Below are 57,671 nucleotides of genomic sequence, written 5' to 3' on the forward strand. Positions count from 1 at the left end.
CCGGGTGCCGCTCCAGGACCTGGTGCGGGGCGCCCTCGCCGGGGATCTGCACAACAACTGCCTCGTGGTGGGGGCGCTCGCGCTCACGGCGGCGCTCGCGGGCGACGGGGTCGACTCGCTGCGGCCCGCGGAGGCGCCCTGGCCCGCCCGGCCGTTCGAGGCCTGACTGACTGCCGGCCTGCCTGGCAGTCAGGCGGCGCGTCGGTCTGGCAGCCTGACGGTACGTCGGTACGTCGGTACGTCGGCCTGACGGAACGCCCGGCGATGCTTGGCGCAGGCCGGCCGCTACGTCTTCGCGCCCCCGATCGGAAAAGATGCTGATCCGATCGGGGGACCTCTCCGCCGCGCTCCATCCGATTCGCCCACCCGCCTGAACTACGCTCGGAACGCCCTGACCGGAGTCCCGGCGGGCGACGCGTGCAGCGAAGTGGAGCGTGGCCCGTGACGGATCAGGCGGTGGACACCAGCGGCCCGGCCGAGGCAGCGGGGACCGAGGAGCCGGCCGCCGTCGAACCACCCCGATTCTTCGGCCGCGAGCGCGAGTTGAAGGAACTGCGGGCCGATATCGAACGGGCCGGACTGGACACCATGGCCGGTCGCAAGAGCGGACGGGCCCGGGTCCTGCTGATCGCCGGGCGCCCCGGGTCCGGCCGTACCGCGCTGGCGGACGAACTCGCCCGCAGACTGCTCGCCGCGGGCGACTACCCCGACGGGATGATCCGTGTCCGGCTCACCGAGCCCGGTGGCGGCGCTGTCCCCACCGAGCGCGCCGCGCGCGAACTGCTGCGCGGACTGGGCGTGGCCGGACCCCCTGGCGCGGACGCGGACGAACTGTCCGAGATGGTCCGCGAGGCGCTCGCCGTACGCCGTGTCCTGCTCCTGCTCGACGACGCCCCCGACGCCGAACAGGTCGACCCGCTGCTGCCGGACAACCCGGACTGTCTCGTCATCGCCACCGCGCAGGGCCCGCTGACCGGGATCCCCGGCGTCCGGCCCTGCACCCTCGGCGGCCTGGACGCCGGCTCCGCCGTCGAACTGCTGGCCGGAGCGATCGGGCAGGTCAGGATCACCGTCGACCCGCTGACGGCCGAGACGCTGGCGGAGGAGTGCGGCGGGCAGCCCGCCGCACTCGTCATGGTCGGGGGCTGGCTGGCCGCCCGCCCGACGGCCTCGGTCGCCGATGTCACCAAACAGCTGCGGGAGCTGCCGGACGACACCGAGCAGTCCGCCGGGGCCCGCCCGCTGGCCCGTGCCTTCCGGCTGGTCCACGACTCCTTGCCGCCGACCGCCGCCCGGATACTGCGGCTGCTCTCGCTCGCCCCGGCCGGACTCGCCGACGCCCACACGGCCTCGGCGCTCGCCGGCTGTTCCGTCTCGGCCGCCCGGACCACCCTCGACGACTTCGTGCGGCTGGGGCTGCTGCGCAGCGACGGGGCCGAGCAGCCGCAGTACGAGGTCCCGGGCTGCCTCGCGGAGCTGCTGCGGGCGCTGCTGGAGGACCGGGACCGCCCGGCCGAGATCCAGCTCGCGCAGGCCCGGATGCTGGAGCGAACCGTGCGCCTGCTCCAGTCCTGCCGCGCGGTCACCGAACCGGAGGGCTCCCCGTCCCGGCGCAAGCTCGCCGGGCTGCCCCGCTCCCTGCGGTTCCCCGGCCCCGAGGCGGCCGCCGCCTGGCTGCGGATCCGCAGGCCCGCCCTGGTGGCCTCCGCTCGGATCGCCGTCGAGGACGGTGAACTCGACACCCTGGCCCGGCGGTTGGTGGCCGCACTCGTACGGGCGCTGGCCGCGCACGAAGGCACCGAGGCGGCCGCGCCCGAGCTCTACGGGCTGCACGGTCTGGTGCTGGCCGTCGCGGAGCGGCGCGATCTGCCCCGGGAGCGGGCAGCCGCCCTCCTCAACCTCGCCGATCTGGACGCCGGGACCGGCAGGACCCGGGAGGCGCTGGTCCGCTACCGGGCTGCCCTGGACGCCGGACGGGCCGCGAAGGACCCGTACGCCACCGGCCGGGCCATGGAATCCGTGGGCGGCGCCTATGCGGAGCTGGGCGACTTCCACCGGGCCTCCGACTGGTACGGCCGGGCGCTGGCCCAGCGCCTCACCCAGGGCGAACGTGCCGACGAGGCGAGGCTCTACGGGCGCCTCGGCACTGTCCACACCTACGCGGGGCGGTACGGCGAGGCGCTGCGGAACTGGCGCGCGGCGGCTGCCGGCTACCGCAGGCTCGGCGATCTGCCCGCCCACGCCCGGGCGCTCAGCGAGGTGGCCCGGGTCCAGGAGTACGCGGGCCGTCCGCAGGAGTCGCTGCAGACCTGCCGGGAGGCCGTGGAATGGGCGCGGCAGGCCAAGGACCTGCGGCTGCAGGCCGCACTGGAGCTCCGGCTGGCCGACACTCTCGACCGCCTCGGAGACCCCGCGGCGGCGGGGCTGCACAGGGGTGCGGCCGAGAGATTGCTGGGCGAGGAGCGTGCAGCCTACGAAATCCGTAGTGCGACGACAGAAAATTAATGCTTTGTAAGGCTAGACAGCGAGAAGCCCTTCATTAGACTGGCTCTGCCGCGGGCGTTCGCGGTGTCTCCATTTACGCTGTGTCTATCCGGGTATGTATAGCTATGCCCGGATAACCCTCTGAGCCAAGGACCGTGATCGACGTGAAGGTCGGCATCCCCCGCGAAGTCAAGAACAACGAGTTCCGCGTGGCGATCACGCCTGCCGGTGTGCACGAACTCGTCCGTCACGGCCACCAGGTCGTCGTCGAGGAGAACGCCGGGGCCGGCTCCTCCATCACGGACGAGGAGTACGTCGCCGCCGGGGCGCAGATCCTGCCCACCGCCGACGAGGTCTGGGCCACCGCCGACCTGCTGCTGAAGGTCAAGGAGCCGGTCGCCGAGGAGTACCACCGCCTCCGCAAGGACCAGACCCTCTTCACGTACCTGCACCTCGCCGCGTCCCGGGCGTGCACGGACGCGCTGCTGGAGTCCGGCACCACCGCCATCGCCTACGAGACCGTCGAGACCGCGAACCGCGCGCTGCCGCTGCTCGCCCCGATGTCCGAGGTCGCGGGCCGGCTGGCCCCGCAGGTCGGCGCGTACCACCTGATGCGTTCGGTCGGCGGCCGCGGTGTGCTGCCCGGCGGCGTCCCGGGCACCGCGGCCGGCAAGGCCGTCGTCATCGGCGGCGGTGTCTCCGGCTGGAACGCCACGCAGATCGCCGTCGGCCTCGGCTTCCACGTCACGCTGCTCGACAAGGACATCAACAAGCTCCGCGAGGCCGACAAGATCTTCGGCACCAAGGTGCAGACCGTCGTCTCCAACGCCTTCGAACTGGAGAAGGCCGTCATCGAGGCCGACCTCGTCGTCGGTGCCGTGCTGATCCCCGGAGCGAAGGCCCCGAAGCTGGTCACCAACGAGCTCGTCGCCAAGATGAAGCCCGGAAGTGTACTTGTCGACATTGCAATTGATCAGGGCGGTTGCTTCGAGGACTCGCACCCGACGACGCACGCCGAGCCGACCTTCATGGTTCACGACTCGGTCTTCTACTGCGTCGCGAACATGCCGGGCGCGGTCCCGAACACCTCGACCTACGCCCTCACCAACGCGACGCTTCCCTACATCGTGGAGCTCGCGAACCGTGGCTGGGCCGATGCGCTGCGTCGTGACGCCGCGCTCGCCAAGGGCCTCAACACCCATGACGGACAGGTCGTTTACCGCGAGGTGGCCGAGGCGCACGGTCTCGACCACGTCGAACTGGGCACGCTTCTCGGCTGACGGGTCAACAGCCTTCGTCAACCTCACGCGTCCGGCCGGACCTTGCCGAGCAAGGTCCGGCCGGACGCGTGTCGGGCCTTCCCGGGGCCGCGCGCAACTCGTCTCGAACGTAACCCTTTAACCGATTCGTGCACCTGCGAAAAGTACGCCCGAGGGGCTGCGCGCCCTTGACAGCGGGGTGTTCGATTGCCGACACAACGGGCCGGGTCCGGCGGATTGTGTTGCTGCGGACCGGTGACACGCCATAGAGTCGCCAATCGTCGGCATGGTGCCACGCTGACCTATCGATAAGTTTCCTGGTCACGTCCAAGGAGGTAAGACGACTTGTGAATGAGTCGACATTTACTCCCGGGGGTGTTCATCCAGGGATGCCGGCGCGGGGCCAGAGCCCGAACGGGCTGGAGGCTGTCGGCTCCGTCGCTGTCCGCACCTTCGCCACCCACCAGCACATGACGACAGCCCCCCAGATGATGGACGGCCTACACGTGAACGCCATGGCCGGCAACGAGAGTGGCCGGGACACCGCCCACTTCGCCGACTTCGACGAAGCGCCCCAGGGGCACTTCTACGACCCAGACGCCGAGTACGAGCCCGATCCGGAGTACGCGGCCACCCTCGCGCCCGACGCCGCCCGGCAGCGCCGCGAGCGGATCGGCCCGACCGGCCGGCCCCTGCCCTACTTCCCGATCCCGGGCCCGCTGACCGATCACGGCCCCGCGAAGATCATCGCGATGTGCAACCAGAAGGGCGGCGTCGGCAAGACGACGTCGACCATCAACCTGGGTGCCGCGCTCGCGGAGTACGGCCGGCGCGTCCTGCTCGTCGACTTCGACCCGCAGGGAGCCCTGTCCGTCGGCCTCGGCGTCAACCCGATGGAGCTCGACCTCACCGTCTACAACCTGCTCATGGAGCGGGGCATGGCGGCCGACGAGGTCCTCCTGAAGACCGCCGTGCCCAACATGGACCTGCTGCCGAGCAACATCGACCTGTCGGCCGCCGAGGTCCAGCTGGTCAGCGAGGTCGCCCGCGAGTCCACGCTGCAGCGCGCCCTGAAGCCGCTGATGGCCGACTACGACTACATCGTGATCGACTGCCAGCCCTCGCTCGGACTGCTCACCGTGAACGCGCTGACCGCCGCGCACAAGGTGATAGTGCCGCTCGAGTGCGAGTTCTTCGCGCTGCGCGGAGTGGCCCTGCTCACCGAGACCATCGAGAAGGTCCAGGAGCGGCTCAACCCGGACCTGGAGCTCGACGGCATCCTCGCCACCATGTACGACTCCCGTACGGTGCACAGCCGCGAGGTCCTCGCGCGCGTCGTCGAGGCATTCGACGATCACGTCTACCACACGGTCATCGGGCGCACGGTCCGCTTCCCGGAGACCACGGTCGCCGGGGAGCCCATCACCACGTACGCCTCCAACTCGGTCGGTGCCGCCGCCTATCGCCAGCTCGCCAGGGAGGTGCTCGCCCGGTGTCACGCCGAGTGAGTCTGCCCGGGGCCGACGAACTGTTCCGTACCACCGGGGGGATGGGCCTGCAGTCCTCGTCCCCCGCGGAGCGGCGGCGCAAGGCGAACGGTGAGACCCGGGTACCGGCTCCGGCCGGCGAGGCCGATTCCGCGGACGGCACGCCGGGGGAGGGCTCCGAAGCCTCCGAGGGCCCGGCTCCCTCCTCGCAGGAGGAGCACTCCGCGGCGGACACCGACGCCAACGCCGGCGGATCGCGCAGCCGCGGCGGCGAGAACGACCGCGTCGCGGTGGCCGCCCAGGCGGGCCGCCGCCCGCAGCCGCCGTCCTCGCAGGAACCGGTGCCGGCCCCCGTCGTCCAGCAGCAGCGCAGACGGGGCGGCGGGCGCGGCGCGAACCGGCGGCCCAGCGGCCGGGAGCGCCACGACGAGAAGATCACGGTCTACGTCTCCGCCGAGGAGCTGATGGACCTCGAACACGCGCGTCTCGTACTGCGCGGCGAGCACGGCCTCGCCGTCGACCGCGGGCGGATCGTCCGTGAGGCCGTCGCCGTGGTCCTCGCGGACCTGGAGTCACGGGGCGACGCGAGCATCCTCGTCCGGCGGCTGCGCGGCCGCTGAGCGGTGCGGCGCCGGTAGCCTGCCCGCAGGGCGGCCGCCGGCCGAGCGGCGCGGCCCGTATCCGTACGGGCCGCCGCCCGCCGCCCGTCTCCCCTCGCACCCTGGATCTCCATGCCGACACCCGACCAGTCCGCCCGTGCCTCCCGCCGCCCCCTGGGCCGCGGGCCGGGCGGCGGACCCGTGCCCGGGGACGGGCCGGCAGCGCGGGACGTTGCCCCGCTGCCGGTCCCGGCAGAGGACGAGGTTGTTCCCGGCGAGGTTCCGGCAGCGGACAAGGTTGTTCCGGACATGGTTCCGGCAGCGGACGAGGTTGTTCCGGACGGGGTTCCGGCAGCGGGCGAGGTGCTCGAAACCGTAGATCCCGCAGCCGAGCCGGCTCCGGTCCTCGGCCCCGGCCCCGCCTCCGCCCCCGCCCCCGACGACGGGCGTTTCACCGTCCGGCTGGCGAACTTCGAGGGCCCGTTCGATCTGCTGCTCCAGCTCATCTCCAAGCACAAGCTGGATGTGACCGAGGTCGCTCTGTCCAAGGTCACCGACGAGTTCATGGCCCACATCCGGGCCATGGGGCCGGACTGGGACCTCGACCAGACCACCGAGTTCCTCGTCGTCGCCGCGACCCTCCTCGATCTGAAGGCCGCCCGGTTGCTGCCCGCCGCCGAGGTGGAGGACGAGGGCGACCTGGCGCTCCTGGAGGCCAGGGACCTGCTCTTCGCAAGGCTGCTGCAGTACCGCGCGTACAAGCGCATCGCCGAGATCTTCAGTGCCCGCCTGGAATCGGAGGGCCGGCGCTTCCCCCGTACCGTCGGGCTGGAGCCTCACCACGCACAGTTGCTGCCCGACGTCGTCATCAGCATCGGGGCCGAGGGCTTCGCCCGGCTCGCGGTGAAGGCGATGCAGCCGAAGCCCCGGCCGCAGGTCTACATCGACCACATCCACGCCCCCCTGGTCAGCGTCCGCGAACAGGCCGGGATCGTGGTGGAGCGGCTCCGCGAGGCGGGGGAGATCAGCTTCCGGGAGCTGACCGAGGACGCTCCGGACACCCTCACCGTCGTCGCACGGTTCCTCGCCCTGCTGGAGCTCTACCGGGAGAAGGCCGTCGTCCTGGACCAGGAGGAGGCGCTCGGCGAGCTCACGGTGCGCTGGGCCGGGGGAGAGGGAGCCGGGCCCACCGTGACGGACGAGTTCGATCAGGAGGCACAGAACGTGCAGGACGCACAGCGGGACGTGAAGGAATGAGCGAGCAGGACATCACCGGCACCGCCGTCGCGGACCTCGACCTCAAGCCCGCGCTGGAGGCCGTCCTCATGGTCGTCGACGAGCCCGCGACCGAGGAGCACCTGGCCAAGGTGCTGGAACGGCCCCGGCGGGCCGTCGCCGACGCGCTGCGGGAACTGGCCGACGAGTACACCGTCCAGCGCCGCGGATTCGACCTCAGACTCGTCGCGGGCGGCTGGCGCTTCTACACGCGCCCGGAGTACGCGCCCGCGGTCGAGGGCTTCGTCCTGGACGGGCAGCACGCCCGTCTGACGCAGGCGGCACTGGAGACCCTCGCGGTGGTCGCGTACCGCCAGCCGGTGAGCCGGTCGAGGGTCTCGGCGGTGCGCGGCGTGAACTGTGACGGGGTCATGCGGACCCTGCTCCAGAGGGGTCTGGTCGAGGAAGCGGGCGCGGAACCCGAAACAGGTGCGATCCTGTACAGGACGACGAACTACTTTCTGGAGCGAATGGGCCTGCGTGGCCTGGACGAGCTCCCGGAGCTCGCGCCCTTCCTCCCCGAGGCGGACGCGATCGAGGCTGAGACGCTAGAGGGTGTGCCGTCGTTCGATCCGGACGCACCGGACACCCCGGATACTCACGCACACGACAAGACGGAATTTTGATGCGAAGCAGTGGCAGGAACAGCGGCAGCAGCGGCGCCGGCGGCAGGAGCGGCGGCAACAGCGGCGGCGGCTCCAGGAGCGGCGGCAGCGGCGGCGGCAGGAGCAGCAGGAACAACACCGGCACGGGCCGCAACAGCAACCCGAACCCCCGGACCTCGGGCTCCGGGCGCGACGACAAGCAGGAGCAGCGTCCCCGCCGCCCCCGCCCCGAGGAGCGCCGCTACGACGTCGGCAACGACAAGCCGGGCGGCGACGGCGGCACCCGCAAGGGCCGCGGCGACGCTGCCCGCGGCGGCGCCAAGGGCGGTCCGAAGGCGGCGTCGGGCGGCTCCAGGGGCGGCGGCCGGCGTGCCCCGTACGGCTCCCCGGCCCGCTCGCGCGAGCTCGACGCCAAGATCGAGCAGCGCAACCGCGACAGGTACGCGGACAAGCCCGAGATCAAGACGCCCAAGACCCACCCGGGCGCCGAGCAGGAGGGCGAGCGGCTGCAGAAGATCCTCGCCCGGGCCGGCATTGGCTCGCGCCGCGCGTGCGAGGAGCTCATCGAGCAGTCCCGCGTCGAGGTGAACGGCGAGATCGTCGTCGAGCAGGGCATGCGCGTCGACGTGCACCACGACGAGATCAAGGTGGACGGCCTGACCGTCGCCACCCAGTCGTACCTCTTCTTCGCGCTGAACAAGCCGGCCGGTGTCGTCTCCTCCATGGAGGACCCGGACGGCCGTCAGTGCCTCGGCGACTACGTCACCAACCGTGAGACGCGTCTCTTCCACGTCGGCCGGCTGGACACCGAGACCGAGGGCATCATCATGCTCACCAACCACGGCGAGCTGGCCCACCGTCTCACCCACCCGAAGTACGGCGTGAAGAAGACCTACCTCGCCGCCATCCAGGGCCCGCTCCCGCGTGACCTGGGCAAGCGGCTCAAGGACGGCATCCAGCTGGAGGACGGGTACGCCCGCGCCGACCACTTCCGCGTCGTCGAGAACACCGGCAAGAACTACCTCGTCGAGGTGACCCTCCACGAGGGCCGCAAGCACATCGTCCGCCGGATGCTGGCCGAGGCCGGCTTCCCCGTCGAGCGCCTCGTGCGCACCTCGTTCGGGCCGATCCCGCTGGGCGACCAGAAGTCGGGCTGGCTGCGCCGCCTCACCAACACCGAGGTGGGCATGCTGATGCGCGAGGTCGGTCTGTAGATCACCCCGCCGGTCCGCAGCTTCCGCGGACCGGCCGGCCCCGCTCACGGCCCGCGGCCGGTTCCGGTTTTCGATTTCCGATTTTCGAACAGGAACCGGCCGCGGGTCTTTTGCTGCCACCGTTCCGCCTTTATAGTCAGAGTGACTATTAAGGAGGCGGGCGTGAGTCTCGCGGATGTACTCGACCCTCTGCAGCGGCCCCTGGTGACGGTTCTGGACACCCCGGTCAGCTGGACCGAGGTGCTGGGCTTCGGCAGCGGTGCGCTGTGCGTCTGGCTCGTGGCCCGCCAGCATCTCGCCAACTGGCCGATCGGCATCGCCAACAACGTCTTCTTCATCCTGCTGTTCGCCCAGTCCGGTCTGTACGCCGACGCCGGACTCCAGATCGTCTTCATCGCCCTTGCCGCGTACGGCTGGTGGACCTGGACCCACGGGGGTGGACCAGGGACGGACGGCCTGCCGGTGCGGCGCACCACCCGCACCGAATGGACCGGGCTGCTCGTGGCAGGGGCGGTGGGGACCCTCGCGCTGACCGTTCTGCTCGACCGGGCGACCGACTCGACGGTGCCCTTCTGGGACGCCCTGACGACCGCCCTGTCGCTCACGGCGACGTACGGGCAGTGCGGGAAGCTCGTCGAGTCGTGGTGGCTCTGGATCGCCGCGGACGTGGTCTACATCCCGCTGTACGCGTACAAGGAGCTCTATCTGACCTCGCTGCTGTACGCCGGATTCCTGACGCTGTGCCTGATCGGCCTGCGCAACTGGACACGGGACCTCGCCGCCCGCGCCCCGGAGCCCGTGGAGGCCGTGGCATGAAGCGTTTCGCACACGGGCTGGTGCTCGGGAAGTTCTATCCGCCGCACGCCGGCCACCACCACCTCGTCCGCACCGCCCGGGACCGCTGCGAGCGGCTGACCGTGCTGGTCTGCGCCGCCTCGGTGGAATCGGTGCCGCTCGCCGACCGGGTCGCCTGGATGCGCGAGGTGCACCCGGACGTGACGGTGGTGGGCGCCATGGACGACACCCGGATGGATCTCCACGACCCGGCGATCTGGGACGCCCACATGGCCGTCTTCACCGGGGCCGTGCCCGAGCCCGTGGACGCCGTCTTCACCTCGGAGGAGTACGGGGACGAACTGGCCCGCCGCTTCGGCGCCGAGTCCGTCTGCGTCGACCCGGACCGCACGGTCTTCCCGGTCTCCGGAACCGCCGTCCGCGCGGATCCGGCCGGCTGCTGGGACTTCCTCGAACCCCCGGTCAGGGCGGCGCTCACCCGGCGGGTCGTCGTCCTCGGCGCCGAGTCCACCGGGACCACCACCCTGGCCCGTGACCTCGCCGCGCACTACCGGCGGCGCGGCGGCATCTGGGCGCACACCGGTTACGTGGCCGAGTACGGGCGTGAGTTCAGCGAGCAGAAACTCGCCGCGCTGCGCGCCCGGTGGCCCGGGGCCCAGTGGGAGGACGTCTCCTTCACCACGCACGACTTCCCCCTCATCGCCGAGACCCAGAACGCCCGCGAGGAGGCCGCGGCCCGCGCCGGTTCCCCGCTCCTCGTCTGCGACACGGACTCCTTCGCCACGACCGTGTGGCACGAGCGGTACGTCGGCGGCCGCAACCCCCTGGTCGAGCGGACGGCCGACCGGGTCACCCATCATCTGTGGCTGCTCACCGACCACGAGGGCGTCGCCTTCGAGGACGACGGACTGCGCGACGGCGAGGAGCTGCGGCCCTGGATGACCGACCGCTTCCGGGCCGAACTCACCCGCACGGGAAGGACGTTCACCGAAGTCACCGGCAGCAGGACCGAGCGGCTGGCCGCCGCCGTCGCGGCCGTGGACACCCTGCTCGCCGACGGCTGGGACTTCGCCGCGCCCCTCCCGGAGCGACGGTGAACGCCGCCGCGCCCCAGGGCTACGACCCGCACGCCTTCGAACCGTTCGCCGTCACCGTCGACCTCGCCGTCTTCACCGTGCGCGAGTCCCGGCTCCACGTCCTGCTCGTCGAACGGGGCGAGGAGCCGTACAAGGGCCACTGGGCGCTGCCCGGCGGCTTCGTGCTGCCCCGCGAGTCGGCGGGGACCGCGGCGCGCAGGGAACTGGCCGAGGAGACCGGGCTGACCGAGGACGCCGTCCCGTCCCTCCACCTGGAGCAACTGCGCACCTACAGCGAACCGGACCGCGACCCGAGGATGCGGGTCGTCTCCGTCGCCTACGCCGCCCTCGTGCCCGATCTGCCCGAACCGCGCGGCGGCGGCGACGCGGCCGGCGCCCGGTGGTGGGACGCCGGGCGGCTCGGGCCGCTCGCCTTCGACCACGACGTCATCCTCGCCGACGCCCGGGCCAGGATCGGCGCCAAACTCGAGTACACCTGCCTGGCCACCGCGTTCTGCCCGCCCGAATTCACCCTGGGAGAGCTCCAGCAGGTGTACGAGACGGTCTGGGGCGTCGAGCTGGACCGGCCCAACTTCCGGCGCAAGGTCCTCGCCACACCCGGATTCGTCCAGGCCGTGGAGGGACCGCCGCGCCGCACCGGAGGACGGGGAAAACCGGCCGCCCTCCACCGGGCGGGTGCCGCCACCGCCCTGCACCCTCCACTGCTGCGACCGGAAGGAAGAAGCACGTGATCGTGACCAGGACCCTCACCAAACAGGCCGCCACCGGCGCGCTGACCGGGCTCGCGCTCGGCGACGCCCTGGGCTTCCCCACCGAGTTCAACAACGTGCCGTCGATCCTCGCCAAGTGCGGGCCGTGGCGCCAGATGCGGCTGCCGAAGCCGGCGTTCGTCACCGACGACACCCAGATGACCCTGGCTCTCGGACGCGGAATCCGTACCGCCATGGACCGCGGACTGCTCACTCCGCTGCGCCTGGCGCGGCCGGTGCGCGAGGAGTTCGTCGACTGGTACCACTCGCCCGACAACAACCGCGCCCCCGGGCGCACCTGCATGACCGCCTGCCGTCTGCTCGACAGCGACCGCCTCTGGCAGGAGGCCAGCCAGACCGGTTCCAAGGGCTGCGGCGCCAACATGCGCGTCGCGCCCGTCGGACTCGTTCCCGGGCTGAGCGAGGAACAGCGCGCCGGCGCCGCCCAGCTCCAGGCGGCCCTCACCCACGGACACCCGACCGCACTCGCCGCGTCCGACCTGACAGCCCGCGCGGTGTACCTGCTGGCCCAGGGCGCGGAGCCGATGGGCCTGGTCGGCCAGCTGCGCAGCTACGCGTACGAGAACAGCAACCGCTACCTCACCCGCTGGCTCGGCGACCTCTGGCGCCACGCGGGCGACGCGTCCCCGGAGCTGTACATCCAGCGCGGCTGGGACGAGTGCCTCACCGCCCTGGCCCGGGTCCAGGACGCCCTGCGCCATCCGTCACCGGAGACCGACCCCTGCGAGAGCACCGGCGACGGCTGGGTCGCCGAGGAGGCACTCGCCACGGCCCTGCACTGCTTCCTGCTCTTCCCCGACGAGCCCGTCACCGCGCTGCGCCGCGCCGCCTGCACCCGGGGCGACTCGGACTCGCTCGGCTGCCTGACCGGCGCCCTGGCCGGCGCGCATCTGGGCTCGGCGGCCTGGCCCAAGGAGTGGTCGGAGCGGATCGAGTACCGGAGCGACCTCCTGTCCCTGGGGGCGCTCTGGGACGCTTGAGCCATGCTCACGAACACCGCGCTCCTCCAGGAGGCCGGGCTGCCGGTCACCGACCTCGGCCCGGTCATCGCCGGGGAACGCCACCCGCTGCTGTTCGCCACGGTCTCCGGCGCGCATCTGTACGGGTTCCCCTCCCGGGACTCGGACGTGGACCTGCGGGGGGTCCACGTCCTGCCCGCCGAGGACCTGGTCGGCCTCCGCGAGCCCGAGGAGACCCGCTCGCGGATGTGGGACAGCGACGAAGGGGTGGAGATGGACCTGGTCACCCACGATCTCCGCAAGTTCGTCCGGCTGATGCTGAAGCCGAACGGCTACGTGCTGGAGCAGTTGCTGTCACCGCTCGTCGTGCACACGAGCGCCCTGCACGCCGAGCTGGTGGCCCTCTCGCCGGCCGTCCTCACCCGCAACCACGCGCACCACTACCGCGGATTCGCGAACACCCAGTGGCGGCTCTTCGAGAAGACCGGCGAACTGAAACCGCTCCTGTACACCTTCCGGGCGCTGCTCACCGGCATCCACCTGATGCGCAGCGGCGAGGTGCTGGCGCATCTGCCCACGCTGCTCACCCGGGTGCCGGCGCCGTCCTACCTCCCCGGGCTGATCACGGCCAAGGCCGCCGCCGAACACGGGGGAGCGGACGGGGTGGACGCCGAGGCGGTGGCCCGGGACGTCGAGTCGCTGCACCGCGTGCTCGACGGCGCCCAGGCGGAGTCGGGCCTTCCGGACGGGGCGAGCGGATTCGACGCACTGCACGAACTGGTGGTGCGGGCGCGCCTGACCCACGTCCCGGCCGGCTGAGCAGGCCGCCCGGCGCTGTCAGCCCGCTTCGCACGCCAGGGCCGACGCCCGCCGGGCGCGGATCAGGAAGTCCTCGACCCGCGCCCGGTCCGGCCGGTCGGGCAGCGGGGAGACGGCGGCGGCCTCGTCGTTCTCCTCGGCCAGCGACGCCATCCGCCGCTCCACCTCCGGCCAGGCGACCTCGCCCCGCTTGACGGCCAGCAGTTCCTCCCGGGCCGCGCCCACGTCGATCGTGAGCTCTCCCGTAAGCAGCAGGTCCCGGCAGCTCGCCAGCAGCCGCAGCAGATGCATCGCGTGCTTCCAGCGCGGCGCCCCGTACTGCCGGACGTCCGCCTCCAGCTTCCGGCGCTGGCCCAGCGCATACCGGACGAAGGTCTGATGGGCCTGCCGGGACAGGAACGCCTCGCGCAGGGAGAGGAGCTCACGGCCCGTCGCGTCGACCCGCTCCACCAGGGGCGAGTGCAGGCACTCCAGCACATTGGGGTTGGCCCGCAGAGCCAGTTCGCAGAACCGTTCCAGCTCCCAGGAGAACTGCTCGTCGGCCGGGCCTTCGACATGGGTCGGCGGCTTGTCGAACCGCCAGAACAACGGGGTCGGAGCGAGGAACACCCCGCGCCGGTCCGTGTCGCTGCCCTCCGTCGCGAGCCCGAAGGCGCGCGAGCCCATCACACAGGAGTAGACCGTGTGGTCGCGGACCAGGGACTCGACGTCGGGGGAGATCATGCGGGGAGGGTACGCGCCCCGCATGACCACGCGCCGCCGCCGCGTCTCACGGACAGGGCGCCCCGGCGCGGCATGCCGCTGCCACCGTAGGCTGAAAAGGCAAGCGCAGGCGCGGCAGGAACAGGCAAGGAGCACGACGTGGCGGTACGAGCGGTCCGTGGAGCCGTCCAGCTGGAGCGGGACGAGGCCGGACACATGGACGAGCAGGTCAGTGCCCTGCTCACCACCGTCCTGGAGCGCAACAGCCTGGTCGCGGACGATCTGATCAGCATCTGGTTCACGGCCACACCCGATCTGCACTGCGACTTCCCGGCCGCCGCGGCACGCGGCATCGGTATCGTCGACGTACCGCTGATCTGCGCCCAGGAGCTGGACATCGAGGGGGCCATGCCCCGGGTGGTGCGGATCCTCGCCCATGTCGAGACCTATCTCGCCAAGTCCGAGATCGCCCATGTCTACCTGGGCGCCACCGCCTCCCTTCGCAAGGACATCGCCCAGTGAGAACCGCCGTCGTCATCGGAACGGGCCTCGTCGGCACCTCCGCGGCCCTCGCCCTCGCCGGGCGCGGCATCAAGGTCCACCTCGTCGACCACGACCCCGAGTCGGCCCGTACGGCGGCCGCCCTCGGAGCCGGTACGGACGAGCAGCCCGAGGGCCGCGTCGACCTGGCGATCGTCGCCGTGCCGCCGTCCCACACCGCGACCGTGCTCGCCACCGCCATCAGCGGCGGCGTGGCACGCGGCTACCTGGACGTCGCGAGCGTGAAGGGCGGACCGCGCCGCGAGCTGGAGGCGCTCGGCGTCGACCTCACCCCGTACATCGGTACGCACCCGATGGCCGGCAAGGAACGGTCCGGCCCGCTCGCCGCCACCGCCGACCTCTTCGAGGGCCGGCCCTGGGTCCTCACGCCCACGCGGGACACCGACACCGAGGTCCTCAACCTCGCGCTGGAGCTGGTCGCGCTCTGCCGCGCCGTCCCGGTCGTCATGGACGCCGACGCCCACGACCGTGCCGTCGCCCTCGTCTCCCACACCCCGCAGCTGATCTCGTCGATGGTCGCCGCCCGCCTGGAGGAGGCCGACGAGACCGCGGTGCGCCTGTGCGGCCAGGGCATCAGGGACGTCACACGGATCGCGGCCTCCGACCCCCGGATGTGGGTGGAGATCCTGTCCGCCAACCCGGGCCCGGTCGCCGACGTCCTCGCGGGAGTAGCCGCCGATCTGGAGGAGACCGTCACCGCGCTGCGCGGGATGCAGTCCGCCGACGAGGACAAGCGGCGCGAGGGCACCGAAGGCATCCAGGACGTCCTGCGCCGCGGCAACGCCGGCCGGGTCAGGGTCCCCGGCAAGCACGGGGCCGCCCCCGCCTCGTACGAGGTCGTGGCCGTCCTCATCAGCGACCGCCCCGGCGAACTGGCCGGGATCTTCGCGGACGCAGGCCGGGCCGGGGTCAACGTCGAGGACGTACGGATCGAGCACGCCACCGGCCAGCAGGCGGGCCTCGTCCAGCTGATGGTCGAACCGAGCGCCGCCCCGGCCCTGAGCGCCGCCCTGCGCGAGCGGGGCTGGTCGATCCGGCAGTAGGACCGTCTCCCGGGCCCTTGGGGCGCCGGGCCGGGAGGCACTTTTCCACAGGGGTGGTCGGGCCCGCCCCGGCACTCGGTAACCTTGTGCGGGGCGGGTTCACGCGTCCCGTCCCGCCCGCCCCGTGTACCAGGAAGCGGCCGCAGTGATCGTCGCCATCGACGGCCCCTCCGGAACCGGCAAGTCCAGCACGTCCAAGGCCGTCGCCGCCCAGCTCGGCCTCAGCTACCTGGACACCGGTGCCCAGTACCGGGCGATCACCTGGTGGATGCTGAACAACGGCATCGACGTGCACGACGCGGCGGAGGTGGCCACCGCGGCCGCCAAGCCGGTCATCGTCTCCGGCACCGACCCCACCGGCCCGACGATCACCGTCGACGGCGAGGACGCCTCCGGCCCGATCCGTACGCAGGAGGTCACCTCCAAGGTCAGCGCCGTCAGCGCCGTCCCCGAGGTGCGCACCCGCATCACCGAGCTGCAGCGCACCATCGCCGCCGGAGCGGCGAAGGGCATCGTCGTCGAGGGCCGCGACATCGGCACGACGGTGCTGCCCGACGCCGACATCAAGATCTTCCTGACCGCGTCCCCGGAGGCCCGCGCGGCCCGTCGCAGCGGCGAGGTCAAGGGATCCGATCTGGCCGCCACCAAGGAAGCACTGATCAAGCGGGACGCCGCCGACTCCGGCCGCAAGACCTCGCCGCTCGCCAAGGCGGGCGACGCGGTCGAGGTGGACACCACCGAGCTGACCCTCCAGCAGGTCATCGAGTGCGTCGTCACCCTCGTCGGGGAGAAGCAGGCCGCCCGGTGACACCTGCCACGGGCGCGCCCACGCTGCGCGGAGCGGCGGTCGGGCGCGGCATCGGGATCGGGCTGATGTACGGGCTCTTCAAGCCCCGCGTACTCGGCGCCTGGCGGGTCCCCGCCTCCGGACCCGTCATACTCGCGGTGAACCACTCGCACAACATCGACGGGCCGATGCTGATGGGCACCGCGCCCCGGCCCGTCCACTTCCTGATCAAGAAAGAGGCGTTCGTCGGCCCCCTGGACCCGTTCCTGCGCGGAATCGGTCAGCTGAAGGTGGACCGTTCGATCGCCGACCGCACCGCCATCACCCACGCCCTCGGCGTGCTGGAGGACGGCGGAGTGCTCGGGATCTTCCCCGAGGGCACCAGGGGCGAAGGAGACTTCGCCTCGCTGCGCGCCGGACTGGCGTATTTCGCGGTACGCAGCGGGGCGCCGATCGTGCCCGTGGCCGTACTGGGAAGCACGGAGCGCCGCGGACGGTTGATATCGGCACTGCCGCCGTTGCGCAGCCGTGTCGATGTCGTGTTCGGTGAAGCGTTCGACGCGGGTGATGGCAGCGGCCGGCGGACGCGCACGGCGCTGGACGAGGCGACGGTGCGCGTCCAGGGACGGCTGACCGGCCACCTGGAGCAGGCCAGACGCCTCACCGGGCGCACCGCGTAAGACTTGAGTAGTGGACCGCGTGCTGCGTGGTCCATCGATGATGATGCAAAGAGGAACGGACTTCATGAACGACCAGATTCACTCCGGCGGCTCGGACCACGAGCACGGAGCGCTTGGCGATGCCGAGTACGCGGAGTTCATGGAGCTCGCCGCGCAGGAGGGGTTCGACCCCGAGGACGTCGAGGGTGCCATCGGCGCGGCCGGTCACGGCCCGCTGCCCGCGCTCGCCGTTGTCGGCCGCCCCAACGTCGGCAAGTCGACCCTGGTGAACCGGATCATCGGCCGTCGCGAGGCCGTGGTCCAGGACAAGCCCGGCGTCACCCGTGACCGCGTCAGCTACGAGGCCGAATGGGCGGGCCGCCGTTTCAAGGTCGTCGACACCGGCGGCTGGGAGCAGGACGTGCTCGGGCTGGACGCCTCCGTCGCCGCCCAGGCCGAATACGCGATCGAGATGGCCGACGCGGTCGTCTTCGTGGTCGACTCCACGGTCGGCGCCACCGACACCGACGAGGCCGTCGTCAAGCTGCTGCGCCGGTCCGGCAAGCCGGTCGTGCTCTGCGCGAACAAGGTCGACGGACAGAGCGGCGAGGCGGACGCCACCGCGCTCTGGTCGCTCGGCCTCGGCCAGCCGCACCCGGTCTCCTCGCTGCACGGCCGCGGCACCGGCGACATGCTGGACGCCGTGCTGGAGGCGCTTCCCGAGGCCCCGGCCCAGTCGTTCGGCACGGCGGTCGGCGGCCCGCGCCGCATCGCGCTGATCGGCCGTCCGAACGTCGGCAAGTCCTCGCTGCTCAACAAGGTGGCCAACGAGGACCGCGTCGTCGTCAACGAACTGGCCGGCACCACCCGTGACCCGGTCGACGAGCTGATCAACCTCGGCGGCATCACCTGGAAGTTCATCGACACGGCGGGCATCCGGCGCCGCGTCCACCTCCAGGAGGGCGCGGACTACTACGCCTCACTGCGTACCGCGGCCGCCGTCGAGAAGGCCGAGGTCGCCGTGATCCTGATCGACTCCAGCGAGTCGATCAGTGTCCAGGACCAGCGCATCGTCACCATGGCCGTCGAGGCCGGGCGTGCCATCGTCCTCGCCTTCAACAAGTGGGACACCCTCGACGAGGAGCGCCGCTACTACCTGGAGCGCGAGATCGAGACGGAGCTCGCGCAGGTCGCGTGGGCCCCGCGGGTCAATGTCTCGGCCCTCACCGGCCGTCACATGGAGAAGCTGGTCCCGGCGATCGAGACCGCGCTCGCCGGCTGGGAGACCCGTATCCCCACCGGCCGGCTGAACGCCTTCCTCGGTGAGATCGTCGCCTCCCACCCGCACCCGATCCGTGGCGGCAAGCAGCCCCGCATCCTGTTCGGCACCCAGGCGGGCACCACGCCGCCGCGCTTCGTGCTCTTCGCCTCCGGCTTCCTGGAGCACGGGTACCGCCGGTTCGTCGAGCGTCGGCTGCGTGAGGAGTTCGGCTTCGAGGGCACGCCGATCCACATTTCGGTGCGGGTCCGCGAGAAGCGCGGCCGCAACAAGTAGGCAGCTGCGGAGCGCCGGGAGCCCTGCGCCTGCGGAAGGCGCAGGTGCAGGGCGGCGCACTGCACAGCCTCCAAGGCCTCCAGGGCCCTCCAAGGTCTCCCAGCGCCCCCGCGAGACCGCTGAGGCCTCCGAGGGGCCTTCAACGGCCTCCTGGGCGCACGACGGAGCCCCGGACCGCTCGTCCAACGAGCGGTCCGGGGCTCCGTCGTGCGGTCAGGCTCCCCGTGAGCCCGGCGGCAGCGCCGCCGCCGTCCGGCCCCCGCCCGCGTGCCGTCCGACCCGCTGCCACGAGCCGAGACTCCCCGTGTGGCTGCTCGGGCCGCTGCTCTGTCCGCCCGTACCGCTCGCGGTACTCCCCGCTCCACCGTGCCCGGAGTGCCCCGAATGGCCGCTCAACGGGGCGCGGGAGCCGAAGAACCCGGAGCCGAAGGCCGGCAGGCCCAGACTCTCCTCGCCACTCCGATCACCCGGCAGCGCCCTGAACGACCTGCGGTACTCGGAGTACAGCGCGTCGTAGATGGGGGTGTGGGACGGGCCGCCCGAGGGGTCCTGCGCGGGACGCATGGCAGGGATCGGGCTCGGACGCTGGTGGGAGGGGTCGTATGAGTGCACGTATGTGCCAACGACCCTGCCGCCCGTCGGATGCGGGCCCGCGGGAGAAATAGCTGTTCGCCGCGGGTGCGCGGGGTGCGCGGTCATGATCAGGTTCCGGCCAGCGGCATCGCGGCCGCGACCAGCAGCCCGCCGGCCGCGGCCTTCTCCAGGGCGTCGCGCAGCAGGTCCTCGCGGGGCTGCTGGCCGATCGAGCCGGCCGGGGCGGCGTAGACCAGCACGGTCTGTGACTTGTTGGCCGCGGTCCGCCAGCCCTCGGTGACCTGGAGCGGCGCGTGCGCCTGCCACCAGGCCACCGGGGCCCCGCCGCCCGTCCCCGGCTGGAGCACGGCGTGCAGCTGTCCCATGGCGAGCAGGATCGACCAGCCGTGCAGTACCTCGGGGACCTGGTCCATCCGGTGGACCGGGCGGAAGTTCTGTTCCAGCAGCAGCTGGAGGAACTCGTCACCGGCACTGCCGTCGGTGCCCGGGCGGGCGATGGCGCCGGTCGGCTCGACGACCAGGGCGGGGTGGAGCTCGTCGTCGATCAGGACGAGGCCGCTGGTGATCCCGAGCACCGCCTGCTCGGGCGTCAGGCGTTCCGGGGCCTCCTGCTCGCTGCCGGTGATGCTGCGCACGGCGCCCTGCAGCTGTTCCTCGGCGACCTGGACCACCTGCGAGGGGATGCAGCTCGCGTGGGCGAAGGCCAGGACGGCGGTCTCGTCGCCGACGAACAGCACCGTGCTGGTGCGCTCCTGCTCGGAGTCGCCGGGGGTGCGGCAGGAGGTGCAGTCGTAACTGCCGGGGGCGTTGTCGCCGACGAGCAGCCGGTCGGCTTCGGCGTCGCCGATCTCGGCGCGTACGTCCTCGCTGACGTCGAGCATGCGCGGCACGGGTGGCTCCTCGAACTCGGTACGTGCGCCGGGCGGTTCCCGGCTCATGAAGGAGACAACGGGTGAGCCGCTGCCGGGGTCACGCGGGAAGGGGAACGGAATCGAACCGCGCAACGTGTTCGAATCGGCGAAACCCTGCTAAACGTGGACAGACCGCAGGCGGGGTGAAGCGTGCCGTATGCAGGTGAGCCGCCCGGCGGCGAGGCGCCGGCCCGCCCGCGGGCGGCCCGCCGGGCCGGAACGCGGTCGTCTACGGCCGCTCGGGCCGGGAGCCGCTCGGCGCGGCTCCCGGCGGCCCGTGCGAGGCCGTAATGCGGAGGGCCGGCGTGTCCGCTATACGGGCGGAAGGAGGGTGGGCCGACGGCGTGGTGGGATGGTGTGGATATCGTCACCTACGGATAAGGGTGCGATAAGGAAGGGTGAATTCCTGGTGGTGCGTTCCTTTACGGATAGCCACTCCGGCGGAAAGTCGGCACGCTCTGGGCGTGATTATTCCGCTCGTTTTTCAGCTCTTTTTTGATCGCTTCGCTGATCGTTTTCTGTCCTGTGTGATTACTGTGCGTTCGATGGCGACTCATGCGTCCGAACGAATGACCATGTGGAGAACGCGTGTAGTGATCCTGTGACACAAGTGTGACCGGCGAGGTACGTGAGGATGCGGTGCGACAGGGTGGCGCCCCCGCTTCCGTCGCGGTCGGGAGCCGCCTACGGTGAGAGGCATGGCACCCGTACCGACTCCTTCCGCCCAGCCCGACGACACTCCCGGCGCCTATGTCGGCCTCGCTTCCGAGGCCGCCGAACGGCGGGCCCGGGAGCGAGGCTGGACCACGGTCAGAGCCCTGCCGCCAGGCACCGTGATCACCATGGAGTTCCAGAGCGGCCGGATCAACTTCGAGGTCGAGGCGGGCGTCGTCAGGCGCTGCTGGACCGGCTGAGGACGCGATGCCGGGTGGCGACCGCCCGCCCCGTGCATGACGGAAGGCCCCGACCGGAGTCGGGGCCTTCCGTCATGCACGGGCATGGTGCGCGCTGTGCCCGGGTTCCACGGGTTCAGCCGCCGGCCACCGGCCGGGCGGGGGCCGGGCCGCCGCGGGGCGTGCGCTCCGTGTGCGGTGGGCGGCGGCTGCCCGCCGGGGTGACCGGGGGCCGCTCGGAGCGCGCGGTGTGGCCCGGATGCGCGGGCGGGGCCGTGTGCGCCCGGGGGCGCCCGCCGGTGGCCGTGACCACCGTCGTCTGGTGTCCGCCGGTGCCGGAAGGTTCGCGGGCGGAGCCCTGTGCCGCGTCACCCCTGGCCGACAGGCCTGCCGGTACCGGCCGGACAGCGCCGGCCGGGGCGGGTTCCGGTGCCGCGGTCCTGCCGCGGGCGCTCAGCCGCTCGCGGGCCGCGAAGATCCAGTCCTCGGCCCGGGTGATCAACGGCTCGACCCAGGGCAGGCCCAGGAGGATCAGCAGCCCCGCCGCCCAGCCGAGCACCACGTCGCTGAGCCAGTGCGTACCGAGGTAGACCGTGGTCAGGCCGACGCCCAGCGAGACGATCGCGGACATGGCCGACAGATAGCGCCTGGCGCGCGGAGTGGCGGCCAGATAGGCGAGGATTCCCCAGGTCACGACGGCGTTGGCGGTGTGGCCCGAGGGAAATATATCGCCGCCGGCGAAGAGCTCGGCCGATCCGATCTGCGTCGCGTAGTGCGGGCCCAGCCGGCCGAGGCCGATCTTGACCGCGCCCACCGTCACGTTGAGCAGCAGCAGCGAGGCGCCCAGCGTCAGCAGGGGCCGCAGGGTGTGCTGCCGCCAGGAGCGCCAGCCCAGCCAGCAGGCGACCATGACGGCCGTCGGTCCGCGCTGGCCGAGGACGACGTAGTAGTCGAGGAAGGCGTGGATGCCGGGCCACTGCTGGTACGGCCGGAAGAGCATGACCTTCCAGTCCAGGGTCACCAGCCAGGACGACATGAGCACGGCAATGACGATGGCCAGATAGAACGCCAACGTCCCGCCGAAGAGAGCGATGCGGTGAGGGCTCATCCGCGGTGTCTCTATCTTCGGCGGTTCCGGCTCCCGGTCCAGACGGGCAAAGATGTCGGTACGCACCCAATCGACGTTACAGCGAGTGAGTGGGTGAGCCTGTCGATCCGGCCGCTTTGTGATGACGATGTGATGTGGACTATGTCTCAGCCCGAGCCGATTTTCTGAGTTTCCGGGAGTCCGGAATTCCTTTCGACGCATTCATTCGGCAGATGTTTCCGTCCCTGCATTCGGTGAGGAACGGAAAGGTGTTCCGTGCGGCGAAGCGTATTCGCCGCGACCCCTCACGAGAGGGAACGGACGGTGTCGGTCCGGTTACTGGACGCCTTCGGATGGCGCGCGCCGGAGGTCCTCGGGGGCTCCGGAGCCCGTGGTCCGTGCGGCTGGAGGGACGGTCGTCGCAGGTCGGCGTGGTGCCCGGACAGGGGCCGGGTCGGGCGCCCGGAGTGGCGTACGCCACACTCGTCGGCGTCGGCCGGTATGAGATGGACCACGTGTGGCCCTGCCGAACTCGCGTACGCTGACGGATCACTCGCCCGTCGATGCCGGGCCCGGAGGGACAGCGGACGCTGAATCCCCGGGGGGCCTGCCGAGCGCGAGGGACCTTTTGGGAGGTAGATGCATGTCCGGGACGACCACAGCCCGAATCCGTCTGCGCGAAGCCGCCGACGGAGCCAATCGATGGGTCGTCCTGGTCGTCCTCTGCCTCAGCCTGCTGCTGGTGGCGCTCGACGCGACCGTGCTGCACGTCGCGGTCCCCGCCGTCACCGAGGACCTGCGGCCCAGCGCCGTCGGTCTGCTGTGGATCGTCGACGTCTATCCACTGGTCTGCGCCTCCCTGCTGATCCTTTTCGGCACGCTCGGTGACCGCGTGGGACGCCGGCGCATCCTGCTGCTCGGCTACGCGCTCTTCGGGGTCGCCTCCGCCGTCGCCGCCATGGCCGACAGCGCGGGCGTGCTCATAGCGGCACGGGCCATGCTCGGCGTCGGCGGCGCGATGATCATGCCGGCGACCCTGTCGATCCTCCGGCAGGTCTTTCCCGACCGCCGCGAGCGGGCCGTGGCCATCGGCGTGTGGTCGGCCGTCGCCGCCGTAGGCGCCGCCACCGGCCCTGTCATCGGCGGCTTCCTCGTCGAACACTTCTGGTGGGGCTCGGTCTTCCTCATCAACATCCCGCTGATGGCCCTGATCCTGCCGCTCGGCCGGCTGCTGCTCCCGGAATCCCGCGGCAGCAGCGACGGCCCGTGGGACGTGCTCGGGGCGCTGATGGCCGCCGCCGGCGTCCTCGGCGTCGTCCTCGGGGTGAAGCGCGCGGGGACCGGGGAAGGGCTGCTCGGGCCGGGCACGCTCGTGCCGCTGCTGGCCGGGGTCGCGCTGCTGGCCGCGTTCGTCCGCCGCCAGAAGCGCCGGGCCCATCCGCTGATCGACATGGGCATGTTCGCCAGGCCCGCCTTCACCACCGCGGTCGGCTGCATCGTCCTGGCCATGCTCGCCCTGGTCGGCCTGGAGCTGATCGCCGTCCAGTACCTCCAGCTGGTCCTGGACCTCAGCCCGCTGGAGACCGGCCTGCGGCTGCTGCCGCTCACCTTCGCCGCGATGGCCGCGGGTGCCACCGGCTCGTACACCCTGCGCCGGGTCGGACCGCGCCGGATGGTCGGCTGGGGCTTCGTCCTGACGGCGGCCGCGGTGCTGATGCTGACCGCCATGGGCCAGCACGACCGGCCCGGCCTGCTGACCGTGTCCTTCGTCCTGCTCGGCTTCGGCCTGCAGTCCACCCTCTTCGGCGCGTACGAGTCCATGCTCAGCGAGGCGCCCGCCGACCGGGCCGGCGGGGCCGCCGCCATAGGCGAGACCTCCTACCAGCTGGGCGCCGGCATGGGCATCGCCCTGCTCGGCAGCGTGATGAACGCCGCGTACGCCCCCGGTCTGGCCAAGCTCCCCGACGAAGGGGTCCCCGCCGCCGCGGGCGCCGCCGCGGCGCACTCGCTCGGCGAGGCCTATCAGGTCGCCGCGCAACTGGGCGGTCCGCTCGGCGCCGTACTGCGGTCCACCGCCCGGGACGCCTTCGTCGACGGGCTGCACATCACGCTGCTGGTCAGCGCGGGTCTGCTGCTCCTCGGGGCCCTGGCGGCACTGAGGCTGCCCCGCGCGATGGAGTGCCCGCCACTGCTCTGCGAGGCCCGGGAACCCGTGGACGGTCATGAGGTACCCGGCCCCCGGGAGGCGCTCGGCCATCAAGAGGTCCCGCATCCGCACGAGCTGCCGGACCGGGAGCGGCCCGAGGTGCTGCTCCGGCTGCCCGCGCGGCGCACGCCGGCCGAGGCGACGGGCTCTGGACGCGCGGCACACTGAGTCGTAACGTCGGCACGACGCCGTAACTAACACTGCTAGTTTTCGGCGTTCCCCACCGACATCGGTACCGTGCGAGCCGCCGGAGGCACCCCCTCATGTCCACCGCTCCGTCCTCGAAACTCCCGCCCTTCGACCCCCGCGACCCGATCGGCATCGACGATCTCCTGGGCGACGAGGATCTCGCGATCCGCGACACCGTCCGGGTCTGGGCCGCCGACCGGGTCCTGCCGCACATCGCCGAGTGGTACGAGAACGGCGAGCTGCCCGGTATCCGCGAGCTGGCCCGCGAGCTCGGATCGCTCGGGGCCCTGGGCATGTCCCTGGAGGGTTACGGCTGCGCGGGTGCCACCGCGGTCCAGTACGGGCTGGCCTGCCTGGAGCTGGAGGCCGCCGACTCCGGGATCCGCTCGCTCGTCTCCGTACAGGGCTCACTCGCCATGTACGCCATCCACCGCTTCGGCTCGGAGGAGCAGAAGCGGCAGTGGCTGCCCGGGATGGCGGCCGGCGAGATCATCGGCTGCTTCGGCCTCACCGAACCGGACCACGGCTCCGACCCGGCCGGCATGCGGACGCACGCCAGGCGCGACGGCGAGGACTGGGTCCTCAGCGGCCGCAAGATGTGGATCACCAACGGCTCGGTCGCCGGGGTCGCCGTGGTCTGGGCGCAGACCGACGAGTCCACCGCGGGCAGCGGCATCCGCGGATTCGTGGTGCCCACCGACGCCCCGGGCTTCTCCGCCCCGGAGATCAGGCACAAGTGGTCCCTGCGCGCCTCGGTGACCAGCGAACTGATCCTCGGCGACGTGCGGCTGCCGGCCGACGCGGTGCTGCCGGGCGTCACCGGCCTGCGCGGCCCGCTCAGCTGTCTCAGCCATGCCCGCTACGGCATCGTCTGGGGAGCGATGGGCGCCGCCCGGTCCAGCTTCGAGGCGGCCGTCGAGTACGCGAGGACGCGTGAGCAGTTCGGGAAGCCGATCGGCGGCTTCCAGCTCACCCAGGCCAAGCTCGCCGACATGGCCGTCGAACTGCACAAGGGCATCCTGCTCGCCCACCACCTCGGCCGTCGGATGGACGCGGGCAGGCTCCGCCCGGAGCAGGTCAGTTTCGGGAAGCTGAACAACGTGCGGGAGGCCATCGAGATCTGCCGCACCTCGCGCACGATCCTCGGCGCCAACGGGATCTCGCTGGAGTACCCGGTGATGCGTCATGCGACGAATCTGGAGTCGGTGCTCACCTACGAGGGAACCGTGGAGATGCACCAGCTGGTGCTGGGCAAGGCGCTCACCGGCCTGGACGCGTTCCGGTAGACCCGGGTCCGCGACCTGACCGCCGTGAGCGCCCTGCTCAGCTCTGGTTGAAGAAGCCGTCGGCCGGCCGGCCGACGGCTTCGCCGGTGACGACCTGCGTGTCGGCGGGGCTCAGCAGGAAGACCCGGGTGGCCACCCGCTCGATCGAGCCGCGCAGCCCGAAGATCAGCCCTGCGGCGAAGTCCACCACGCGCTTGGCGTCGGCGGAGTCCATGGACGTGAGGTTCATGATCACCGGGACCCCGTCCCGGAAGAGCTCTCCGATGCTCCGGGCGTCCCGGAAGCTGTCCGGGGTGACCGTGGCGATCCGGCGGCCCGTCTCCTCGGCCGTCTCCGTGGCCACCCGCACCCGCGGATCGGTCACCCAGGCCTGACCGGTCCCGGTCCGTGCACCCTCGGCGTACTCGTCGTCGTCGTAGTACCGCTCGTCGTTGTCCTCTACGAGGCCCAGCCAGGCACTCGCCTTGCGCACCGATCCCATGGACGCCTCCTCTCACCGCGGTTCCTTGGCGTTCCGCATGTCTTTCGTATCCCTATGGTCGTCCATGATGCGGATCGTGCGCCAAGGGGATAGGCGGCGCGCAGGGCATTCGTGACGGTACTGGTGCAGAAGATGTGGCGATTCGTCAAGGTTCCTCCTGCATAAGGGCCCTGGAGATAAGAAAATATGCTCCTCCGGTCCGTACGGGTGACATGGGGGACGTACGGGTGAACGGGTCACTCGATACGATGCACGTCGCGCAGGCGGCCGAGCGCCGCGCACAGCTGAACGACTCCCGGGGGATGGTCGTGTTCGGAATCGTCAGGCCCTGCACTCACCGCTTGTCGGAGGGGCTCAAGGCCGAGTGGATGGCCCATCTCTGCGGGCTCTGTCTGGCACTTCGCTCGGATCACGGGCAGTTCGCCCGGATCGTCACGAACTACGACGGTCTGATCGTCTCGGTCCTGACGGAGGCTCAGACCGAGCGCACCCCCGGGCAGCGGCGCACGGCCGGACCCTGCCCCCTGCGCGGCATGCGCACCGCCCCGGTGGCGCGGGGCGAGGGCGCCAGGCTCGCGGCAGCCGTGTCGCTGGTGCTGGCCTCCGCCAAGGTGCGCGACCACGTGGCCGACCGGGACGGCCTGTTGGCCCGCCGTCCGGTGGCCGCTGCCGCGCGCCGGGTCGCCGCGGGCTGGGACCGGGCCGGGGCGCGCACCGGCGCGCGGCTGGGCTTCGACACCGCGCTGCTCGTCGACGCCGTCGACCGGCAGACCGGCATCGAGCTGCTCGCGGGGCCCGGCACCCCGCTGCTGACGGTCACCGAGCCCACCGAGACCGCCACCGCCGCGGCCTTCGCGCACACCGCCGTGCTCGCGGGCAAGCCGCAGAACGCGGAGCCGCTCGCGGAGGCCGGACGGCTCTTCGGACGCCTCGCCCATCTGCTGGATGCCGTGGAGGACCAGGAAGCTGACGCCGCGTCGGGGGCCTGGAACCCCCTCACCGCGACCGGTACCTCGCGCGCCGAGGCCCGCCGGCTGTGCGACGACGCACTGCGTGGTGTACGGCTGGCGCTGCGCGACGCGGAGTTCGCCGACGGCAAGCTCGCCCATGTGCTGCTGGCGCACGAACTTCGACGCTCGGTGGACCGGGCGTTCGCCACGGAGGTCTGTTCCCATCAGGGCGGTGGCCTGCTGGCCGAAGGCGGCCACGTGTCGGGCGGCGGGCCCGCGGCCGAAGCCGGCCATGCGTCAGGAGCAAGGCCCACAGGGTCCTTCGGACCGCCCCCGGGCAATCCGTACGCCCCCACGGGCCCGTCCGGCCCCTTCGGTCCGCCGCCGCCGGAGCCCCCGCGCGACCGGCGGGGGCTCATCATGGGGTGCCTGGTGTGGGCGGGTCTCGCCTGCACCTGCCAGATGTGCTGTGGCACCTTCGACGACCCGTGGAGCCACCAGCGCCGCGAAGGGCTGTGCAGTAAATGCGACTGCGGCGACTGCTGCGACGCCTGCGACTGCTGCAGTAATTGCGGGGACTGCTGTGACGGCTGCGACTGCTGCGGGTGCGACTGCAGCTGCTGACCCGGCGGCCGGAACGGCGGCTGCGACCGCGGCTGCTGACCCGGCGGCCGAAACGGCGTCCGCCCTGCCGTCACTGACTCCACGTCACTTGATTTCCGGCGGCGAGATCTGCGAGGTCGCGACCGCCGAGGCGGAGATGCCCCACTTCTTCAGGATCCGGTCGTAGGTGCCGTCCGCCTTGAGACGGTTGACGGCTGCCTGGAAGGCGGGCGCCAGCGGGGTGCCCTTCTTGAAGGCGAAACCGACGTCGAGCCGCTTGAACTCGTTGAGGAAGCGCACGCCCTCCTGCTGCCCCACGGCGTACCGCAGCCCGTTGATGGTCGACATCAGCACATCCGTACGCCCCTGCTGGAGCGAGGTCCAGACCGCCGACGCGTCGGAGTACGTCTTCACGTCGTACGGCTTCTTGCCCGCCTCGGAGCACAGGTGCCGGTTCTTCTCCAGCGTCACCTCGAAGGTGGTGCCGGCCGCGGTCCCCACTGTCAGGCCGCAGAGCTGGGTGAGATCGGTGACCTCGCCCAGCTTGCTGTCGTCGCGGACCGCGAAGCCCTGGCCGTCGTTGAGGTAGGTGACGAAGTCGATCGTCCGGCTGCGTTCGTCGGTGACGCCGAAGTTGCCGGTGCCCACCTCGTACTTCCCGCTGCCGAGCGCGGGCAGGATCGCCTCGAACGCGGCGACCTCCCGCTTCGGCTTCAGCCCCAGAACCCGGGCCACGGCGTCCCCGAAGTCGATGTCGACGCCGGCCAGGGTCGTACCGTCCGCGAGATAGGTGGCGCCGGGCGGCGAGCCGACGCTGGAGGCGATGCTCAGGGTGCCGGACGAACGGACGCCGGCGGGCAGCAGGGCGGCCGCCGCCGCGTCCTTCTTCACTCCCGACACGACATCGGCGGTGGGGACGGCGCCCTTGGCGGCGGAACCGGCCGCACCCGCGGGGGAGGCCGCCGGATCGCCGGACCCGCACGCGGTCAGTGTCAGAGTGGCGGCGGTGATCAGCGCGAAGGCAGCGGTGTGCCGGGTACGGGGCATGAGGGATGGTTCTCCAGATTCATCGGCCGCGGACGGGCGCGGGGCAGCGCGCGACGGCCCGCGGACGGGGCGGAGGAAAGGCGGAACACGAGGCGGGACCGGTGCGAGGGGAGGGTGGTGCGGCGTTGTGTACGCGAGGGCACGCGGGGAGAAGAGCTCAGACGCCGGTCACGGCGCGAGCGGGAATGCGGGACGGAGCAGGGCGAAGGCTCAACAGGAACAGGACCACACGCGACCGAAGTCGATGTGGGAGCGCTTGACCAGCCACTGCTGCGAATGCATGGCCCAAGTGGAACAGGCATCCGGTGGTCCGTCAACTGATGTGAGACGTAACGCTCACAGTGTGGACACGCTTGACAAGCTGCCGCGAACAGGGCTTACCTCAAAGGCGGATCGGGCTGAGGGGCCCGCTCCCCGTTGTGTTCCACCGTTGTGTTCCGTGCCGAGGGCGCGCCCCGTGTTCGATCGCCGCATCCACGGAGCCCTCGCATGTCCGCACAGACAGACACCCTTCCGCCTGCCGCTCCGGCCGGCCCACTCGAAGACAACGATGCCGACCGGCTGCGGATCGTTCCGGTGCGCCGGACCGGCCAGTGGACGGCGGCCGCTGCCGTGCTGGTCCTGCTGGCCCTCGCGCTGAACTCCGTCATCCGCAACGACGCCTTCCAATGGGACGTCGTCGGCGCGTACTTCACCACCACGGCGGTGCTGCGCGGCCTCGGCCTCACGCTCTGGCTCACCGCGCTCGTGATGGCACTCGGCTTCGCGCTGGGGACCCTCCTCGCCGTCCTCAGACTCTCCGCCAACCGCGTGCTCCAAGCGGTCGGCTGGGGGTACGTGTGGCTCTTCAGGTCGACCCCGATCCTGGTCCAGCTGCTGTTCTGGTTCAACATCGGGGCGCTCTACCCGGAGATCCTCGGTGTCCGCACGGTGAACCTCCTCGGCCCCGTCACGGTCGCCGTCGTCGGACTGACCCTCCACGAGGCCGCGTACGCGGCGGAAGTCGTCCGCGGCGGCATCCTGTCCGTGGAACGCGGACAACTGGAGGCCGCCCAGTCGCTCGGCCTCGGCCCGTGGCGGCGGCTGTACCGCATCGTGCTGCCGCAGGCGATGCGGTCCATCGTGCCGCCCGCCGGGAACATGCTGATCGGCACGCTCAAGGGCACGTCGATCGTCAGCATCATCGCCGTACAGGACCTGCTGTACTCGGTGCAGCTCGTCTACCACCGCACGTACCAGGTCATCCCGCTGCTGCTGGTCGCCACCCTCTGGTACGTCGTCGTGACCTCGCTGCTCAGCGTCGGCCAGCACTACGTCGAGCGGTACTACGCGCGCGGCACCGGGGACGCCCGGTGAGCGCCGTCCCGACGCTCGTCGTCATCGGCGCCGGACCGCGCGGCACCGGCGTCATCGAGCGCATCGCCGCCAACGCCCCCTCGCTCTACGCCGGCAGGCCGCTGGACATCCATCTCGTCGACCCCTTCCCGCCCGGCGGCGGCCGGATATGGCGCCACGACCAGTCGCCGCTGCTGTGGATGAACTCCATGGCCGAGGACGTCACCATGTTCACCGACGACACCGTCCGCCTGGAGGGCCCCGTACGGCCCGGTCCGGCGCTCGACGCCTGGGCGGCCGACGTGCGCGAGGGACGGACGGCACCGGGCCCGGACATCGCGTCCGACTCCGGACTCCGTGCCGAGATCGACGCGTTGACGGGTCAGGACTTCCCCAGCCGCCGGCTGCAGGGTGCCTATCTGCGCTGGGTGTACGAGCAGTCGGTGGCCGCGCTCCCGTCCACCGTCACCGTCCACGAACACCGCGGCCGGGCCCTGCGCGTCACCGGCCCCCGGAACGGCCGCCAGACCGTCCACCTGGAGGGCCGCGCCGAACCGCTCACCGCCGACCTCGTGGTTCTCACCCTCGGCCACCTCGACGCCGAACCGGACGACGAACAGCGGCGGCTGTCCCGCTTCGCGGACCGGCACGGCCTTATCCATCTGCCGCCCGACTTCACCGCCGACAGCGACCTCGGCGCCCTGCCCGCCGGCGAACCCGTCATCGTGCGGGGCTTCGGGCTCGCCTTCATCGATCTGATGGTGCTGCTCACCGAGGGCCGCGGCGGACGGTACGAGAACGGCACGTACCTGCCCTCCGGCAGGGAACCCGTCCTGTACGTCGGATCGCGGCGCGGTGTCCCGTACCACTCCAAGATCGGATACGTCCGGCCAGGAGAACGGCCCCCGCTCCCGCGCTTCTTCGGCCCCGACCGGACCGAGGAGCTCCTGAACCGTCCGGAGCCGCCCGACTTCCGCCGGGACATATGGCCCCATGTCGACAAAGAGCTCGGCTATGCCCACTACCACCGGCTCTTCGCCTCCCACCCGGAACGCACCACGGCCGACTGGAGCGCCTTCGAGGAGAAGTACGCGGCCGCCGACCCCGGCAGCGCCGATCTGCGGGCGGTGATCGCCGCCGCCGTTCCCGACCCCGCCGACCGGCTCGACCTGGCGGCGCTCGACCACCCGCTGGACGGGGTGCGCCACTCCTCGGCCGCCTCGTTCCAGGAGGCGACACGCGCCTACATCACCGCCGACCTGGACCGCCGGCACGATCCCGGGCACAGCGAGGACCTCGCCGTCTTCCTCGGACTGCTCTCCGTGTACGGCCAGTTGGTCCGGTTCCCCGACATCGGGGACTGGTGGCACGGCTTCTTCAGCTACCTCGCGTCCGGACCGCCCGGTCCCCGCCTGCGGCAACTGCTCGCGCTCTCTCGGGCCGGTGTCGTCCGCTTCCTCGGTGCCGGGACGACGGTCCGGACCGACGAGGAACGGGGCGTGTTCCGCGCGGCCGGCGCCACCGTGCCGGGGGAACGGCTGGAGTCCCGCGCCCTCGTCGAGGCCCGGCTCCCCGACGCCTCACCACGGCACACCCGCAGCACCCTGCTCCGGGCGCTGTACGAGGACGGGGCCGCCGCCACCGGACTGCTCGCCGTCGACCCCGGGGACGGCCGGATCCTGGACCACGACGGCCGCCCGCACCCCCGCCGCTTCGCCCTCGGCCCGCACACGGCCGCCCGCACGAGCGGCGCCTTCACCCGGCCACGCACCGGCGGCCCGGCCTTCGGGCAGAACGACGCCACCGCACGCGCCGCCCTCACCTTCCTGCACGGCCTCGACGGCACCGATGACTGACCGGCACGCGCACTCCCGAGCGAAAGCCCCCGAGGACACCACCATGAAGTCGAACAGCCCTCGTTCGGCGGTCCGGGCGAGGTGCGCGAACGAGGCGAACTCGATCTGGCTGCCGGAGCGCGGGTCGTCCCAGACGGTCGTGTGCCCGTGATCCGAGCGAAGTGCCAGACAGAGCCCGCAGAGATGGGCCATCCACTCGGCCTTGAGCCCCTCCGACAAGCGGTGAGTGCAGGGCCTGACGATTCCGAACACGACCATCCCCCGGGAGTCGTTCAGCTGTGCGCGGCATCGACCTCTCCGTGCGACCGGGTGAGGTGACCGTGATCCTCGGCCCCTCCGGGTCCGGCAAGTCCACCCTGTTGCGCACCGTCAACCACCTGGAGAAGGCGGACCGGGGCTCGATCACCGTGGACGGGGACTTCGTCGGCTACCGCAGGAAGGGCGACCGGCTGTACGAACTGCCCGAGCGCGAGGTCCTGCGCCGCCGTACCCGGATCGGCTTCGTCTTCCAGAACTTCCATCTCTTCCCCCACCTCACCGTCCTGGACAACGTCACCGAGGCCCCGGTGGCCGCACTCGGACGGACGAAACAGCAGGCAGCAGCCACCGCACACCGGCTCCTGGCCCGCGTCGGGCTCGACGACCGGGCGGCGGCGTACCCGAGGCAGCTCTCCGGCGGCCAGCAGCAGCGCGTCGCCATCGCCCGGGCCCTCGCCCTCGAACCGAAACTGCTGCTCTTCGACGAACCCACCTCCGCGCTCGACCCCGAACTGGTCGGCGAGGTCCTCGACGTCATCAAGGACCTCGCGGAGCAGGGCACCACGATGATCGTCGTCACCCACGAGATCGGGTTCGCCCGCGAGGTCGCCGACACCGTCGTCTTCATGGACGAGGGACGGATCGTCGAACAGGGCCCGCCCGCCGAGGTGCTCGACCGGCCACGCCACGCACGCACCCGCGCCTTCCTCTCCAAGGTGCTGTGACCGGAACCCCTGCACTCCCGAACCCGGCACTCCCCGGAACTCCGGGCCATCAGCCATGTCCGTACCGTCCGAAAGAGCCCCCCATGCCGCCTCTCCGTCCGCTCCACCTGGCCGCCGGTGTCGGTGGCCCGCCCCGCTACGACCCCGCGCACTACACCGGCCTCGCCCGGCTCGCCGAGGGCGGGTCCCTCGACTTCGTCTCCCTCGACGACTCGTTCGCCCGGCCGGGGCCGGACGCGCTCGCCGTGCTCTCCCGGGTCGCGCCCGAGACGCGCAGGATCGGTCTCGTCCCGACGGTCACCACGACCCACACGGAGCCCTTCCACGTGTCGTCCGCCGTGGCCACGCTGGACTGGGTCAGCCGCGGCCGGGCCGGCTGGTGCGTGGACGTGTCGGGCACCGCCGCCGAGGCCCGGCTGTTCGGCCGCCGCTCCGCCGCGCCCGCCGCCGAACTCTGGCGGGAGGCCGGCGAGGCCGTCGACGTGGGCGCGCGTCTGTGGGACAGCTGGGAGGACGGTGCCGAGATCCGGGACGCCGCCACCGGACGCTTCCTCGACCGCGGCAGGCTGCACCGCACCGACTTCGAGGGCGCGGCCTTCCACGTCCGTGGCCCCGCCGTCGTGCCCCGGCCTCCGCAGGGCCACCCGGTCACGGTCGTCGACGGCACGTCCGGCCCGGCCCGGGAGGTGGCCGCCCGCCACGCGGACGTGGTGCTCGTACGGGCCGGCACACCCGAACGGGCCGCCGGGATCCGCGACGACGTGCACCGCCGCGCGGCGGACCACGGACGCGACCCCGGGACGCTGCGGGTGCTCGTCGCGCTCACCGTCGACCTGGGGGACGCCGAATCCGCCCCGGAACCCGGGCTGGAGAGCGGGCCGCCGCTCGCCGGGCACGGAACGTACTACCGCGGCGGCCCGGTCGACCTCGCCGACCTGATCACCCAGTGGTACCGGGCCGGAGCGGTCGACGGCTTCCATCTCACCCCGATCACCCCCGGGCGCGACCTCGAACGGATCGTCAACGGCACCGTGGCCCTGCTCCAGCACCGCAGCCTGTTCCGCACCTTCTACCCCGGCGGCACCCTCCGCGAGCATCTGGGCCTGCCCCGCCCGGCCAACCGGTACGCCCTCCAGGGAGCGCGGGCATGACGGACGCCCCGCGGCAGATGCATCTCGCCGCCCACTTCCCGGTGGACGACACGACCGTCTGGGACGACCCGCGCTCCGGCAGCCAGATCGAGTTCGCCTCGTTCGCGCACCTCGCCCGGACCGCCGAACGAGGGCTGTTCGACTTCCTCCTCCTCGCCGAGGCACTACGGCTGCGCGAGCACGACGGCCTGGTCCACGACCTGGACGTGGCCGGCCGCCCCGACCCCCTCACGGTGCTGCCCGCCCTGGCCGCGGTCACCGACCGGCTCGGGCTCGCCGCCTCCGCCGGTGCCGCCTTCCACGAGCCCTACGAGCTGGCCCGCCGGTTCGCCACCCTCGACCATCTCAGCGCCGGCCGGTCCGCGTGGAACGTCGTCACCTCGGAAGACCCCTTCACGGGTGAGAACTTCCGGCGCGCCGGCCGGCCCGACCGGGCCGACGGGGACGGGTACGCCCGCACCGCCGAGTTCGTCGCCACGGCCCGAGAGCTGTGGGACTCCTGGACACCCGACGGCTCCCCGCGCGCCTTCGCCCACCACGGACGGCACTTCTCGGCCGAGGGCGAGTTCACCGTCCCGCGCCCCCCGCAGGGGCACCCCGTCGTCATCCGGGCAGCGGACGGCGCGCAGGACCGCGAGTTCGCCGCGGCCGCCGCCGACGTCGTTCTCACCCGGCACGGCACCCCGCGGGCGGGCCGCGTGTTCTGTGCCGACGTCAGGAGCCGACTCGCGAAGTACGGCCGGGAGCCCGGCGAACTGAGGATCATGCCCCGTACCGGTGTGGTGCTGGGCGACAGCGACGCGGAGGCTCGGGAGCGGGCAGCCGGCATCCGCCTGCGACAGGTCTCGCCGCAGCACGCGATCGCCGCCCTGGAGCGCGTCTGGGGCCGCGACCTCTCCTCGTACGATCCCGACGGGCCGCTCCCCGCGTGCGATCCGGACCCCGCGGCGGCGCGGGCCGGGCACGGTGACGCCCTCGCCCTCGCATCGCGCTGGCGCGAGCTGTCCCGGGAGAAGGGGCTGTCCATCCGGGAAACGGTCATCGAGGCGACGGACCGCCGGCCCCTCGTCGGCAGCCCGGAGACCGTGGCCGCGGAGATGACCCGCCGCGRCGCCGCGGGAGCCGCCGACGGCTTCGTCCTCGTTCCCCATCTCGTCCCCGGCGGCCTCGACGACTTCGTCGACCGGGTCGTCCCGCTCCTCCAGGAACGGGGAGTGTTCCGCACCGCGTACACCGGCTCCACGCTGCGGTCGCACCTCGGGCTCGCCGCGCCGGTATGGAAAGGTTGACCACATGAGCACGGACGCACAGCAGCAGGCAGCACGGGACTGGAACCACTGGCACCAGGAGCGGACCGCCACGGTCTCCGCTCCGTACGGGCCGCTGTCCCTCACCGGCACCCACTGGCTCTCCGACTACCCGGAAGGTCGAATTCCGGCCGTCCCGGGCCACTGGGCGGAGGACGGCGACGAGGTGGTGCTCACCGCGGGTCCCGAGGACGGGCTGAGCGTGGACGGGAAGCCGTTCACCGGCCAGGTCCGCCTCGGCGCCGACCGCGGGCCGATCGACGGCTCCCGGGTGGCGCACGGCGGACGACGGCTCGTCGTGCTGAGCCGCGAAGGCCTGTGGGCGGTACGGGACTTCGACCCGGACTCCGCGGCGCGGCGCGCTTTCCGCGCGATCGAGGCGACACCGTACGACCCGCACTGGGCCGTGCCGGGCCGCTTCCGCCCGTACGACACCTCCCGTACCGTCCGGGTCGAGAACGCGGACGGTGTCGAGCGCGGGCTGGGGCTCGGCGGTGAGATCGCCTTCGAGCTGGACGGCGTGGAGCACACGCTCCAGGTGGCCGTGGAGGCCGACGGTTCGCTCTGGGCGGTCTTCGCCGACGCCACCAGCGGGGACACCAGCTACCGCTTCCGGTTCCTGCGGCCCGCCGCCCCGGCCGCCGACGGCTCGGTGACGGTCGACCTCAACCGCGCACTGCTGCCGCCCTGCGCCTTCGCGGACCACTTCATCTGCCCCTTCCCGCCGCCGGGCAACACCCTGCCCATCGCCGTCGAGGCCGGAGAGCGGCGCAGGACCGACAGCTGAACCCACCCCTTCCTCCCGGCCGCGCCCGGCCCCGGCAGACCGTCCTGCGCCGGGGCCGGGCGCGGCTGCGGCGAAGGGGAGGTCCGGCAAGCTCAGGCCAAAAGGCGCCCTTGCGCCAGAAGTTGACGCCTTGAATACTCCCGAGCAGCGCTTGTCAGGAGCACGGCACATCCGGAATACGGACGGATGGCCGAGCCCCCGACTGCGCCTCACGGGTCCTGCCACCCCACAGGCGGACCCCCGACTCCCCTCGGGAGGAAACAAGTGAGGATCAAGCGCACCACCCCCCTCAGCACCGCCGCGAGACGCAGCAGGGCCATCGGCATAGCCGCGGGTCTCGTGGCCGTCGCCGCACTCACCGTCCCCAGCGCCCAGGCCAGCTCCACCGGAACGTACAGCGCGAACCAGCTCTCCGCCGCGAGCGACGCCGTGCTCGGCGCCGACGTGGCCGGTACGGCCTGGAACGTCGACCCCGTGACGAAGAAGGTCGTGGTCACGGCCGACAGTACGGTCTCCGCCTCGGAGATCCAGCAGATCAAGGACTCCGCGGGCGCCAACGCGGGCGCCCTGCGCATCGAGCGCACCTCCGGGAAGTTCAGCAAGCTGCTCTCCGGCGGTGACGCCATCTACGCACCCGGCTGGCGCTGTTCCCTCGGATTCAACGTCCGCAGCGGCAGTACGTACTACTTCCTGACCGCCGGTCACTGCACCGACGGCAACCCGCCCTGGTACACCAACTCCGCCAACACCACCTACATCGGCCCGACCGTCGGCTCCAGCTTCCCGACCAACGACTACGGTCTGGTCCGCTACGACAACACCGCCGTCGCCCACGCCGGCACCGTCGGCAGCGTCGACATCACCAGCGCGGCCAATGCCACGGTCGGGATGTCCGTCACCCGCCGCGGCTCCACCACCGGCATCCACAGCGGCACCGTCTCGGCGCTCAACGCCACGGTCAACTACGGCGGCGGCGACGTCGTCTACGGCATGATCAAGACGAACGTGTGCGCGGAGCCCGGCGACTCCGGTGGTCCGCTCTACTCCGGCTCCAAGGCGATCGGGCTCACCTCGGGCGGCAGTGGCAACTGCAGCTCCGGCGGGACGACCTTCTTCCAGCCGGTCACCGAGGCACTCAGCGCGTACGGCGTCAGCGTCTACTGACACGCCGGGTGGCCGGTCCAGCCCCCCGGAACCGGCCCGTCCCTCGAAAACGCAAGTCGAACACGCCGAGCCCCCGCCCGAATTGTGGGCGGGGGCTCCCGCTGACCCCGCGGCTTTTGAGAGGATGTGACACAGAACGGTCACGCAGGAGCAACGGGGGCGGATGCTGCGCCTCCCGGAGGGATGCCCTCCGGGAACCCCCGGCAGACACCCCAGGGGGTTCCAGATCCGTGAAACGCATCGGAGTGACCGGTCATCGCAGCATTCCGCAGGAAGTCCATGACCATGTGCTGGCCTCGATGCGAGCGGCGTTCCGGGGATTCGACGGCTCGGTGGAGGCGCTGTCCAGCCTGGCCGTCGGGGCGGACCAGCTCTTCGCCGACCTCGCGCTCGCCCATGGCGCCCAGCTGACCGTGGTCATCCCCAGCGGCGACTACGAGGCCTGCTTCGCCGACGGTGCGGAACTGGCCCGCTACCGGGCGCTGAAGGCCCGGGCCGTACGCGAGGTCCGGCTGGACTACCCGCACTCCACCGACGAGGCGTACTACGCCGCCGGCGCCTACATCGCCGATCACTGCGACCGGCTGATCGCCGTGTGGGACGGCCGCCCCGCCCGCGGCCTCGGCGGTACGGGCGACATCGTGACGTACGCCCGCGGGCTCGGCCGCCCGGTGACGGTGATCTGGCGCGACGGGGTCGAACGGAACTGACCGGCCGTCACGGGCGACGCGTGGCCCCGCGCGTGCGGCCGGCCGTCACGGAGGACGGACGCCGGCGGTCTCACATCTGGTGCCGGGCGAGCCAGTCGGTGTGCTGCGGGGAGACGATGCGCTCGGTCTCGAACACCGCGCGCGGCCACTGGCGCTCGTTCAGCGTCGTCTCCATCGCTATCTGCATCGACTCCAGGTCCTTCTCCACCAGGGAGTGGGCCGAGATCAGCGGATGGTGGCGGCGCATCTCGGCCCAGGCCAGACAGGCGGCGGCCGCGGCCGAGAGCACTCCGGTCAGTGCGAAGGACTGGCCCACCGAGAAGGCCCTGAGCAGGGCGAGCAGCAGGGCGAGGGCCGTCAGCACGGCGATGGTGGTCGACCAGACCAGGGTGGCCCGCCGGGAAACCTCCTGGCGGCGGCGGTACCAGCTGCGCTGTTCGATCAGCCGGTCACGTACATACGTCTCCTTGCGCACGGTGAATGCCTTCTCCCGCAGCGTGCGCATGGAATCGGTGATGAGGCCACCGGAATCGGCCGTCCGGTCCCTGGGGTCGGACCAGCCCACCTTGCGGAGCTCCTGAAGCCCTTCTTCGAGCCGGTTGGCGAACACCGCTTCGGGGTGCTGTGTGCCGGTGTCGAAAGGTGAGCCGTGCACCGAGTAGCGCCAGCACATCGATTTGATGAACTCTGCCGCGGAGCGATTGAGTTGCCAATGCGACTTTGCTTTCCGCCGGGAGGTGAGGAAGGTGGCGACCAGGACGCCGAGGTAGGCCAACACGGCCGCACAGTCCGTCAGTTGGAGGGAGCCGCCGACCTCCGCACGCCAGGGCAGTGCGGCCGGGATCGTGCCCCCGACCAGCAGGATCAGCTGCCATCGGGTGGTATTCACCGCCTCCCGCTGGCGGGAGACCGCAATGGCGTCCGTGTGGTGAAAGAGTTCCGGCAGATCAGCGTTCCTGAAGACCATGCTCTGCAGTGGTCCGGGAATCGCCGTCATGTTCACTCCCGTCTGCGGTTATGTCGTCACCCTGATGGCGGAATCTGTTGTTCCGCTCGATCGGCGCCGGTCCCGTGTGACGCTCGTGTTCCAAGTGGGCGTCCTCAGTTGCCAACCGAGGCCATGAGAGTAAAGTCGTGCCGCCGGACACTGCAATGGTGCAGGTACCAACGCTGGTTTCCTGTCCGGAACCATTCCATCGGAACGAATCCCCTCAAGGACGGCCGTGAAGACCACTGAATCCTCCCTCTCCTTCGCCGTTGCGAAGAAGAGCCGTGTGCCGCTCGCCGCGATCGACGCGCGTGGCGGCGAAGCAGCCAGGAAGCTCGGTCGGGTGCACGTCGCTTCCGCCGGTCGCCCCAACCAGGCATCCACCTTCAACTCCTCCCTCTGAATCCTCTCCAACGGATCAATCCTCCGGGACGGCACGCCTGCCGGATCACCCTTCCGGGCTGGCTAGACTGGTGGAATGACAGGACCCCTGGTCCCTTTCCGTGAAGTAGTCCTCAAGGTTCACAGCAGGTGTGATCTTGCCTGTGACCATTGCTATGTCTACGAACATGCCGATCAGAGCTGGCGAACCCGTCCGAAAACAATCTCTGACGAAGTCATTTTCCGGACTGCTCAGCGCCTGGCTGAGCATGCCAAGACACACGCACTGCCCTCCGTGTCAGTAATCCTGCACGGAGGGGAGCCTCTGCTGGCGGGCCCCGCCCGGCTGCGGCGCATCTGCGAAGAGCTGACCTCCGCCTTCGACGGCATCGCCGCCCTCGATCTCCGGATCCACACCAACGGACTGCAGCTCAGCCCGCGCTATCTCGACCTCTTCCGCGCATACGACGTCAAGGTGGGTATCTCCCTCGACGGCGACCGCGCGGCCAACGACCGGCACCGCCGCTTCGCCGACGGGCGCAGCAGCCACCCGCTGGTACTCAAGGCCGTCGAGCTGCTCCGGCAGGAGCGCTACCGCCATCTCAACCTCGGCCTCCTGTGCACCGTCGACATCGAGAACGACCCGGTCGCGGTCCTCGACGCGCTCACGGAGCTCGAACCGCCGCTCATCGACTTCCTGCTTCCCCATGCCACCTGGGACGACCCGCCGCCGCGGCCGGACGGATCGCCCACCGCCTACGCCGACTGGCTCCTCGCGGTCTTCGACCGCTGGCAGGAGCGGGGGCGCCCGGTGCCGGTGCGGATCTTCTCCTCGGTCGCCTCGACACTCAACGGCGGCCCCAGCCTCACCGAGTCGCTGGGCCTGGCCCCGACGGACCTCGTCGTCGTCGAGACCGACGGCAGCCTGGAGCAGGTCGATTCGCTGAAGAGCGCCTACGAGGGCGCGGCGAATACCGGCTTCGACGTCTTCGCGCACGCCTTCGACGAGGTGGCTGCGCACCCCGGCGTACGGGCCAGACAGCTCGGCCTGGAAGGGGTCAGCGAGACATGCCGCCGCTGCCCTGTCGTACGTTCGTGCGGGGGAGGTCTGTACACCCACCGCTACAGCTCCGTCGGCGCCGGCGAGGGATTCGACAACCCGTCGGTGTACTGCCACGACCTGGCCGCCCTGGTACGCGGAATCGAGGCCCGGACACCGGCGGACACCGTGGCGCCCGAGGTGGCCGATCCGGCCGAACTGCTCGCGGCCCAGGAAGACCTCACCCGCACGCTGCTGGCGCGGCTGCACGCCGACCTGGACGGCGGGGGCGGTGAACGCTGGGCACGGGCCTGGGAGCTGGCGGCCGTCCTGGAGGGCTCGGACGAAGGGGCCCGGGGGCTGGACGGCGTACTCGCCCATCCGTACACGCGCACCTGGCTGCTCGGCGCGCTGGACGCCCTGCACGAAGGCCGGGCGGGGGCGGCATCCGGTGCGGCGGACGGTCTGCAGACCCTGCTCGCGGCGGCGGCCGTACGGGCCGGCCTCGACGTAAGGGTGCCGGTGCCCTACCGGGACGGCGGGCTCGTCCTGCCCACCCTGGGCCGGCTGACGGTCGCCGGTCCGGGGGAGCACGGCACCGTGCTGGTCCGCGCGGCAGGCGACGGGTTCCTGGCGGGTCCCGCCGCCGGATCGGCCGAGCGGCGGATCCGGCGGTCCGACACGGCCGGACCCGGCTGGCTGCCGGTGCGCGGGTTCGCCCTGCCGGGCGCCCCGTTCGCGGGCCACGGCTTCGTGATCGACGACGTCGACCCGTACCGCGACTGCTTCGGCACGCCTGCCGCGGCCACGCTCGACGCGGCGGCGGCCGGGCGTCTGGGCGACGCGCTGACCGAGGCCTGGGCGCTGATCGAGGAGCGGGCTCCCGCCCACGGCGCGCGGTCGCTCGACGGTCCGCTCACCCTGACCCCGCTCCGCGGGGCGATGCCGGGCGAGCCCTCGGTGGGACGGCACGGATACGGCGCACTCGGCATCGGGGCGGACGGGGACGCCGGCACGCTGGCGCTCACGCTGCTGCGCGGCGTGCGGCGGGCGAGATTCCGGGCACTTGTGGACGTCACGGATCTTTACGCGGCGGACGGCTCCTGGGAACATCGAATGCCCTGGGGGGACGAATTGGTTCCGTTTTCCGGGCTGCTGGAAGCTGCCTATGAACGGCTGGCGCTCGCGGTATTCGATCACCGGTTCAGGGACGGTATCCCGCAGGCGCTCGACACACTGGAAGGGGCCGCCGAACTCACCGTCGGCGGGAAACGACTGCTGACTCTGATGCGAAAAGAATTCTGAATCCCGAATTCCGGTTCGACCGGGACGGTGGGCGCAGACTCGGGACAACCGGGAGGAACAGCCGCAGACCGCATCCATGCGGGAGTGTGATCGACACGACCCGGGAACAGATGACTGAAAAGTGGCGTTGATTGACCGAACGTCATGGGGGTGGAGCAAGGTCCGCTCCGGAATGATGAATTCGCTCGCATTCTCTTCACTCCTCGGGTGCGGGTGCTCACACAGGACGGGGGTCGTGTGCACGCGACGACGCAGCAGCGAGCGGCGGACCATCGGCCGTACTTCTTCTTGAGTTACGCCCACACACCGGGGTACGGCGGTGGCACGGACCCCGACATGTGGGTCGAACGGCTCTTCCAGGACCTCTGCGGTCATGTGATGGCCATGACCGATCTGCCCGCGGGCGCGCCCGCCGGCTTCATCGACCGTGAGATACGTTCCGGCGAGGGCTGGTCGGAGCGGCTCGGCGAAGTCCTCGCCACCTGCCGGGTGTTCGTGCCGCTTTTCTCGCCGCGTTACTTCGCCAGCGAGATGTGCGGCAAGGAGTGGTACGCGTTCGCCCAGCGGGCCATCCACCACCGGGCCCGCTCCAACCAGCCCGCCGAGGCGATCGTCCCGGCTCTCTGGGTGCCGGTGCCGCCCAGCCAACTGCCCGGACCGGCCGAGCGATTACAGTTCAACCACCGTGATTTCGGGGACCGTTACGTCAGCGACGGACTGTACGGACTGATCAAGCTCAAACTCTTCAACGAGGAGTACGAGCGTGCGGTGTACGAGCTCGCCAAACGTATCGTCAGCGTCGCGGACACCGTACGGATCGGAACCGGCCGCCCCGTCGACTACCGGCTCGCGCCCAGCGCCTTCGGCTCACCGAGCAGCCTGGCCGCAGGCGGCCCCCGGCCGATGCAGGTGACCATCGCCGCCGCCACCCGCCACGACCTGCCCGAGGGGCGCAACGCCGACTACTACGGCGACAACCCGCAGGACTGGAACCCCTACCACCCGGACGCCGCGCGGCCCCTGGCCTATGTCGCCGAGGACCTGGTGCGCTCCCTCAACTACCAGGCGACCATCGCCTCCTTCGACGAGGAGGCCGGCCTTCCGGTCGGCAAGCAGCCCCCGACCACTCCGGAGATCCTCCTGGTCGACCGCTGGGCGCTCCAGGACGAGGACCGGTGCAGGCGGCTGGCCGCCTTCGACGCGGAGAACCGTCCCTGGGTGACGATGGTCGTCCCCTGGAACCGTGACGACCACGAGAGCAGAGCCGCGGAGGCCGAACTGACCGCCAAGCTGGAGCGGACCATGCCGACCAAGATGCGCCAGGGCCGGGCCTACTGCCGGGCCGCCGCCAAGGGCGTACCGAGCATGGAGGCCTTCGGCCAGATCCTGCCGCAGGTGGTCGAGGTGGCCGCCCAGCAGTACCTGAGACACGCGGCCGTCTATCTGCCCGCCACCGGCGGCGGAGGCCCCACCGAACGGACCCGCCTGATGGGACCCATGGCGCAGACCCAGTACATCCCCGGGACACATGACGCTTCGACGGATGCGGAGGACACGGATGACGGCCAGTCGTGACGGGCGCATCGTCACCTTCTACTCGTACAAGGGCGGTACGGGGCGCACCATGGCCCTGGCCAACACCGCCTGGATCCTCGCCGCCAACGGCAAACGGGTACTGGCCGTCGACTGGGACCTGGAGGCACCCGGACTGCACCGGTTCTTCCATCCGTTCCTCGACCCCTCGACGCTCGGGGCCACCACCGGTGTCATCGACCTGATCACCGAGTACGCCTGGGCCGCGACCAGTCCCGTGCAGCGGGCCGACGACTGGCACCGGGACTACGCCCGGATCCAGCCGCACGCCGTCTCGCTCACCCCCGAGGCGCTCGGCTGGGAGTTCCCGCACGGCGGCACGCTCGACTTCGTGTCCGCGGGGCGGCAGAACCGCGAGTACTCCGCGACCGTCTCCACGTTCGACTGGGACAACTTCTACGACCGGCTCGGCGGCGGCCACTTCTTCGACGCCCTGCGCGACGACATGAAGGCCAACTACGACTACGTCCTCATCGACAGCCGCACCGGCCTCAGCGACATCGCCGACATCTGCACCGTCCACCTGCCCGATGTGCTCGTCGACTGCTTCACGCTCAGCGACCAGTCCATCGACGGCGCCGCCTCGGTCGCCCGCCAGATCTCCGAGCGGTACACCGGCCGTCCCATCTCCATCTTCCCCGTCCCGATGCGGATCGACGAGGGCGAGAAGGAGAAGGCGGACGCCGGACGGGCCCTGGCCCGGCTGAAGTTCGACCGGCTGCCGCGCGATCTGTCGGGCGACGAACTCACCGCCTACTGGGGTGCGGTGGAGATTCCGTACCGCCCCTACTACGCGTACGAGGAGACGCTGGCCACCTTCGGCGACGAGGCGGGTCTCACCAACTCCCTCCTCTCCGCCTTCGAACGGCTCACCTCCGTCATCACCGATCAGCAGATCACCTCGATGCCGGCGGTCGGCGAAGAGGTCCGGCTGCGCATCCGTGACGCGTTCACCCGGCGCAGGCCCGCCCTGCCCGCCGATCTCCTGCTCAGTTATGTGGCGGAGAACCGGATGTGGGCCGACTGGATCGAGTCCGTGCTGACCCGGGCCGGCTTCCGTGTCGTGCCGCGCGACGTGTCCGCCGAGCGGGATCCGCAGGAGGCGACGGCCGTCGCCGCCGAGAACGCGGTCCGGACCGTGGTCCTGCTCTCCAGCGCCTATCTGAAGTCGCAGCGCGCGGTGAACCTCTGGGACCGCGCCGTCGCCGAGGATCCGGGCGGCGGGCGGCGCCATCTGCTGCCGCTCAGGGTCGGTGACGTACGGCTTTCGGCGCCGTACATCGACCGCAACCCCGTCGACCTGTTCCGGCTCGACGAGGTGCACGCCACCGCCGCCCTGTTACGCGCCCTGGACCGGCCCGTACAGCTCACCGACGCGGTCTCGCCCGGACCGCGCTTCCCCGGCACCGTCCCCCGGATCTGGAACGCGCCGCCGCGCAACCCCGGCTTCACCGGCCGCTCCCTGGTCCTGGAGCGGATGCGCGACCAGCTCGGCGGCGGCATGGCCGTCGTGCTGCCACAGCCGCAGACCCTGTACGGACTCGGCGGCGTCGGCAAGACCCAGGTCGCGCTGGAGTACGTGCACCGGTTCATGGCCGACTACGACCTGGTCTGGTGGATATCGTCCGAGCAGACCGACGACGTGGTCGCCGGTCTCGCCGAACTCGCCGTCCGGCTCGGCGCCCAGGGCGGCGACGACATGGCGGCCGCCTCCCAGGAGGCCGTCGACCTGCTGCGCCGCGGTGTGCCCTCGGACCGCTGGCTGCTGGTCTTCGACAACGCCGACGACCCCGAACGGCTCCGGCGCTACTTCCCGCAGGGCGGCTCCGGCCACATCCTGGTCACCTCCCGCAACCAGGCATGGTCCCAGCACGGCGACGCGCTGCCCGTCGACGTCTTCCTCCGCGAGGAGTCCATCGAGCACCTCCAGCGCCGGGCGCCGGGACTGAGCGACGAGGACGCCGCGCAGGTGGCCACCGCGGTGGGCGACCTGCCGCTCGCCGTCGAACAGGCGGCGGCGTGGATCGCGGAGACCGCCACCCCGATCGACACCTACCTGGAGCAGCTGGCCCAGCAGGCCCCAGAGGTCCTGGCGCTCAACCAGCCGGCCGGCTACCCCGAGCCGGTCGCCGCGACCTGGAACATCTCCATCCAGCGCCTCAAGGAGCGCTCGCCCGCGGCGGTGCGCCTGCTCCAGCTCTGCGCCTTCTTCGCCCCGGAGCCGATCTCGGGGAACCTCCTGTACAGCAAGGAGATGATCGAGGCGCTGAAGCCGTACGACGCCTCGCTCCAGGAGAAGCTGGTGCTGGGCCGGGTCATCCGGGAGATCGGCCGGTTCGCCCTCGCCAAGGTCGACCAGGTCTCCAACTCCATCCAGGTGCACCGGCTCGTCCAGGCCGTCATCCGGGCCCAGCTCACCGAGGAGGAGCAGCAGGACGCCCGGCACGCCGTCCACCGCATCCTGGCGGGTGCCAGGCCCGATGACGACGAGCCGATCGACAACCCGGCCAACTGGCCGCAGTTCGCCACGATATGGCCGCACCTGGGCCCGTCCGACGCCCGCAACTGCAAGGAACCCGAGGCCCGCCGGCTCCTGATCGACCGAGTGCGCTACCTGTGGAAGCGCGGTGACTTCAGGACGGCCACGACGCTCTGCGAGGAACTGCGCGAGATCTGGCGCGAGACGCTGGGGGAGCGGGACATCCAGTACCTCTACCTCTGCTTCCACCTCTCCAACATCTACCGCTCGCGCGGCCGTTACGTGGAGGCGATGGAGCTCGACGAGATCACCCTGGCGACGCAGCGGGAGGTGCTCGGGCCGGAGCATCCGCACACGTACATGAGCACCAGCAGCCTGGCCACGGACCTCGGCACGCTCGGCGAGTACACCAGGGCGATCGAGCTGGCGACCGAGGCCACCGACGGGTTCAACCAGATCTTCCACGACTCGCACCCCAGGGCGCTGGCCGCGGCCAACAACCTGGCGTTCACCCTGCGGTCCATCGGCCAGTACGCCAAGGCCCGCGAGATCGACCAGGACGTCTTCGACCGGCGCCGGGAGGTGCTCGGCGAGGAACACCCGTACAGCCTCTCCTCGGCCATGAACCTGGCCCGCGACCTGCGGGACGTCGGGCGGTACGAGGACTCGGTCGGCATCCTCAGCCGTACGTACGACAGCTACAAGGCCACGCTCGGCCGGTCCTTCCCCGGCACGCTCAGCGCGGCCAAGAGCCTGGCGGTCTCGCTGCGCCGGGCGGGCAGGCTGGAGGACGCCCGCCGGCTGACGGTGGCGACCAGGGCCCGGTACAAGGCCAAGTACACCTCCGCCAACCCGGAGTCGCTGGCCTGCGACCTCAATCTGGCGGCCGACCTGTTCGCGGCGGGTGAGACGTCCGACGCGCGGGCCACCGCCCAGGAGGTCGTCGACCAGTACATGAAGGTGCCGGGCGAGAAGCACCCGTACACCCTGGCCGCCCTGAACAACCTGGGCGTCTACCTCTGGGGGTCCGGTGCGGCCGAGGAGGCGGAGCAGGTGCTGACCCGGGTGGTCGCCTCGATGCGTGAGGTGTACGGGCGGGAGCACCCCAACACGCTGTTCAGCGTGATGAACCTGGCCAATGCCACGGCGGAGCGCGGCGATATCGACCTGGTGCTGAAGACCGAGCGGTCACTGGCGGTGCAGTTCCGGGACGTGCTGGGCGCACACCATCCGGAGACGCTGGCCATGAAGTCGAACATGGCGGTCACCCTCGGCGCGATGGGGCGCAAGGACGAGGCGCTCCATGTCAGGGCGGAGACCGTCGAGGAGCTGACCCGTCAGCTCGGTGAGGAGCATCCGCTCACCCGGATCGCCCGGGACGACCGCCGCTTCCAGCGTGAACTGGAACCGCAGGCGGTGTGAGGCACGCGGGAGCGTCCGGCCGATGGCCGGACGCTCCCGACGCTCAGGCCGTGGACGTGTCCAGCAGCCAGGTGAGGATGCGGGGGAGTGCGTGCAGCGCGTCGAAGTGCGCAGCCGCCGGTTCCACCACGACCTTGGCACCCGGGATGCGGCTCGCCAGCCAGCGGGTGTGCCCGACCGGTGAGAACACGTCCTTCTCGCCGTGCCACAGGAGTACGGGGCCAGTGATGGAGGCCGGGTCGAACCCCCATGGGTGACTGAACGCGAGCGCGTCGTCGATCCAGCCGTATGCCGAAGTGCGCAGCCCCTCGCGGTAGTTGCGCAACAGCATGGTGCGTACCCCGGCGTCGTTGACCACCATCCGGTCGGAGTCGGTCAGCTCCCGGCGCAGATCGTCGATCAGCCGCACGGGATTCTTCCTGATCACCGCGGACCGCGAGATGAACGACTCCGCGAGGCTGTCCGGGTCGGACCGAGCCGTGGTGTAGGCCAGTACGTTCGAGGGGGCCATCCCCTCGAACCAGTCGAGGCCCTCGGCATCCCGGGGGGCCAGACCGACCAGGGCGGCGGTACGGGTGACCCGCTCGGGCATCAGCGCGGCGCAGGCCAGCGCATGCGAGGCGCCACCTGACCGGCCCACCACGGCGAACCGGTCGAGCCCGATGTGGTCGGCGATGGCCCGTACGTCCTGCACGGCATCGGCGACGCATCTGCCCGGCAGCCGGTCGGAGTCGCCGTATCCCGGCCGGTCGTAGGTGATCAGCTGTGTCTTGCGCTGGTACAGCACCATGCCGCGCGGCGCCGGACCGAGCCTGCTGCCGGGCATCCCGTGCAGCAGGAAGACCGGTCTGCCGCGAGGATCCCCCAGACGCTCCACCACCAGTTGCCGCCCGTCGGCCGCGCGCACCCGACTGCGCACTCCGTGCCTCCTCGCGATTCCTGCGGGCACGACGTGCCCGGCTTTCCCCGCACCATCCGATGATGACCCATCAGAGTCGATCCCGGCATGGCGCGTGGGAAGAATCCGGTCGGCCGGCGAGGAGGCGGGGGACCGGGTGCGCCGGGAATCGGATCGGCAGGGGCGAATACCGGACAGGACTAGTCCTCACCCGTTGCCGACCCGACGGTCGCACCGGGTGTTCGCAGATGGAACCGACGGGCTCCGACCTCCGGAAGTGAACGTGACACGACCGAACCGGTGGTGTCGTGTGTGCGTCCTGAAGTCGGCCTTGTGTGCTATCTGCCCGGTCGGAATAGTGGGCGCCCCATCCTCCGCGTACGGGCGACCCCACATCATCCGTGCGCGGCCCCACAGGAGGTCGAAGTTGAAGCATCGACGCATGTCCAGGAAGCGCGCAGTGCTGGCCGGGTCGGCCGTGGTCGCCCTGGTCGCGGCAGGAGTGACGTTCCAGAGTGCGAACGCCAGTGACGACGTACCGCAGTTCACCGCGCGTACGCTCGACGCGGTGGCGGCCGGAAAGCTGGCCACCGGTCTGGGCAAGGACCTGGGCACCGACGCGGCGGGCGCGTACTACGACGCCTCGTCGAAGAACCTCGTGATGAACGTGGTCGACGAGGCCGCCGCCGAGCAGGTCCGGCAGGCGGGCGGCAGGGCGAGAGTCGTGCAGAACTCGCTCGCCGAACTGAAGTCGGCCCGGCAGACCCTGACCGGCAAGGCCACGATCCCCGGCACCTCATGGGCCGTCGACCCGGTCAGCAACAAGGTGGTCGTCACCGCGGACCGCACGGTCAAGGGCGCGGCCTGGCAGAAGCTCAGCTCGGTGGTCGAGGGGCTGGCCGGCAAGGCCGAGCTCAAGCGGTCCGCCGGGGAGTTCAAACCCTTCATCGCGGGCGGCGACGCGATCTGGGGCAACGGCGGGCGCTGCTCGCTCGGCTTCAACGTGGTCAAGGACGGCGAACCGTACTTCCTGACCGCCGGCCACTGCACCGAGGCGATCTCCAGCTGGTCGGACTCCCAGGGCGGCGCGGAGATCGGTACGAACGCGGGCTCCTCGTTCCCCGACAACGACTACGGCCTGGTGAAGTACACCTCCGATACCGCGCACCCCAGCGAGGTCGACCTGTACAACGGCTCCGCCCAGCCGATCACCAAGGCGGGCGAGGCGACCGTCGGGATGACGGTGACACGCAGCGGCTCCACCACCCAGGTGCACGACGGCGAGGTCACCGGCCTCGACGCCACGGTCAACTACGGCAACGGAGACATCGTCAACGGCCTCATCCAGACGACGGTCTGCGCCGAGCCCGGCGACAGCGGCGGCTCGCTCTTCGCCGGCGACACGGCGATCGGCCTGACCTCGGGCGGCAGCGGCGACTGCTCCTCGGGCGGCGAGACCTTCTTCCAGCCGGTGCCGGAGGCGCTGTCGGCGTTCGGGGCGGAGATCGGGTGACGGTTCTCCCGCACGGCGAGGTAGTCCTCTTCTGAGCCTGCCGCGTTGCGACGGGCCGGTCCGCATCGCTCACCTGATGCGGGCCGGCCCGTCGCTCCGTTGCGCCTTCTTCACCGCCTTGCTTGCAGAACTCGGTCGCACAGGTCCGCGCGGACCTGCTAGGAAGCCGGAATGCCCTCTCGACAGCATCTGCTCCCACGGGCGGCCCCGGCCGCCTCCGGAATATCGTCCCGTTCGATCGCCCTGCTGCTGGACCGGCTCGAAGAACGATCCGTCGAGTGTCACTCGCTCATGGTCGTGCACCGCGGTCACGTCGTCGCCGAAGGCTGGTGGACGCCGTACGCGGCCGACCGCCCCCATCTCCTCTACTCGCTGACCAAGTCGTTCACGTCGATCGCCGTGGGGCTCGCGATCGCCGACGGGCTGCTCTCGCTGGGCGACCGAGTGGTGGACGTGTTGCCCGACCACGTCCCGGCCGACGTCTCGGAGCAGGGAAGCCGCATCACCGTTCACCACCTGCTGTCCATGACGGCCGGGCACCCCGTGGACAGCCTCGCCGAGGCGTGGGAGCTGGAGCCCGACGACCTGGTGAAGGGTTTCCTGCGGCTGCCGTTCTCCGCGGCGGAGGGGACGCGGCACACGTACGACAACTCGACCACGTTCATCCTGGCCAGGATGGTGGAACGGGTCACGGGCCGCGGCCTTCCCGAGTTCCTGGACGAGCGGCTCTTCAGGCCGATGGGCGTCGATCACGCCGAGTGGGACCGGGTGGCGAGCGGTGCCGCCTTCGGGTTCCACGGCTTGCACCTCACGACCGAGGCCGTCGCCGCCTTCGGTGAACTGTTGCTGCGGGGAGGCGTCTGGGGCGGCCGGCGGCTGGTTCCGCGCGACTGGGTGGAGCTCGCGACCCGGCGGCACATCGACTGCCTGCCGTTCGAGGACGGAACGGACGACGCCGACTTCTCCTGCGGCTACGGCTACCAGTTCTGGATGTCCCGTCACGGGTACCACGGCCACGGGGCCTTCGGGCAGCAGTGCGTGGTGGTTCCGTCGCACGACCTCGTCGTCGCCGTGACCGCCCAGGGGGAATCTCAGGAAGTGCTCGACGCCATGTGGGAGTGTCTGCTGCCCGGCGTGGGCGATGCGGGCAGTGTTCAGGACGACGAGGTGCTTGCCGATCGGCTGCGTCGTCTGTCGCTGCCGCCGGTGCGGGGGTCCGCCGACCCGGAGCGGTCGGTCGGCGCGCGGCTTGATGCCTCGGTCGAGGAATCGGCTCTGCCCGACGGAACGGCGGTGACCGTCGACCCCGACAGCAGCGGTGGATGGCTCGTACGGTTCGAGTCGCTCTTCGACATCGAGGTGGGCCACGAGGAGTGGCGGGAAAGCTGCCCGCTCGGCCGGCCTGTCGTCGCGGCCGGAGCCTGGCAGGGCGACATGTTCGTTGCCGATCTGTACGTCATCACCACCCCGCACCGCGTACGCCTGGTCATCGATGCCGGCGCCGGGACCGCCACGGCGCTGTGGAGCAGTCTGCCGCTCACCGGCCCCGGTCTGGAGCTGCATGTGCGGTCGCCGCTGATGACGCGGCCGGACGTAGCGTAGGGCCGCCATGCACCTGCCATGCCTGGTACCTGCCGTGCCTGGTCGTTGAGCCGACTGGGCGCCGGTAACCGAGTGTTCGTCGGGTGATGGGCAGGAGGACACCGCTGCCGCCCCCGCTCACGGGCGGGGGCGGCAGCGAAGAGTGTGGGCGGCGGGCCCGCCCCGCCGTCAGGCCGACGTCGAGCCCCCACCAGCCGCCCCCGTGAGCGGGGCGTCCGCGGCATCCGCCGCCTCCGGCTTCTTCCGCATCGCCATCAGCAGGGTGATGACCGTGCCCACCACCGCCCACGCGGACAGCACCAGCAGCGGCCCGGTCACCGCGTTGCCCCTGAAGTACGCGATCGAGCGGGCCGTCCAGGTGGAGGCCCCCGGGGGCAGGGCGGGGCCGATCGCCCGCCAGAAGTCGGGGAGCATCGGGAGCGGGAAGGCGCCGCCCGCGCTCGGGTTGCCCGCGATCACCACGATCAGGACGGCCAGGCCGATGCCGACGATGCCGGTGAGCGCCTCCAGGGCGAGCGTGATCATGCCGACCGCGAAGACGGTCAGGGCGCCCAGGCCCGACATGCCCCAGAAGGATCCGGGCAGGGCGCCGAGGATCGGGCCGATGATGATCGCGCCGCCGATCCCGCCCGCGATCGAGTACAGCGCCATGACGCCGGTCCGGATCACCGCGCGCTGACGGTTGGCAGGGCGGCTGCCCGCGCTGATCGCCAGGATCGAGGCGCAGAGGTAGCCGCCCACGCACCAGCCCACGGCCAGGTAGAACGAGGAGAGGCCGTCGAAGTCCTGCTTCGAGGCGGGGGCCACGTCCACGGCGCGTGCCGTGCGGTGCTGGGTGAAGTCGGCCGCCTTGATGATCTTCGTCAGGGAGGTGGCCAGGACGGTTCCCCCGCCGGAGGCGACCAGCACGGTATCGGTCGTGCCCCTGGGGTTGACGATCAGGGCGCCGTCGATCTCGCGGTCGAGGATCTGCCGGCGGGCGGTCGCCGCGTCGCTGACCGTGCGGGGGTCCAGGGGGTCGCCGGGGAGGTTCTTCAGTTCGGTGACGAGGCGGGTGGACACCTGCTGGGGCGCGACGACGCCGAAGGGGACATCCGTCGGCTTCGGGTTGTGGAGCGCTCCGATGTAGGACGCGATGAACAGCAGTTGCAGGGCCAGTACTCCGATGACGAGCAGTGCGGCCCGTGGAGTGACGGCGTTCTTCACCTCGTCGACGAAAGTCATGCCCCCACGCTCCGGGGTTCCCGGCGTTCACGCAGTCGGGGCCGGGCCGAATGGTGGAAAGGGCGGGGATGGCTCACACCCGGGTATCGTACGAATGTTCGAAACTTGGTCTATGGTGGAGAGCGAGGGGGTGGTGAGTACGGATTGGTTCAGGAGGTGCGGGTGCCCGGGTTCACGCATCTGCATACCGTTTCCGGGTTCTCCCTGCGGTACGGGGCCTCGCACCCGGAGCGGCTGGCGGAGCGCGCCTCGGAACGGGGGATGGACGCCCTCGCGCTGACCGACCGCGACACCCTGGCGGGTACGGTCCGGTTCGCCAAGGCCTGTGAGCGGGCAGGGGTGCGGCCGCTCTTCGGGGTGGATCTCGCCGTGGCCCCCGCCGTGCGCGCGGAGGGCGACGGGCGTACGCACCGGCTGCGGACCCCGGTCCGTGGTGGTGCCTTTGTCGATGAATCCGCACCCCGGGTCACCTTCCTCGCCCGCGACGGCGCCCAGGGCTGGGCCGAGCTCTGCCGCCTCGTCACCGCCGCCCACGCGGCCGTGCCCGACGGCGGCCGGCCCCTGGTCGACCGCTCCGCGCTGCCCGCCGAAGGGCTCACCGTGCTGCTCGGACCCGACTCCGAGGTCGGCAGGGCGCTGGCCGCCGGCCGCCCCGACCGGGCCGCCGCCCTGCTCGCCCCCTGGCGGGAGGTGTACGGCGACGACCTGCGGCTCGAAGCCGTCCACCACGGCCGCGACGGCACCGGACCCGGTTCGCTGCGGCTCGCCGCCCGTACCGTCGGCTTCGCCGCCGAGCAGGGGATACGGGCCGTGCTGACCAACGCCGTCCGGTACGCCGATCCGGGGCAGGGCCCGGTCGCCGACGTACTCGACTCCGCCCGCAGGCTCGTCCCCGTCGACCCGCGCCGCGCCCCGCTCGACAGCGGTGAGCGCTGGCTCAAGGACGCCCACGCGATGGCGGAGACCGCCGAGCGGATCACCTCCGCCGCCGGACTCGGCCCCGGCGCGGGGGCGCGACTGCTCGCGGAGACCCGGCACACCGCCGACGCCTGCGTGGTCAACCCCCGGGGCGACATCGGCCTCGGCTCCGTCCACTTCCCCGAACCGCACCTCGTCGGCGCGGACCGGCGCACCGCCCAGCGGGTGCTGGCCTCCCGCGCCGCCGCGGGCATGGTGCTGCGCGGCTACGACCGCAGGCGCGAGTACTGGGACCGGATGCACCACGAACTGGACATCATCGCCCACCACGGCTTCGCCTCGTACTTCCTCACGGTCGCCCGAGTGGTGGACGACGTACGGGAGATGAGGGTCCGGGTGGCCGCGCGCGGTTCCGGGGCCGGCTCCCTGGTCAACCATCTCCTCGGCATCGCCCACGCCGACCCGGTCGAGCACGGGCTGCTGATGGAGCGCTTCCTTTCCAAGCGCCGCTTCGTGCTGCCCGACATCGACATCGACGTCGAGTCGGCCCGCCGCCTCGACGTCTACCGCGCGATCATCGGCCGCTTCGGCGCCGAACGGGTCGCCACCGTCGCCATGCCCGAGACCTACCGGGTGCGCCACGCCATCCGCGACGTCGGCGCCGCACTCTCCATGAACCCGGCCGAGACCGACCGGCTCGCCAAGGCCTTCCCGCACATCCGGGCCCGCGACGCCCTCGCCGCCATGGAGGAACTGCCCGAACTGCGGGAAGTGGCGAGGACGAAGGAGAAGTACGGACGGCTGTGGGAACTGGTGGAGGCGCTCGACGCCCTGCCGCGCGGCATCGCCATGCACCCGTGCGGGGTCCTTCTCTCCGACGCCTCGCTGCTGCGCCGCACCCCCGTCATGCCCACCAGCGGCGAGGGCTTCCCCATGGCGCAGTTCGACAAGGAGGACGTGGAGGACCTCGGGCTGCTCAAGCTCGATGTGCTCGGTGTACGGATGCAGTCGGCGATGGCGCACGCGGTCGCGGAGGTCGAGCGGGCCTCGGGCGAGGAAGTGGACCTGGACGCCGTGGAGCCGGGGGACCCGGAGACGTACCGGCTGATCAGGTCCGCCGAGACGCTGGGCTGTTTCCAGATCGAGTCGCCCGGCCAGCGTGACCTGGTCGGCAGGCTCCAGCCGGCCACGTTCCACGACCTGGTGGTCGACATCTCGCTGTTCCGGCCCGGTCCGGTCGCCGCCGACATGGTGCGCCCGTTCATCGAGGCCCGGCACGGCAGGGCGCCGGTCCGCTATCCGCATCCCGACCTGGAGGGACCGCTGCGCGAGACGTACGGAGTAGTGGTCTTCCACGAGCAGATCATCGAGATGGTCGACCTCATGACCGGCTGCGGCCGGGGTGAGGCCGACCGGGTCCGGCGCGGGCTCTCCGACCCCGGGTCGCAGGACCGGATCAGGCTCTGGTTCGCGCAGCACGCGGCAGCCCGGAAGTACGACGCCGAGGTGATCGCCCGTGCCTGGGAGATCATCGAGGCGTTCGGCAGCTACGGCTTCTGCAAGGCGCACGCGGTGGCCTTCGCCGTGCCGACCTACCAGTCGGCCTGGCTGAAGGCGCATCACCCGGCGGCCTTCTACGCCGGGCTGCTCACCCACGACCCGGGGATGTACCCGAAGCGGCTGCTGCTCGCGGACGCCCGGAGGCGCGGGGTTCCGGTGCTGCCACTGGATGTGAACCGGTCGGCGGCCGTCCATCGAATCGAACTGGTGTCTGATGAGGAGAGAGGGGGCGGGAAGGCCTGGGGGCTGCGGCTGGCGCTCTCGGACGTCCATGGGATCAGTGCGGCCGAGGTCGGCCGGATCGAGGCCGGGCAGCCCTACACCTCGCTGCTGGACTTCTGGCAGCGGGCCCGTCCGGGCAAGCCCGCCGCCGAACGGCTGGCCCAGGTCGGCGCGTTGGACGCGTTCGGCGCCAACCGGCGTGATCTGCTGCTCCACCTGTCCGAACTGCACCGGGCCCAGCGCGGCGCGGGTTCCGGCGGCTCGGGCGCGCAGCTTCCGCTCGGCGGCGGGCACCGGACCGGGTCCATCGGTCTGCCCGACCTCAACGAGGCGGAACGGCTCAGCGCCGAACTGGGTGTGCTGAGCATGGACGTCTCGCGCCATCTGATGGGCGATCACCACGCTTTCCTGGAGGAGCTCGGCGCGGTCTCGGCCAAGCGGCTGCGTGAGGCGCGGCACGGAGACACCGTGCTGGTCGCGGGTGCCAAGGCGGCCACCCAGACCCCGCCCGTCCGCTCCGGGCGCCGGGTCGTCTTCACGACCCTGGACGACGGTACGGGCCTGGTCGACCTGGCCTTCTTCGACGACAGTCATGCCGCCTGCGCGTACACCGTCTTCCACTCCTGGCTGCTGCTGGTGCGCGGGGTGGTGCAGCGGCGCGGGCCGCGGAGCCTGAGCGTGGTCGGCGCGGCCGCCTGGAACCTGGCCGAGCTGGCCGAGCTGCGGCGCACCGGCGGACTCGACGCGGTCGCGGCCCGGCTGGCGGAGGTGCCCGCTCCGGAGAAGGAGGAGGGCGCCGCGTCTTCCGAGTCCCCGGCGGACGACGGCCGCCGGATCCGGATGCCCACCGGCTACGAGATGAACCCCTGGTCCGACCTCCAGCCGCCCGGCGAGGGCGCACCCACCGGACGGAAGCTGTGGCATCAGAGCCCGGGGAGTGCGGGATGAACGGGACGAGCGGGATGAGCGGGATGAGCGGGGTGGGTGAGATGAGCGGGTTGAGCAGGGTGGGTGAGATGAGCGGGATGAGCGAGCAGCCCGGAATCCTCTGCCTGCGGTTCCGCCGGGTCGGCGGCGGCCTCCCGGACGGCGCCGGTTACACGGGGCTGCTCGCCCTGCTCGGTTCGTTCACCCCTCTCGTCGAGGCGGCGCCGCCCGACGGCGCGCTCGCCGATGTCCGGGGCGCGCTGCGCTACTTCGGGCGGGACGTGGCGGGCCTTGCCTCGGTGATCCGGGTCCGCGCGCTGGCCCTGCACGGCGTGGACTGCGCGATCGGGGCCGCCGGGAACCCGATGCTGGCCCGGATGGCGCTGCGGCAGGCCGCGCCCGGGACGACCTTCGTGGTGCCCGCCGGCGGGGCCGCCGCCTTCCTCGCGGACCGGCCGGCCGCCGCGCTGGACGGCGTCGGGGCGGCGACGGCCCGGACCCTGTGCGGATACGGACTCGACTCCGTCGGCCGGATCGCGGCCGCTCCGCTCGGCACCCTGCAACGGATCACCGGGGTGCGGACCGGGCGCGAGCTGTGGGAGCGGGCGCACGGCATCGACCGTACGGCGGTCGTACCGAACGCCGCGGCCCGCTCGCTCGCCGCCGAACGGACCTTTCCGCGCGACGAGCTGGACCGCGAGCGGCAGCGGCGTGCGCTCATGTCGCTCACCGAGGAGCTGGGGGCGAGGATGCGCGGCGAGGGGCAGGTGTGCCGCTCGCTCGCGGTCTCCGTGCGCTACGCCGACCGGACCGGGTACGCGACGCTGACCCGCAGCCGTACGCTCCGCGAGCCCACCGCGCACTCCGCGGAGCTCACCGCACTCGCCTACCGGATCCATGACTCGTTCGCCCTGCAGCGGGCCCGGGTGCGGGGGATCGCGCTGCGTGCCGAGGGGCTCGGCGAGGCCGGGCGGGCCGCGCACCAGCTGACCTTCGACCCGGTCGACGAGCGGGTCCGGCGGATCGAGGCGGTCGCGGACCGGCTGCGGGAGAAGTTCGGGCCGCGGGCCGTGATGCCGGGGCGGCTCGCGGCCTGAGCCGCGTGCCGGACACCGTCCTGAACTGTCCTGAAGCCACGGTTACTCCCGGGTCAGTTTTTACCGACGCGTAACTTCCCACGTAACCTTACTCGTGCGTAAGTTGGCATGAGCACATAGAACGTCGTCAGAACTTGTGGTCCGGGCCGCAGGGTGCACAGACATCGCAACTCCCTTGAGCCGCAAGGAGACCACACGATGCTGCCCTGGACCCGTGCGCCGCGTACCCCACGTGCGCGGACCGCCCTCGCCGCACTGTTCCTCGCCGTCGCCGCAGTCGCCACCCCCACGGC

The 57,671-nt window shown here is 71.5% G+C and carries 47 protein-coding genes and 1 pseudogene (1 of these 48 running past the window's edge); 39 read left to right on the forward strand and 9 right to left on the reverse strand.

Annotated features, from left to right (window positions below; translation table 11 throughout):
- From EAO72_RS05370 to EAO72_RS05430, 13 genes and pseudogenes are all read left to right on the forward strand, one after another.
- Nucleotides 1-166: pseudogene (locus EAO72_RS05370) on the forward strand (ADP-ribose pyrophosphatase); the annotation flags it as partial.
- Nucleotides 167-441: 275 nt separating this feature from the next.
- On the forward strand, nt 442-2,505 hold the full coding sequence (locus EAO72_RS05375; protein ID WP_148016030.1) for a tetratricopeptide repeat protein: 2,064 nt from the start codon (nt 442-444) through the stop codon (nt 2,503-2,505).
- A 143-nt stretch (nt 2,506-2,648) separates the two neighbouring features.
- Nucleotides 2,649-3,764, forward strand: a complete 1,116-nt coding sequence (gene ald, locus EAO72_RS05380) for an alanine dehydrogenase (protein ID WP_148016433.1) — start codon at nt 2,649-2,651, stop codon at nt 3,762-3,764.
- A 368-nt stretch (nt 3,765-4,132) separates the two neighbouring features.
- Nucleotides 4,133-5,251 carry a ParA family protein gene (locus EAO72_RS05385; RefSeq protein ID WP_148016031.1) on the forward strand — a complete coding sequence of 373 codons (1,119 nt, stop codon included), beginning with the start codon at nt 4,133-4,135 and terminating at the stop codon, nt 5,249-5,251.
- Entirely contained in the window at nt 5,248-5,850 is a 603-nt protein-coding gene (locus EAO72_RS05390; RefSeq protein WP_148016434.1) for a hypothetical protein, read from the forward strand. Before EAO72_RS05385 ends, EAO72_RS05390 begins: the two co-directional genes overlap by 4 nt.
- A 111-nt stretch (nt 5,851-5,961) precedes the next feature.
- On the forward strand, nt 5,962-7,086 hold the full coding sequence (locus tag EAO72_RS05395; protein ID WP_148016032.1) for a segregation and condensation protein A: 1,125 nt from the start codon (nt 5,962-5,964) through the stop codon (nt 7,084-7,086).
- On the forward strand, nt 7,083-7,730 hold the full coding sequence (gene scpB, locus EAO72_RS05400) for an SMC-Scp complex subunit ScpB (protein ID WP_148016033.1): 648 nt from the start codon (nt 7,083-7,085) through the stop codon (nt 7,728-7,730). The genes EAO72_RS05395 and scpB overlap by 4 nt, the downstream gene beginning before the upstream one ends.
- A complete protein-coding gene (locus tag EAO72_RS05405) occupies nt 7,730-8,923 on the forward strand; it encodes a pseudouridine synthase (protein WP_148016034.1) in 1,194 nt (397 codons plus the stop codon). The genes scpB and EAO72_RS05405 overlap by 1 nt, the downstream gene beginning before the upstream one ends.
- 162 nt (nt 8,924-9,085) lie before the next feature.
- Nucleotides 9,086-9,739, forward strand: coding sequence for a nicotinamide riboside transporter PnuC (pnuC, locus tag EAO72_RS05410; RefSeq protein ID WP_148016035.1), 654 nt, complete (start codon nt 9,086-9,088; stop codon nt 9,737-9,739).
- Entirely contained in the window at nt 9,736-10,815 is a 1,080-nt protein-coding gene (locus tag EAO72_RS05415) for an AAA family ATPase (protein ID WP_148016036.1), read from the forward strand. Before pnuC ends, EAO72_RS05415 begins: the two co-directional genes overlap by 4 nt.
- On the forward strand, nt 10,812-11,546 hold the full coding sequence (locus tag EAO72_RS05420) for an NUDIX hydrolase (protein ID WP_148016037.1): 735 nt from the start codon (nt 10,812-10,814) through the stop codon (nt 11,544-11,546). The genes EAO72_RS05415 and EAO72_RS05420 overlap by 4 nt, the downstream gene beginning before the upstream one ends.
- Nucleotides 11,543-12,565 carry an ADP-ribosylglycohydrolase family protein gene (locus tag EAO72_RS05425; protein WP_148016038.1) on the forward strand — a complete coding sequence of 341 codons (1,023 nt, stop codon included), beginning with the start codon at nt 11,543-11,545 and terminating at the stop codon, nt 12,563-12,565. Before EAO72_RS05420 ends, EAO72_RS05425 begins: the two co-directional genes overlap by 4 nt.
- Before the next feature lie 3 nt (nt 12,566-12,568).
- On the forward strand, nt 12,569-13,363 hold the full coding sequence (locus EAO72_RS05430) for a nucleotidyltransferase domain-containing protein (RefSeq protein WP_148016039.1): 795 nt from the start codon (nt 12,569-12,571) through the stop codon (nt 13,361-13,363).
- 18 nt (nt 13,364-13,381) lie between these two features.
- On the opposite strand, the gene EAO72_RS05435 is transcribed toward EAO72_RS05430, so the two are convergent.
- Nucleotides 13,382-14,086, reverse strand: coding sequence for a nucleotidyltransferase domain-containing protein (locus tag EAO72_RS05435; RefSeq protein ID WP_148016040.1), 705 nt, complete (start codon nt 14,084-14,086; stop codon nt 13,382-13,384).
- A gap of 138 nt (nt 14,087-14,224) precedes the next feature.
- Between EAO72_RS05435 and aroH the strand changes: the two genes are divergently transcribed.
- The 5 genes from aroH (at nt 14,225) to der (ending at nt 18,670) form a co-directional block, all read left to right on the forward strand.
- A complete protein-coding gene (gene aroH / locus EAO72_RS05440) occupies nt 14,225-14,587 on the forward strand; it encodes a chorismate mutase (RefSeq protein WP_148016041.1) in 363 nt (120 codons plus the stop codon).
- Nucleotides 14,584-15,669 carry a prephenate dehydrogenase gene (locus EAO72_RS05445; RefSeq protein ID WP_148016042.1) on the forward strand — a complete coding sequence of 362 codons (1,086 nt, stop codon included), beginning with the start codon at nt 14,584-14,586 and terminating at the stop codon, nt 15,667-15,669. The genes aroH and EAO72_RS05445 overlap by 4 nt, the downstream gene beginning before the upstream one ends.
- Before the next feature lie 145 nt (nt 15,670-15,814).
- Complete coding sequence (gene cmk, locus EAO72_RS05450; protein ID WP_410090058.1) at nt 15,815-16,477, forward strand: (d)CMP kinase; 663 nt, start codon at nt 15,815-15,817, stop codon at nt 16,475-16,477.
- A complete protein-coding gene (locus tag EAO72_RS05455; RefSeq protein WP_148016044.1) occupies nt 16,474-17,136 on the forward strand; it encodes a lysophospholipid acyltransferase family protein in 663 nt (220 codons plus the stop codon). The genes cmk and EAO72_RS05455 overlap by 4 nt, the downstream gene beginning before the upstream one ends.
- 64 nt (nt 17,137-17,200) lie before the next feature.
- Nucleotides 17,201-18,670 carry a ribosome biogenesis GTPase Der gene (der, locus tag EAO72_RS05460; protein WP_148016045.1) on the forward strand — a complete coding sequence of 490 codons (1,470 nt, stop codon included), beginning with the start codon at nt 17,201-17,203 and terminating at the stop codon, nt 18,668-18,670.
- Nucleotides 18,671-18,883: 213 nt separating this feature from the next.
- On the opposite strand, the gene EAO72_RS05465 is transcribed toward der, so the two are convergent.
- Both EAO72_RS05465 and EAO72_RS05470 read right to left on the reverse strand, forming a co-directional pair.
- Nucleotides 18,884-19,234: a hypothetical protein gene (locus EAO72_RS05465; protein ID WP_148016046.1), complete on the reverse strand. Its 351-nt coding sequence runs from the start codon at nt 19,232-19,234 to the stop codon at nt 18,884-18,886.
- 137 nt (nt 19,235-19,371) lie between these two features.
- Nucleotides 19,372-20,154, reverse strand: a complete 783-nt coding sequence (locus EAO72_RS05470) for a hypothetical protein (protein ID WP_148016047.1) — start codon at nt 20,152-20,154, stop codon at nt 19,372-19,374.
- A 719-nt stretch (nt 20,155-20,873) separates the two neighbouring features.
- Between EAO72_RS05470 and EAO72_RS05475 the strand changes: the two genes are divergently transcribed.
- Complete coding sequence (locus EAO72_RS05475; RefSeq protein WP_148016048.1) at nt 20,874-21,089, forward strand: I78 family peptidase inhibitor; 216 nt, start codon at nt 20,874-20,876, stop codon at nt 21,087-21,089.
- A gap of 115 nt (nt 21,090-21,204) precedes the next feature.
- Here the strand turns inward: EAO72_RS05475 and EAO72_RS05480 are convergent, their stop codons facing one another.
- A complete protein-coding gene (locus tag EAO72_RS05480; protein WP_148016049.1) occupies nt 21,205-22,242 on the reverse strand; it encodes a phosphatase PAP2 family protein in 1,038 nt (345 codons plus the stop codon).
- 556 nt (nt 22,243-22,798) lie between these two features.
- Here EAO72_RS05480 and EAO72_RS05485 point away from each other — a divergent pair.
- Together EAO72_RS05485 and EAO72_RS05490 are read left to right on the forward strand one after the other, a co-directional pair.
- Nucleotides 22,799-24,529 (forward strand): MFS transporter, encoded by a 1,731-nt coding sequence (locus tag EAO72_RS05485; protein ID WP_148016050.1) that lies wholly within the window; start codon nt 22,799-22,801, stop codon nt 24,527-24,529.
- Between the two features lie 95 nt (nt 24,530-24,624).
- Complete coding sequence (locus EAO72_RS05490; RefSeq protein ID WP_148016051.1) at nt 24,625-25,836, forward strand: acyl-CoA dehydrogenase family protein; 1,212 nt, start codon at nt 24,625-24,627, stop codon at nt 25,834-25,836.
- A 37-nt stretch (nt 25,837-25,873) separates the two neighbouring features.
- Here EAO72_RS05490 and EAO72_RS05495 read toward each other — a convergent pair whose 3' ends face one another.
- A complete protein-coding gene (locus EAO72_RS05495) occupies nt 25,874-26,317 on the reverse strand; it encodes a cell division protein SepF (RefSeq protein ID WP_148016052.1) in 444 nt (147 codons plus the stop codon).
- Between the two features lie 248 nt (nt 26,318-26,565).
- On the opposite strand from EAO72_RS05495, the gene EAO72_RS05500 reads away from it, so the two are divergent.
- A complete protein-coding gene (locus EAO72_RS05500) occupies nt 26,566-27,891 on the forward strand; it encodes a DUF5685 family protein (protein WP_261991332.1) in 1,326 nt (441 codons plus the stop codon).
- 84 nt (nt 27,892-27,975) lie between these two features.
- Here EAO72_RS05500 and EAO72_RS05505 read toward each other — a convergent pair whose 3' ends face one another.
- The gene (locus EAO72_RS05505; protein WP_148016053.1) at nt 27,976-28,917 is read right to left on the reverse strand and encodes an ABC transporter substrate-binding protein; all 942 of its coding nucleotides are present in this window, start codon (nt 28,915-28,917) and stop codon (nt 27,976-27,978) included.
- A 489-nt stretch (nt 28,918-29,406) separates the two neighbouring features.
- On the opposite strand from EAO72_RS05505, the gene EAO72_RS05510 reads away from it, so the two are divergent.
- The 8 genes from EAO72_RS05510 to EAO72_RS05545 all read left to right on the forward strand — a co-directional run bounded on the left by EAO72_RS05510 (nt 29,407) and on the right by EAO72_RS05545 (nt 38,210).
- A complete protein-coding gene (locus EAO72_RS05510) occupies nt 29,407-30,273 on the forward strand; it encodes an amino acid ABC transporter permease (protein ID WP_148016054.1) in 867 nt (288 codons plus the stop codon).
- The gene (locus tag EAO72_RS05515) at nt 30,270-32,108 is read left to right on the forward strand and encodes an FAD/NAD(P)-binding protein (RefSeq protein ID WP_148016055.1); all 1,839 of its coding nucleotides are present in this window, start codon (nt 30,270-30,272) and stop codon (nt 32,106-32,108) included. Before EAO72_RS05510 ends, EAO72_RS05515 begins: the two co-directional genes overlap by 4 nt.
- Before the next feature lie 278 nt (nt 32,109-32,386).
- Entirely contained in the window at nt 32,387-33,091 is a 705-nt protein-coding gene (locus EAO72_RS05520) for an amino acid ABC transporter ATP-binding protein (RefSeq protein WP_148016056.1), read from the forward strand.
- A gap of 83 nt (nt 33,092-33,174) precedes the next feature.
- Nucleotides 33,175-34,242, forward strand: coding sequence for an LLM class flavin-dependent oxidoreductase (locus EAO72_RS05525; protein WP_148016057.1), 1,068 nt, complete (start codon nt 33,175-33,177; stop codon nt 34,240-34,242).
- Nucleotides 34,239-35,531: an NtaA/DmoA family FMN-dependent monooxygenase gene (locus EAO72_RS05530; RefSeq protein WP_148016058.1), complete on the forward strand. Its 1,293-nt coding sequence runs from the start codon at nt 34,239-34,241 to the stop codon at nt 35,529-35,531. Before EAO72_RS05525 ends, EAO72_RS05530 begins: the two co-directional genes overlap by 4 nt.
- A gap of 4 nt (nt 35,532-35,535) precedes the next feature.
- Entirely contained in the window at nt 35,536-36,336 is an 801-nt protein-coding gene (locus EAO72_RS05535) for a DUF1684 domain-containing protein (protein WP_148016059.1), read from the forward strand.
- Nucleotides 36,337-36,600: 264 nt separating this feature from the next.
- Nucleotides 36,601-37,500: a S1 family peptidase gene (locus tag EAO72_RS05540; RefSeq protein ID WP_148016060.1), complete on the forward strand. Its 900-nt coding sequence runs from the start codon at nt 36,601-36,603 to the stop codon at nt 37,498-37,500.
- Between the two features lie 230 nt (nt 37,501-37,730).
- Nucleotides 37,731-38,210: a hypothetical protein gene (locus EAO72_RS05545; RefSeq protein WP_148016061.1), complete on the forward strand. Its 480-nt coding sequence runs from the start codon at nt 37,731-37,733 to the stop codon at nt 38,208-38,210.
- A 70-nt stretch (nt 38,211-38,280) separates the two neighbouring features.
- On the opposite strand, the gene EAO72_RS05550 is transcribed toward EAO72_RS05545, so the two are convergent.
- The gene (locus tag EAO72_RS05550) at nt 38,281-39,177 is read right to left on the reverse strand and encodes a DUF4231 domain-containing protein (RefSeq protein ID WP_148016436.1); all 897 of its coding nucleotides are present in this window, start codon (nt 39,175-39,177) and stop codon (nt 38,281-38,283) included.
- Nucleotides 39,178-39,433: 256 nt separating this feature from the next.
- Between EAO72_RS05550 and fxsA the strand changes: the two genes are divergently transcribed.
- The 4 genes from fxsA (at nt 39,434) to fxsT (ending at nt 47,417) form a co-directional block, all read left to right on the forward strand.
- Nucleotides 39,434-39,601, forward strand: a complete 168-nt coding sequence (fxsA, locus tag EAO72_RS05555) for an FxSxx-COOH cyclophane-containing RiPP peptide (protein ID WP_187284933.1) — start codon at nt 39,434-39,436, stop codon at nt 39,599-39,601.
- Between the two features lie 75 nt (nt 39,602-39,676).
- Nucleotides 39,677-41,923, forward strand: coding sequence for a radical SAM/SPASM protein FxsBH, inactivated beta-hydroxylase extension form (fxsBH, locus tag EAO72_RS05560; protein WP_187284934.1), 2,247 nt, complete (start codon nt 39,677-39,679; stop codon nt 41,921-41,923).
- Nucleotides 41,924-42,136: 213 nt separating this feature from the next.
- A complete protein-coding gene (fsxC, locus tag EAO72_RS05565; protein ID WP_261991353.1) occupies nt 42,137-43,498 on the forward strand; it encodes an FxsC protein in 1,362 nt (453 codons plus the stop codon).
- Nucleotides 43,482-47,417 carry an FxSxx-COOH system tetratricopeptide repeat protein gene (fxsT, locus tag EAO72_RS05570; RefSeq protein WP_148016062.1) on the forward strand — a complete coding sequence of 1,312 codons (3,936 nt, stop codon included), beginning with the start codon at nt 43,482-43,484 and terminating at the stop codon, nt 47,415-47,417. The genes fsxC and fxsT overlap by 17 nt, the downstream gene beginning before the upstream one ends.
- 43 nt (nt 47,418-47,460) lie before the next feature.
- Here fxsT and EAO72_RS05575 read toward each other — a convergent pair whose 3' ends face one another.
- Nucleotides 47,461-48,336 (reverse strand): alpha/beta fold hydrolase, encoded by an 876-nt coding sequence (locus tag EAO72_RS05575; RefSeq protein ID WP_148016063.1) that lies wholly within the window; start codon nt 48,334-48,336, stop codon nt 47,461-47,463.
- A gap of 406 nt (nt 48,337-48,742) precedes the next feature.
- Here EAO72_RS05575 and EAO72_RS05580 point away from each other — a divergent pair, with 406 nt between their 5' ends.
- Nucleotides 48,743-49,828, forward strand: a complete 1,086-nt coding sequence (locus tag EAO72_RS05580) for a S1 family peptidase (protein ID WP_148016064.1) — start codon at nt 48,743-48,745, stop codon at nt 49,826-49,828.
- A gap of 171 nt (nt 49,829-49,999) precedes the next feature.
- Nucleotides 50,000-51,430, forward strand: coding sequence for a serine hydrolase domain-containing protein (locus tag EAO72_RS05585; RefSeq protein ID WP_187284936.1), 1,431 nt, complete (start codon nt 50,000-50,002; stop codon nt 51,428-51,430).
- A 168-nt stretch (nt 51,431-51,598) separates the two neighbouring features.
- Here EAO72_RS05585 and EAO72_RS05590 read toward each other — a convergent pair whose 3' ends face one another.
- Entirely contained in the window at nt 51,599-52,654 is a 1,056-nt protein-coding gene (locus tag EAO72_RS05590; protein ID WP_148016065.1) for a DUF3533 domain-containing protein, read from the reverse strand.
- A 162-nt stretch (nt 52,655-52,816) separates the two neighbouring features.
- Here EAO72_RS05590 and EAO72_RS05595 point away from each other — a divergent pair, with 162 nt between their 5' ends.
- The 3 genes from EAO72_RS05595 to EAO72_RS05605 all read left to right on the forward strand — a co-directional run.
- Nucleotides 52,817-56,302, forward strand: coding sequence for a DNA polymerase III subunit alpha (locus EAO72_RS05595; protein ID WP_148016066.1), 3,486 nt, complete (start codon nt 52,817-52,819; stop codon nt 56,300-56,302).
- 77 nt (nt 56,303-56,379) lie between these two features.
- Nucleotides 56,380-57,378, forward strand: a complete 999-nt coding sequence (locus EAO72_RS05600; RefSeq protein ID WP_148016441.1) for a DNA polymerase Y family protein — start codon at nt 56,380-56,382, stop codon at nt 57,376-57,378.
- 198 nt (nt 57,379-57,576) lie between these two features.
- Nucleotides 57,577-57,671: the 5' portion of an esterase/lipase family protein gene (locus EAO72_RS05605; protein WP_148016067.1), read on the forward strand. Its footprint extends 799 nt past the window's final position; only the first 95 of its 894 coding nucleotides appear in the window; its start codon is at nt 57,577-57,579; its stop codon lies off the right edge, out of view.

Origin of the sequence: Streptomyces sp. OR43, assembly GCF_008042275.1 — a bacterium.
Lineage (GTDB): Bacteria > Actinomycetota > Actinomycetes > Streptomycetales > Streptomycetaceae > Streptomyces.

Coding starts and splice junctions, on each gene's coding strand:
- EAO72_RS05590 (WP_148016065.1), bottom strand. CDS start 52,654: ATGACTTTCGTCGACGAGGTGAAGAACGCCGTCACTCCACGGGCCGCA.
- EAO72_RS05395 (WP_148016032.1), top strand. CDS start 5,962: ATGCCGACACCCGACCAGTCCGCCCGTGCCTCCCGCCGCCCCCTGGGC.
- EAO72_RS05550 (WP_148016436.1), bottom strand. CDS start 39,177: ATGGTCTTCAGGAACGCTGATCTGCCGGAACTCTTTCACCACACGGAC.
- EAO72_RS05405 (WP_148016034.1), top strand. CDS start 7,730: ATGCGAAGCAGTGGCAGGAACAGCGGCAGCAGCGGCGCCGGCGGCAGG.
- EAO72_RS05585 (WP_187284936.1), top strand. CDS start 50,000: ATGCCCTCTCGACAGCATCTGCTCCCACGGGCGGCCCCGGCCGCCTCC.
- EAO72_RS05465 (WP_148016046.1), bottom strand. CDS start 19,234: ATGCGTCCCGCGCAGGACCCCTCGGGCGGCCCGTCCCACACCCCCATC.
- EAO72_RS05490 (WP_148016051.1), top strand. CDS start 24,625: ATGTCCACCGCTCCGTCCTCGAAACTCCCGCCCTTCGACCCCCGCGAC.
- EAO72_RS05475 (WP_148016048.1), top strand. CDS start 20,874: ATGGCACCCGTACCGACTCCTTCCGCCCAGCCCGACGACACTCCCGGC.
- EAO72_RS05385 (WP_148016031.1), top strand. CDS start 4,133: ATGCCGGCGCGGGGCCAGAGCCCGAACGGGCTGGAGGCTGTCGGCTCC.
- EAO72_RS05500 (WP_261991332.1), top strand. CDS start 26,566: ATGCACGTCGCGCAGGCGGCCGAGCGCCGCGCACAGCTGAACGACTCC.
- EAO72_RS05430 (WP_148016039.1), top strand. CDS start 12,569: ATGCTCACGAACACCGCGCTCCTCCAGGAGGCCGGGCTGCCGGTCACC.
- EAO72_RS05485 (WP_148016050.1), top strand. CDS start 22,799: ATGTCCGGGACGACCACAGCCCGAATCCGTCTGCGCGAAGCCGCCGAC.
- scpB (WP_148016033.1), top strand. CDS start 7,083: ATGAGCGAGCAGGACATCACCGGCACCGCCGTCGCGGACCTCGACCTC.
- EAO72_RS05435 (WP_148016040.1), bottom strand. CDS start 14,086: ATGATCTCCCCCGACGTCGAGTCCCTGGTCCGCGACCACACGGTCTAC.
- EAO72_RS05535 (WP_148016059.1), top strand. CDS start 35,536: ATGAGCACGGACGCACAGCAGCAGGCAGCACGGGACTGGAACCACTGG.
- der (WP_148016045.1), top strand. CDS start 17,201: ATGAACGACCAGATTCACTCCGGCGGCTCGGACCACGAGCACGGAGCG.
- EAO72_RS05510 (WP_148016054.1), top strand. CDS start 29,407: ATGTCCGCACAGACAGACACCCTTCCGCCTGCCGCTCCGGCCGGCCCA.
- EAO72_RS05415 (WP_148016036.1), top strand. CDS start 9,736: ATGAAGCGTTTCGCACACGGGCTGGTGCTCGGGAAGTTCTATCCGCCG.
- EAO72_RS05505 (WP_148016053.1), bottom strand. CDS start 28,917: ATGCCCCGTACCCGGCACACCGCTGCCTTCGCGCTGATCACCGCCGCC.
- EAO72_RS05495 (WP_148016052.1), bottom strand. CDS start 26,317: ATGGGATCGGTGCGCAAGGCGAGTGCCTGGCTGGGCCTCGTAGAGGAC.
- fxsBH (WP_187284934.1), top strand. CDS start 39,677: ATGACAGGACCCCTGGTCCCTTTCCGTGAAGTAGTCCTCAAGGTTCAC.
- EAO72_RS05600 (WP_148016441.1), top strand. CDS start 56,380: ATGAGCGAGCAGCCCGGAATCCTCTGCCTGCGGTTCCGCCGGGTCGGC.
- EAO72_RS05525 (WP_148016057.1), top strand. CDS start 33,175: ATGCCGCCTCTCCGTCCGCTCCACCTGGCCGCCGGTGTCGGTGGCCCG.
- fxsT (WP_148016062.1), top strand. CDS start 43,482: ATGACGGCCAGTCGTGACGGGCGCATCGTCACCTTCTACTCGTACAAG.